This is a genomic window from Streptomyces sp. NPDC098101, from assembly GCF_044760185.1.
GTDB lineage: Bacteria > Actinomycetota > Actinomycetes > Streptomycetales > Streptomycetaceae > Streptomyces.
Window position 1 is genome coordinate 114569 of record NZ_JBIWAS010000005.1, and the last position, 56158, is coordinate 170726.

The following is a 56158-nucleotide window of genomic DNA, read 5'->3' on the forward strand; positions in this document are numbered from 1 at the left end:
ACCAACCCGGACAACCTCGCGCAGAAGATCGCCGACCTGGTGAAGGACGGCAAGATCGGCGGCATCGCCGACGTCCGCGACGAGACCTCGTCCCGGACCGGCCAGCGCCTGGTCATCGTGCTCAAGCGCGACGCCGTCGCCAAGGTCGTCCTGAACAACCTGTACAAGCACACCGACCTCCAGTCGAACTTCGGCGCCAACATGCTGGCGCTCGTCGACGGCGTGCCGCGCACCCTCTCGCTCGACGCGTTCATCCGCCACTGGGTGACGCACCAGATCGAGGTCATCGTCCGCCGGACCCGCTTCCGGCTGCGCAAGGCCGAGGAGCGCGCCCACATCCTGCGCGGCCTCCTCAAGGCCCTCGACGCGATCGACGAGGTCATCGCGCTGATCCGGCGCAGCGACACGGTCGAGGTCGCCCGCGCCGGCCTGATGGACCTGCTGAGCATCGACGAGATCCAGGCCAACGCGATCCTGGAGATGCAGCTCCGCCGGCTCGCCGCCCTGGAGCGCCAGAAGATCGTCGCCGAGCACGACGAGCTCCAGGCGAAGATCAACGAGTACAACGCGATCCTGGCCTCGCCCGAGAAGCAGCGGACGATCGTCAGCGAGGAGCTGGCCGCGCTGGTCGAGCGCTTCGGCGACGACCGCCGCTCCAAGCTCGTGCCCTTCGACGGCGACATGTCCATCGAGGACCTGATCGCCGAGGAGGACATCGTCGTCACCATCACGCGCGGTGGCTACGTGAAGCGGACGAAGACCGAGGACTACCGCTCGCAGAAGCGCGGCGGCAAGGGCGTGCGGGGCACGAAGCTGAAGCAGGACGACATCGTCGACCACTTCTTCGTCTCCACCACCCACCACTGGCTGCTCTTCTTCACCAACAAGGGCCGGGTCTACCGGGCCAAGGCGTACGAGCTGCCGGACGCCGGCCGGGACGCCCGCGGCCAGCACGTGGCCAACCTCCTCGCCTTCCAGCCGGACGAGCAGATCGCCCAGATCCTGGCGGTCCGCGACTACGAGGCCGCGCCGTACCTGGTGCTCGCCACCAAGGCCGGCCTGGTGAAGAAGACCGCGCTGAAGGACTACGACTCGCCCCGCTCCGGCGGCGTCATCGCGATCAACCTGCGCGCGCTGGACAACGGCGAGGACGACGAGCTGATCGGCGCCGAGCTGGTCTCGGCCGAGGACGACCTGCTGCTCATCAGCAGGAAGGCGCAGTCCATCCGGTTCACCGCCACGGACGACGCGCTGCGTCCGATGGGACGCGCCACTTCGGGTGTCAAGGGCATGAGTTTCCGCGAGGACGACGAACTGCTCTCGATGAATGTCGTCCGGCCGGGTACGTTCGTCTTCACCGCGACCGACGGCGGGTACGCGAAGCGCACCCCCGTCGACGAGTACCGCGTCCAGGGTCGTGGCGGCCTCGGCATCAAGGCCGCCAAGATCGTGGAGGACCGCGGCTCGCTCGTGGGCGCGCTGGTGGTCGAGGAGACGGACGAGATCCTCGCCATCACGCTGTCCGGCGGTGTGATTCGTACGCGAGTCAACGAAGTCAGGGAGACCGGCCGTGACACCATGGGCGTCCAGCTGATCAACCTGGGCAAGCGCGACGCCGTCGTCGGCATCGCGCGGAACGCCGAGGCGGGCGACGCCGACGACGAGATCGACGACGCCGACGAGGTCGAGGGCGGTGTCGAGGTGACCGAGGCCGCGGTGGTCGAGGTCGGGACAGCCGAGGGCACGGAGCCCTCGGCCGGGGAGCACGAGGAGTAAGAGCGTGAGTGGAGCCACGGGCGCCGGATCTGCGGCCGCCGGAGCTTCTTCTGCAGGTGCCGGCGCGAGCGGCGCCCGTGGTTCCGCCACGGACTCCCAGGGGGTTGCGGTGACGGACACTCGGGGGCAGCAGCCCTCGTACGACAGCTACAACGGGCCGCTGCCCGGCGAGCGCGCCGGTGGGCAGGCGAGCGGGCCGTACCACCCGCCGCAGGCGTACGGCGCCCCGACGACGGGCGGCACGGCGGGCGGTCAGACCGGGGCCGTGCGCCGGCCCCGGACGGGCGCGCGCACGACGCCCCGGACGCGCAAGGCCCGGCTGCGGGTGGCGAAGGCCGACCCGTGGTCGGTGATGAAGGTGAGCTTCCTGCTCTCCATCGCGCTCGGCATCTGCACGGTCGTGGCCGCGGCGGTGCTGTGGATGGTCATGGACGCCATGGGCGTCTTCTCGACGGTCGGCGGGACGATCAGCGAGGCCACGGGCTCGAACGAGTCCAACGGCTTCGACCTGCAGTCGTTCCTCTCGCTGCCGCGGGTACTGATGTTCACCTCGGTGATCGCCGTGATCGACGTGGTCCTGATGACCGCCCTGGCGACGCTCGGCGCGTTCATCTACAACCTGTCGGCCGGCTTCGTGGGCGGCGTCGAGCTGACGCTGGCCGAGGACGAGTAGCGGCCGGACGGGACGCGCGGGGCCGGTCCTGACAACGGATTTTGGGACTGGCCCCCACGTGCGCTAATCTTCAGGAGTCAGCGCGCGGGACACACACCGCAAAGCGCGGCGGGGCTATAGCTCAGTTGGTTAGAGCGCATCCCTGATAAGGATGAGGCCACAGGTTCAAATCCTGTTAGCCCCACATTTTCGATCGGCCCGGACGGTTCATCCGTCCGGGCCGATTCTCTTTAGCCCCGGAGTGAATCGGGGACGTCGTGGGTTTGAAACTCGCACAGGTCACCGATCGGTATCGGTCGCTGTGTAGAGTGGGCGTCAGAAGTCTCCTACGTCAACGAAAGACGAGGTCGCGCGGTGAAGAAGCTTCTCCTGGTCGCACTGGCCGCCATCGGCGGGCTCCTCGTGTACCGCCAGATCCAGGCGGATCGCGCCGAGCAGGATCTGTGGACGGAGGCGACCGACTCCGTGCCCGCAGGTTCGGGTGTCTGAGACGAAGACCGTCTGTGGGTGAAGCCCCGGCCGCACTTGTGCGGCCGGGGCTTCACTCTGTTCCGGGGCCGTCCGGATCCCACCCGGCCCTGTCGGCGGTTTGCCTGGGCGAATATGTTGCTTGCCCACGTGAAGAGCAAGCGATGAGGGGGAGCGCGTGAAGAAGCGGGCCGGCACCGGCAGGAGGGCGGGGGCCCTGATCGCGGCCGCGGCGGCGGTGGGCGCGGTGGCGGGGCCGCCCGCCCAGGCCCGGGCCGCCGACGGGGAGGCGCTTCCGCCGTACGCCTTCGACTCCACCGCCCAGCGGGTCCCGGGCGCCGCCTCCAGCTCGGACGCGCGGCCGCTGGAGGCCGGGCGGACCTACCGCGACACGCTGAAGAAGGAGGGCAAGGTCTACTACCGGGTCGTCCTCGACGGGAAGCGGAACACGTACGTCTCCGTGGTCGCCGTTCCCAGGCCCGGCGCCAAGGTCGACTACGGCGACGGCTTCAAGGTCAGCATCCAGGACAACTCCGGCACCGAGTGCGGCTACCAGCAGGCGCGCTTCTCCTCGGCGCAGTACGCCCGCCCCCTCGCCGCGTACGCCCGCCGCATCGTCAACCCGGACACGTCCAGCTGCCAGCAGCCGGGGAACTACTACGTGCTCGTCGAGCGCACCACGAAGGCGGACTCCGACCCGGCCGACTGGGAGCTGGAGATCCGGCACCTGTCCGAGCCGCTCCTGAAGAAGGCGGGGCCCACCGAGCTTCCGGAGGCCTGGCCGTCCGCCACGCCCCCGCCCCTGACGGGCGAGCCGAAGCCCCGGCAGGGCGGCTCGGGGGTCTACGACGCGGCCTCGCTGACGCAGGGCGAGTGGCGGGCCGACATCCGGCCCGGACAGACCCTCTTCTACCGGGTCCCCCTCGACTGGGGACAGCAGTTCTTCGCCACCGCCGAACTGGGCAGCAGCGCGAAGGGCGACGACTACGTCTCCAACGCGCTGGTGCTCTCCCTCGACAACCCGGCGCTCGGCCACGTCGCCGACGAGACCGTCGGCTACAGCGGGAAGCAGGCGACGCTGGCGCTCGGGCCGCAGCGGCCGGTGGCGCACGAGAACCGCACCTCGTACACCGAGGCCACGAGCGGGATGCGGTTCGCCGGCTGGTACTACCTGTCCGCCACGCTCAGCCCGGAGCTCGCCGCGGAGTACGGCGACGGGCCGGTGCCGCTGACGCTGCGGGTGAACGTGCTGAACGCGGCGAAGGCCGGACCCGGCTACGACGGGGACCCCGGCCCGTTCGCCGTGACCCCCGACGACAGGCGGGCGGCCGAGAAGGGGTCCAACGGGGCGCAGGCGGCCGAGGAGGCGGAGCGCGGCGACGTCATGCGGCTGGTCGCCACGGCCGGGATCGGCACCGGGACGGTGCTGCTGCTCGGCCTCGGCGCGTGGACGCTGATCGCGCGGAGGACGGCGGCGTGACCCCTCAGACCTGAGTGAGGGCCCAGAAGCCGACCGCGAGGCAGACGAGCGCGAGCAGGAGCACCGGGACCGCGACCTTCGGGGGCGGTCCCGGACGGCGTACGGGGGCGGGCACGGGGGCCGTCACCGGCTGGGGGTACCCGTAGGGGCCGGGCGCCTGGACGGGCTGGGCGGTGTACGGGTTCGTGGGGGCCTGCCCGTACGGGGACCCCGAGGGGGCCGGATACGCGACCGGCGGGGGGAGGTGGAAGCTGCCGGTCTCGGAGGGGCTGGGCGGAGGCGGGGCGGCCGGGGCGACGGCTGGGGCGGCCGGGTGCGGGGGCGGTACGGGGTGTACGGGCCCGGCGGGCCGCTCCTGGGCCGGTACGGGCGGGGGGACGGGGCGCCCGGGGTCGGTAGCCGTGGGCGTGCCGGGGGCGGCGGTCGCGGAGGCGGCCTGGGTGCCCTGGTGGTCCTGGTGGTCCTGCGCGGGGTGGGTCGTGGGGCTGGTGGGGTTCGCGGGACCCGCGGGACTCGTGGGGCCTGCAGGACTCGTGGGGTTCGCGGGATTTATGGGACTTGCGGGATTCGTGGGGCCTTCGGGGCCGAAGCCCGGCGGCAAGGGGCCGAGTTGGTCGAAGATCTCGACCGGTTCCTCGTCGGCGGCCGGCTCGGGCAGCATCTCGACGGCGGCGCTCAGCGCCTTGCGCGCCCCCGTGGCCGTACGGAAGCGGGCCTGCGGATCGGGCTGGAGCAGCCCCGCGAGGACCTGCCAGAGGGGCTCAGGGATGCCCTCGGGGGCGCTCGGGGTGCCGTGCGTGAGGAAGTGCTCGACCAGGGCCTGGGAGTCCGGCTTGCGGCCCTGGAGCAGATAGAGCGCGACCAGGCCGACGGCGAACAGGTCGGCGGTGAAGTCGGGTTCGGCGCCGAGGAGCTGCTCGGGGGCGAAGTAGCCGGGCGTCCCCACGACGTAGTTGGTCTCGGTGAGCCGGGGTTCGCCCTTGCGCATGGAGATGCCGAAGTCGGAGAGCCGCAGGTGCGGCCGTGCGGTCCCGGTGACGTCGAGGAGGATGTTGGCCGGCTTGATGTCCCGGTGGACGACCCCCTCGGCGTGCACCGTGGCGAGCCCCGAGAGCAGCTGGTCGAGGAGGACGCAGACGAAGCGGGGCGGCAGCGGGCCGTAGTCCCCGATGACGTGGGCCAGGGAGCCGCCGGCCACCAGGTCCATGGTGAAGAGGACCTTGTCGTCGTCGGCGGCCCAGCTGGCCGGGGCGAGGACGTGCGGGTGGTCGATGCGCAGCGCCTGCTCGCGGACGAAGCGGAGCAGGGTGTGGGCGTCGCTCTGGAGCAGCACCTTGGCCGCCACGTAGCGGCGGCGCCGGTGGTCCCAGGCCCGCCACACCGCGCCCGCCCCGCCCCGTCCGATCGGGTCGATCAGCTCGTACCGTCCGGCGAAGACCTCACCCATCGCGCTGCGCCCGCTCCCCGTCGCTTCGACTCTCCGCGGGCCCGGCCGGCCGCCGGACCCCTCAGTTCTGGTGCGACTCGTAGTGGGCGACCGCCTCCGCGGTGCGCCCGGCGCCGTACACCCGGAGGAACTCTGCCAGTTCCGGGTGGGCCGGGGCGAGCGAGTCGGCGGCGTCGATGATGTCGCCCGCGGCCGCGACGGAGCGCAGCAGGGACTGGATCTCGCGGACCACCCGGCGCACGGTCGGGGCGCCGGAGCCGTTGCCGGTCTGGCCCGAGCCGGTGAGGACCGAGCCGCCCTGCGACTTCTTGACCTCCTCCATCCGGTCCGTGGCCTCGGCGGCGCTGACGCTGCCGTCGGCGACCTGCACGGCGAGCTCCTGGAGGGCCTGGACGCGCTGGACGACGGCCGGGTTGCCGATCTTCGCCCGCTGGCCGCTCATCAGCTGGGACAGCATGGGCGCGGAGAGCCCGAGCACGGCCGCGAGCCTGGCCTGATTGAGCCCGAGATCGTCGATCAGCCGACGGAAGAGCGCCCCCAACGGCTCCCCGTACCAACTGCGCTGAAGCTCTCTGGCTCTGGCCGTGGCTTCCTGCTGCGCTGCGTCCATCACTTCTCCCCATCCCTGCGGTTCGCCACTGCGAACCTCGGTCAGCATCTTACGGAGCGTGGTCGCGGACCGGGAGTCCCAATCCTTTTGCCGGAGATGGGGGGTGACCCGGTACGCTGTCCTCGTTCCGGGGCCTTAGCTCAGTTGGTAGAGCGCTGTCTTTGCATGGCAGATGTCAGGGGTTCGACTCCCCTAGGCTCCACTCCGGACGGACCCCCCTGACCTGCGGAAGCGCGGGCCAGGGGGGTCTTTCGCGTCTCCGGCGGGGGCCGGGGCCGTGGCGCTGGGTGATCAAGGACCCGAGTGGCCCAGGCGCGAGGGGCGTCAATGGACCAGGAATGGTGGGCCACCCGGACCTAGCGTCGTGTCCATGGCGAACGAGTCGAACGCGCGGGGACGGACGTACGAGCCAGGACCGCAGGGGGCCGGGGCGTGCGGGCCCGAGCCGCAGAGGTCCGGGGCGTACGGGCCCGGGTCGGGCGGGTCCGGGAACGGTGGACGGGCGCCCCGCGCGCTGGTGGTCGCGCAGTTCGTCAACGCGGTCGGGGACGGGGCCTTCTACGTCTCCTCGGCGCTCTACTTCACGCGGATCGTCGGACTCTCCGCGCCGCAGATCGGGGCCGGGCTCGCGGTCGCCTGGGCCGTGGGATCGGTCGCCGGGGTGCCGCTGGGGCACCTGGCCGACCGGCGGGGGCCGCGCGGGACCGCCGTCCTGCTCGCCCTGGCCACCGCCGCGTCCGTCGGGAGCTTCCTCGTCCTGCGGTCCTTCCTGCCGTTCCTCTGCGCGGCCGTCGCGTACGCCACGGCGCAGAGCGGGCTCGCCGCTGCCCGGCAGGCCCTGCTCGCCGGGCTCGTCGGGCCGGCCGCGCGGACGCGGGTGCTCGCCCGGCTCCAGGCCGTCCTCAACGGCGGGCTGGCCGTGGGGGCCGCGCTCGGCGGGCTCGCGCTGCACGCCGGGACGCGGACCGCGTACCTCGCCGTGTTCGCGCTGGACGCGGTCGCGTTCCTGGGCTGCGCGCTGGTCCTCGCCCGGCTGCCCGCGGTGGCCCCGGCCACGGGGACGCCGGGCGAGGGGCCGGGGCTCGCGGTGCTGCGGGACCGGCCGTACGCGCTCCTGACCCTCCTCAACGCCCTGATGCTGCTGCGGATGCCGCTCCTCAGCCTCGCCCTGCCGCTGTGGATCGTGGAGCGGACGGCGGCGCCCGGCTGGACCGTGTCGGCGCTCTTCGTCCTCAACACCGGCGCGGTGACGCTCTTCCAGGTCCGCGCCGCCCGGTCCGTGACGGACCTGGCCTCGGCCGCGCGGGCGGTGCGGTGGTCGGGGGCGGTCATGTGCGCCGCGTGCGCGGTCTTCGCCCTGTCGGGGCTCGGCCGGGGCACCGGGGCGGGGGTCGCGGCGGCGGTGCTCGTCCTCGGGGCCGTGCTTCAGGTCCTCGCCGAGATGCGGCACTCGGCGGGTTCGTGGCAGATCGGCTTCGCGCTGGCCCCCGACGACCGGATCGGCCAGTACCAGGGCTTCTACGGCACCGGGGTCCCCGTCGCCCGCACCCTCGGGCCGCTGCTCGTCACCACGCTGCTCATCGGGTGGGGCGTGCCGGGGTGGCTGCTCCTGGGCGGGGTCTTCCTGGTCGCGGGGGCGGCGACCGGGCCCGCCGTGCGGTGGGCGGAAGCCGCCCGCTGATCCGTACGAGTGGTGTTCATCCGAAGAACTGCGCGCGGGCGGCGTCGCTCCGTGCCATTCCGGGGCGCAGCCACATCATGAGGAAGGTATGTAAAGCGCGCAACCCGAAATGAACCATCCGAGAACATCACGAAAGTGAGGGATCATGGCCACCGCCAAGGTCAAGCAGTTCTGGGCCGCCTTCATCTCCGTCCTCTTCGCCCTGCTCGCCTCCGTCGGCCTGACGGGCACCGCCGCCGCGGCCCAGCAGCCCGCCGTGCAGCAGCCCGAGGAGCCGGCCGCCTCCGCCGCCGCGAACACCTCCGCCGCCGCCGGGGAGCGCGCGTCCGCCTCCGTACCGGCACAGCGGGCGCACCGGTGGCCGCTCGTCGGGGACCGGTCCCTGCCGCCCACCATCAAGCAGCGCATCGCCGCCGAGGCCCACGGTTCCTCCCCCGCCGCGCGCCAGCGGTCGTCCGTGCCCGCCGCGGCCGAGAGCGACCCGGTCGCGCTGACGGAGCTGGCGCTCGCCTCGGCGGCGTAGGGCGCGGGAAGACCACGACGTGCACTCCCCGCGCCTCACCCGTGACGCCCCGGCGCTCGCAGCGCTCGCGGCGACCCGGTACCGCCCGGCAGGACCCGGCACCGTCCGGCGGAACTCAGTGGGTACAGGTACCGGCGCTGTCCGAAACACCCGGCAGGACCCCGTGGGGTTCGGCCTCGTACGACGGGGACCGGCAGGCCCCGGCACCATCCGGCGGGCCGCAGCAGGTCCCGGCGCTATCCATCAGAACCCGGCAAGGCCCGGCCCCGTACAGCAGGACCCGGTGGACACCGGAGCCGTCCTGCGGGACGCGGCGGGGACCCGTCGGGAAACCTCCTCCGGTCAGCGGCCCTCTTCGCGCCGCTCGGCCTCCTCCTTGGCGTCCAGCTCCGCGGCCTCGGCCCGGGCCTCGGTCTCCTTGGCCTCCACCTCGGGATCGAGGACGGACCCACTGCCGTCGACGGACGTCAGTACGGTGACCTCCTCGTCCACCTCGGTGGCGGCGGGCGGCTCGACCAGCCAGTCGGGGTTCGACTGCTTGTCCCACCACTTCCAGGCGGCGAACACGCCGCCGGCCACCACGCCGAGGACGACGAGTCCCTTGGCGAGGCGCCCGGCCCTGGCCCGGCGCTCGTGCTTCCTCACGATCTTCTGGATGTCCTTCGGCGTCACCTGACCGCGCAGCGCGGCCCAGGCGGCCGTGGAACGCGCACCGGCCTCCTCGAGGGCCGGAGCGGTCGCAGCGACCGCGCTCTCGACGCGCGGAGCGGTGTAGTCGGCTGCCTGACGGGCGGCCCGGCGGGTCTTGACCGCCGCACGCTGTGCGGCCGCGTCGACCCGCGGCGGTACCCGCGGTGCGACATACGCGTCGTACTGCGTACGAGCCTGCGTACGGGCCTGCTTGGCGGCCTTCGAGAGCTTGGGCGCGATGATCTCCCGCGCCTCGTGCGCGTAGTGCGTGGCGTGGTCCCTGGCCGTCTCGGCGTAGGGTGCCACCGCGTCGGCGGCGTGCAGGACGCTCTCCTTCGCCGAACCTGTGGCGGCGCGCACGCTGTCCATGCGGGTCACGGGATTCCTCCTCCTCGGTGGCGATGTCAGGTTTTCGCCTTTCCATCCTCTTCGGAATCATGCCCGCCGGAGCCAGGTCCGGCATGTGGGGCGCGCATCCGGGGCATGGGAGGATCGTTCACCGCAGAGTCAGGGGGACCTGACGCGACCCGATGTGGACGGAAGGCGACCGTGGCCGAGCAGCTGTACGCGATCCTCAAGACGAGCCTGGGTGACATCGAGGTGCGGCTGATGCCGTTCCACGCGCCGAAGACGGTCCGCAACTTCACCGACCTCGCGACGGGCGGGCGCGAGTGGACGCACCCCGCCACCGGCGCGGTCTCCACGGATCCGCTCTACGACGGGACGGTCTTCCACCGGGTCATCAAGGGCTTCATGATCCAGGGCGGCGACCCGCTGGGCGACGGCACCGGCGACCCCGGGTACTCCTTCCCCGACGAGTTCCACCCGGAGCTCTTCTTCGACCGCCCCTACCTCCTCGCCATGGCCAACGCCGGCCCCGGCACCAACGGCTCGCAGTTCTTCCTCACCGTCGCCCCCGCGACCTGGCTGAACCGCAAGCACACGATCTTCGGCGAGGTCGTGGACAAGGAGAGCCGGAAGGTCGTGGACACGATCGCGGAGACCGCGACCGATCCGCACACCGAGCGTCCGCTCCGGGACGTGGTCGTCGAGTCCGTGGTGATCGAGAAGCGCTGAGCCGGAAGGGACGGGACCCCATGGACTCGCAGCCCGGTCTGCCGCGCTGTTACCGCCACCCGGAGACCGAGACCGGCATCCGCTGCGTCCGCTGCGACAGGCCCATCTGTCCGCAGTGCATGGTCTCCGCCTCCGTCGGCTTCCAGTGCCCCGACTGCGTGCGCGGCGGTTCGGGCACCGGGCACGCCCCCGACGCCAACCAGCCCCGCACGCTCGCGGGCGGCCGGATCGCCACGGACGAACGTTTCGTCACCAAGATCCTCATCGCGATCAACCTGGCGCTCTTCATCGCCGTCCAGGTGGTGGGCGACCGGCTCGTCGACGACCTGGGGCTCATCGGGTACGCCCTCCTCCCGACCGGCGAGCTGGTCGGGGTCGCGGACGGTGAGTGGTACCGGCTGCTGACCTCCGCCTTCCTCCACCAGGAGATCCCGCACTTCCTCTTCAACATGCTGGGCCTGTGGGTGATCGGCGGGATCGTCGAACCCGAGCTGGGCCGGATCCGGTACACGGTCCTGGTCCTGCTCTCCGGGCTCTCCGGCTCGGCGCTCGCCTATCTGCTCTCCCCGCAGAACCAGTTCTCGCTCGGCGCCTCCGGGATCGTCTTCGGACTGATCGGCGCCTGGGTCGTGCTCGCCCGCCGCCGGCGGCACGACATGCGGCCGGTCGTCCTCTTCGTGGCGTTGTCGCTGCTGCTCACCTTCACCCGTCCGGGGATCTCCTGGGAGGCCCACATCGGCGGTCTGGTCGGCGGCGCCCTGGTGACGTACGCGCTGGTGCACGCGCCCCGGGCCCGCCGGGACCTGGTGCAGTACACAGCCTGTGGACTGGTTCTCCTGCTCGACCTGGGGATCGTGCTCTTCCGTTCGGCCGCGCTCGCCTGAGCGCACAGGGCTGTGGATGAGCTTTCGGGCGAGCTTTCCCCAGAGTTATCCACAGTGTGTGGCGGGCCCTTCCCGCTCCGTGGAAAAAGAATGCGCCCCTCGCCTGTGACCTGGTGTTTTCCCAGGCAGGCGAGGGGCGCTTCAGGGCGTGACGAGGGTGGGCGCGGTCGTACCGGCGTCAACACCGTGTGAGTTATCCACAGATCTTCGTAAGTTATCCAGTGCTGTGCACAACGCTGTGGATAAACTCAGGGGAGAGCTTGACGGGCACCCGGTACGCGCGCTAGGCCGCCGTCGCGGGCGGCCGGACCGCCGCTACTTCCACTGGGTGGAGACGCCGAAACCGGCCGCGATGAAGCCGAAGCCCACCACGATGTTCCAGTTCCTGATCGACTCGATCGGCATCGAGCCGTCGGTGACGTAGAAGACCACGATCCACACCAGACCGATGGCGAACAGCGCCAGCATCACCGGCGCCACCCAGCTGCGATTGGTCAGCTTGATGTTGGTCGCCTGCTTGGCGGGCGGAGGCGTGAAGTCGGCCTTCTTGCGGATCCGTGACTTCGGCACGAGGGACTCTCCTGTCGATGCGCTGCGTGACCGCGCAGGGAACTGTGGCTGGCGCCGGGATGTGACGAAGGAGGACGTCTGCGTCCCCCAGGCGTCCGTTAGCGTAGTGGTTCCGCGGCACCGAAGGGGATCAGGGTACGTTGAGCAATTCCGCCGGCACTCCCGAAGGGCCGGGCCGCACCGCGAGGTGGCGCCCCGTCCGGCTGCTCACCCTTGCCGTTTTCGCCCTCGCCGGACTGATCTTCGTCACCAGTTTCAACACCGCCAAGGGCACCAACCTCCGGACGGACGCCTCCCTCCTCAGGCTCTCCGACCTCATCGAGGAACGCAGCCACAAGAACGCCGGGCTCGACGAGTCCGCCGCCGCGCTCCGCTCCCAGGTGGACTCCCTCGCCGCCCGCGACGACGGCTCCACGCGCGCGGAGGACGAGAAGCTCGAAGCCCTCGAGGCGGCGGCCGGCACCACCGAGGTCTCCGGCTCCGGCCTCACCGTCACCCTCAACGACGCCCCGCCGAACGCCCGGGCCGCCCCCGGCTACCCCGAACCGCAGGCCAACGACCTGGTCATCCACCAGCAGGACCTCCAGGCCGTCGTCAACGCCCTCTGGCAGGGCGGCGCCGAGGGCATCCGGGTCATGGACCAGCGGCTCATCTCCACCAGCGCCGTGCGCTGCGTCGGCAACACCCTGATCCTCCAGGGCCGCGTCTACTCGCCGCCCTACAAGATCACCGCCGTGGGCGACCGGGACCGGCTGAGCAGGGCGCTGGCCGACTCCCCGGCGATCCGGAACTACCAGCTGTACGTCAAGGCGTACGGGCTCGGCTGGAAGGTCGACGAGCACCGGTCGGTGTCCCTCCCCGGCTACTCGGGCACGGTGGACCTCCACCACGCGAAGCCGGTGGACTGACCGGATCCCGCCCCCGGCCCCGTCCACGGGCTGTGGACAACGGTTCCGGACGGCCGGCCGTCGTCCACAGGCTTTGGACAGCTGACCCCTCCCGGGCCCCTCGCCCCGTACTCTGGTCCCCGTAACGAACGGAAGGGGCGGTCGACGTCATGTACGGCTGGATCTGGCGGCATCTGCCGGGCAACGCGTGGGTACGGGCGCTGATCTCGATCGTGCTGTCCCTCGCGATCGTCTACGTCCTCTTCCAGTACGTGTTCCCCTGGGCGGAGCCGCTGCTTCCGTTCAACGATGTGACGGTGGACGGCCAGTGAGCGCGCGCATTCTCGTCGTCGACAACTACGACAGCTTCGTCTTCAACCTCGTTCAGTACCTCTACCAGCTCGGCGCCGAGTGCGAGGTCCTGCGCAACGACGAGGTCGAGCTGGGCCACGCCCAGGACGGCTTCGACGGCGTCCTCCTGTCGCCCGGCCCCGGCACGCCCGAGCAGGCCGGGATCTGCGTCGACATGGTCCGGCACTGTGCGGAGACCGGCGTGCCCGTCTTCGGCGTCTGCCTCGGGATGCAGTCGATGGCCGTGGCGTACGGCGGCGTCGTCGACCGCGCGCCCGAGCTGCTGCACGGCAAGACCTCGCTCGTCACGCACGGGGGCCGGGGCGTCTTCACCGGTCTGCCCTCGCCGTTCACCGCCACCCGCTACCACTCGCTGGCCGCCGAGCCCGCCGCCCTGCCCGCCGAGCTCGAAGTCACCGCGCGGACCGAGGACGGCATCATCATGGGCCTGCGACACCGCGAACTCCCGGTCGAGGGGGTGCAGTTCCACCCCGAGTCCGTTCTCACCGAGCACGGCCACCTGATGCTCGCCAACTGGCTGGAGGAGTGCGGAGACGAGGGGGCGGTCGGCCGGTCGGCGGGGCTCGCGCCGGTGGTGGGCAAGGCCGTCGCGTGACGACGGGCTCGCCGTGGTTCCGGGATTCGCACGAGCCGGGGCAGGAGCCGATACCGGGGGACGGGCACGCGCCCGGGAACGGCTACGTGCCGGAGGCCGGATACGCGCCGGGGACGGAGCCGTACGCGCCGACCGACCCGTATGCCGCGCCCGCCGATCCGTACGCCCCCGCTGACACGTACGCGCCCACCGACCCGTACGCACCCGTCGCGAATCCCTACGTGTCTGCCGCCGGTCCGTACGCGGCGCCCGCCGGTCCGTACGCGGCGCCCGCCGACCCGTACGCGGCCCCGGAGACGTACGCGCCTGCCGAGTCGTACGCGCCCGCGGAGCCGTACGCGCCCGCGGAGCCATATGCCCCCACGGAGCCGTACGCGCCCGCCGAATCGTACGGGCAGGCCGATCCGTACGTACCGGACAATTCCTACGCACCGACTGAGTCGTACCCGCACGAGCAGTCCTCCGGCCGCGGGACCAGGCCTCCCGAGGGCCCCTACGAGCCCTCCTACGGGCCGTACGGCACCGAGGAGACCCCGGGCACCCGCTCGGACGTGACGGCGGCCCTGCCGGTCGTCGAGGACCCCTCGGAGGCCGTGGGGGCAGCGGGAGCCGCAGGGTCTGCGGGGCTCGCGGAGTCTTCGGGGCCGGAGGCCGAGCAGAGCCCCGGGCCCGGGCGGGCCGAGCGCCGTCGTGCGGCCAAGGGCGGCGGCCGGGCGAAGAGCCGCCGGAGCGCCCCGCCCGCCGCCGCGGCGAAACCGGCCGCGCCCCTCTCCCGGGTGGAGGCCCGGCGGGCCGCCCGCGACGCCAAGGACAGCGTCGGCGTCGTCGCCAGCCGGGTCGTCGGCGAGCTCTTCATCACCCTCGGCGTCGTCATGCTCCTCTTCGTCACCTACCAGCTGTGGTGGACGAACGTCCTCGCCGGCCAGGAGACGAACCAGGCCAAGGAGCGGATCGAGGACACCTGGGCCAAGGGCGGGGACAAGGACGAGCCGGACGTCTTCCAGCCCGGCGAGGGCTTCGCCATCATGTACATCCCCAAGCTGGACGTCGTCGTCCCCATCGCCGAGGGCATCGACAAGACCAAGGTCCTCGACAAGGGCATGGCCGGGCACTACGCCGAGGGCAGCCTCAAGACGGCGATGCCCTCCGACAAGCAGGGCAACTTCGCGGTGGCCGGCCACCGCAACACGCACGGCGAGCCCTTCCGGTACATCAACCGGCTGAAGCCCGGCGACCCGATCGTCGTTGAGACCCGGAACGCGTACTACACGTACGAGATGGCGAGCATCCTGCCGCAGACCTCGCCCGCCAACGTGTCCGTGATCGACCCGATCCCGAAGGGTTCGGGCTTCACCGAGCCCGGCCGGTACATCACGCTGACCACGTGCACGCCCGAATTCACCAGCACGTACCGCATGATCGTGTGGGGCAGGCTCCTGGAGGAACGCCCGCGCAGCAAGGGGAAGCCCGAAGCGCTCGTAGGCTGAGACCCCACACCTCCGGACGGGACGACGGGACGACCTAGTGGCACGAGCGCGCAACCGGATGGCCGGGATCATCAGTGTCTTCGGCGAACTCCTCATCACAGCCGGCCTGGTGCTCGGTCTCTTCGTCCTCTACTCGCTGTGGTGGACCAACGTCCTCGCCGACCGCGCCGCCGACCAGGACGGCGCCCAGGTCCGCGACCACTGGGCCGACGACGCCCCGGGCGCGCTCGACACCCGCGACGGCATCGGCTTCCTGCACGTGCCGGCGATGGGCGACGATGAGGTCCTGGTGAAGCGGGGCACCGACCCCGACGTCCTCAACAACGGCGTGGCCGGCTACTACACCGACCCGATCAAGGCCGCGCTCCCGCAGGAGAAGCAGGGCAACTTCACGCTGGCCGCCCACCGGGACGGGCACGGGGCGAAGTTCCACAACATCCACAAGTTGAAGACCGGGGACGCGATCGTCTTCGAGTCCAAGGACACCTGGTACGTCTACAAGGTCTACAAGACCCTGCCCGAGACCACGAAGTACAACGTGGACGTCCTCCAGCCCGTCCCGAAGGAGTCCGGCAAGAACGAGCCGGGCCGCTACATCACGCTGACCACCTGCACGCCCATGTACACCTCGGACTACCGGTACATCGTCTGGGGCGAACTGGAGCGCACGGAACGGGTCGACCGTGACCGGACGCCTCCGGCGGAGCTGCGCTGAGCCTCCGGGCCACGACGTACGGGAGAGCCCCGGCATCCGATCTTCCGGATGCCGGGGCTCTCCCTTCGAGCGGGGCGGGCGATCAGTCGAACCAACCGCCGATGCCGCCGTTGTTGCCGCCGTTGTTGTCCCCGTTGCCGTTGTCACCGGGGTTGTTGGGCATCCCGCCGCCCGCGGTGAAGACCTCCACCGAGGAGCCCGTGTTGACCGGGGTGTTCGCGCCCGGGTTCGTGGCGACCACCAGCGCGTCCTCCTTGTCCGATCCCTTCTGGACGACCGACAGGCCCATGCCTTCGAGCTGTGCCTTGACGTCCTTGAAGGGACGGTTCGTGAGGCCGTCGGGGATCGTGACCTGGGTCTGCTGCGGGCCCTTGGAGACCTTGAGCTTCACCTCGGAGCCTCCCGCGACCGAGGCGTTGCCCTCCGGCGTCTGCTCCAGGACCTCGCCCTTGGGCTTGTCGGAGTCCACTTCCTCGGTGACCACGACGAAGCCCAGCGCCTTCAGCTGCTGCTCGGCCTGAGCGAGCTGGTTGCCCACGACGGGGGGGACCGTGCTCAGCTTCTTCTTCGCGACGGTGAGCGTCACCTCGGAGTTCTTCTCCGCCTTGGTGCCGCCGCCCGGGTTCTGGCGCAGGACCGAGCCCGGGTTCGCGTCGGACTCCTCCTCCTCGACCTTGACCTTGAAGCCCTTGTCCTCCAGGGACTTCGTGGCCCGCTCCCGGGACTGCTCCTGGACGTCCGGGACCTCCACGAGCGGCGCGCCCTCGGAGACGTACACCTTGATCGTGCTCTCGGGCGCCAGCTTCGCGACGTTGTCCGCGACCGGCTCCTGGCGGCAGATGGCGCCGGTGGGCTGCTCGCAGCGCTCGGTGCCCGCCTGCTGGACCTTCAGGTTCACGTTGGCGGCGTGCTTCGTCGCGACGTCCAGCTTCTCGCCGACCAGCTGCGGGACCGTGACCGGATCCGGGCCGTCCTTCTTGTCGAAGATTGAGACGCCGATGAAGATCGCGCCGATGAGCACCAGGACGCCGGCGAGGGCCAGCAGGATCGTCGAGGTGTTCGACTTCTTCTGACCGCCGCCGCGCCGGCGGTCCGGGCGGTCGTCGTAGCCGTAGCCGCCGTCGTTCGGGTTGATCGGGGGCAGCATGGCGGTCTGGCCGCCCGGGTCGGCCTGGCGCAGGGCCGTGGTCGGCTGGTCCTCCGGCGGGTAGCCGCCGTAGCCCCCGCCGTACGCGGGAGCCGCCGCCATGCCCATCGCGGCGGCGGCCGCGACCGGCTGCCCGTCGAGGCAGGCCTCGATGTCCGCGCGCATCTCGTCGGCGGACTGGTAGCGGTAGTCGGGGTCCTTGACCAGCGCCTTCAGGACGATGGCGTCCATCTCGGGCGTGATCTCGGAGTCGAAGTTGCTCGGCGGCTGCGGCTCCTCGCGGACGTGCTGGTACGCGACCGCGACCGGGGAGTCGCCGATGAACGGCGGACGGACGGTGAGCAGCTCGTACAGCAGGCAGCCGGTGGAGTACAGGTCGGAGCGGGCGTCGACCTGCTCGCCCTTGGCCTGCTCCGGGGAGAGGTACTGGGCCGTGCCGATCACCGCGGCGGTCTGCGTCATGGTCATGCCCGCGTCGCCCATGGCGCGCGCGATGCCGAAGTCCATGACCTTGACCTGGCCGGTGCGCGTCAGCATGACGTTCGCCGGCTTGATGTCGCGGTGCACGATGCCGGCGCGGTGCGAGTACTCCAGCGCCTGGAGGATGCCGACCGTCATCTCCAGGGTGCGCTCGGGGAGCAGCCTGCGCCCGGAGTGAAGAAGCTCACGCAGGGTGGAACCGTCGACGTACTCCATCACGATGTACGGGATGGAGACCCCGTCGACGTAGTCCTCGCCGGTGTCGTAGACCGCGACGATCGCCGGATGGTTCAGCGAGGCGGCGGACTGTGCCTCACGGCGGAACCGGGCCTGGAAGGACGGGTCACGGGCCAGGTCGGCCCGCAGCGTCTTCACGGCGACGGTGCGGCCGAGCCGGGTGTCCTGGGCGATGTACACCTCGGCCATGCCACCACGGCCGAGCACCGAGCCCAGCTCGTACCGGCCGCCGAGGCGACGCGGCTCTTCCATAGCTAATCCAGCCCTCTCCGTCTGTCCCGACCGCACCCATGGGTGGTCCGGCGGTGTGTGCTGTTCGCGCATACGCTACCGGCCCCGGGCAGGCGTTCCGCCCGGGGCCGGTAGCTGATACCTGACCGGTACCTGGCCCGTACCGTGCCGGGGGATCATCCCCGGCTCTTCAGGACCGCCTTCATCACGGCCTTCGCGATCGGGGCGGCCAGGCCGCCGCCGCTGATGTCCTCGCGGTTCGTGCCCGCCGAGTCCTCGACGATGACGGCGACCGCGACCGGGGAGCCCTCGGCGGTCTTCGCGTACGAGATGAACCAGGCGTAGGGGCGCTTGGCGTTCTTCGCGCCGTGCTGGGCCGTACCCGTCTTGCCGCCGACCTTCACGCCGTCCATCTTCAGGTCGGCGTTGCCGCCGGTGCCCTTGGTGACGACGTTCTCCATCATCTGCTGGAGCTTCTGGGCGGTCTCCTGCGAGACCGGGCGGCTCAGCTCCTCGGGCTCGTTCTTCTTGACCAGGTCGACGTTCGGGGCGCGCAGCTCGTCGATCATGTACGGCTTCATCAGCTTGCCGTCGTTGGCGATCGCCGCCGTGACCATCGCCATCTGGAGCGGGGTGGTCGCGGTGTTGAACTGGCCGATGGAGGAGAGCGCGTTGCCGCCCCGGTCGGACTTCTTGTCGTAGACGGAGGCGGAGGAGCGGACCGGGGTGAACTGCTCGGCGTTGAAACCGAACTTCTCGGCCATCTCGACCATCTTGTCGCGGCCGACGTCGTCGCCGAGCTTCGCGAAGACCGAGTTGCAGGAGATCTCCAGCGCCCGGTTCAGGCTGGCGTTCGCGCAGCCGCTGGCGTGGTTGACCATCTCCTTGCTGGAGAGGGGGATCTTCCAGCCCTCGGGGGTTTCGGTCGGCGCGTTGATGTCGTTGACCTTGCCGTTCTCCAGCGCGGCGGCGGCGGTGACGACCTTGAAGACGGAGCCGGGCGGGTAGATCTCGCGGAGCGCCCGGTTCAGCTTCGGCTTGTTCTTGTCCTTCTCCAGCGTGACCCAGGCCTTCTCGTCCTTGCGGGAGTATCCGGCGAAGGAGGAGGGGTCGTACGACGGGGTGGAGGCCATCGCCAGGATCTTGCCGGTCTTGGGCTCGATGGCGACGACGGCGCCGGTGTTCTTGCCGAGGCCCTCGAAGGCGGCCTTCTGCGCGGCGCCGTTCAGGGTGGTGATGACGTCACCGCCCTTCTTCTTCTCGCCGGTGAACATGGCGAGGGTGCGGTCGAAGAAGAGCCGGTCGTCGTTGCCGGTGAGGATGCCGTCCTCGAGCTTCTCGATCTGGGTGGCGTCGTACGCCTGCGAGGCGAAGCCGGTGACCGGGGCCCACATGGGGCCGTCGACGTAGGTGCGCTTGTACTTGTAGTACTCGTCCTTGGAGTCGACGGAGCCGGTGATCGGCTTGCCGTCGACGATGATGTTGCCGCGCTCGTTGGCGTACCGCTCGATGCGGACACGGGTGTTCTTCGCGTGCGTGGTCAGCTCGTCGGAACGGACGAACTGCACCCAGTTGTCCCGCAGGAGCAGGGCGAGGATGAGCAGGCCGCAGAAGATCGCGACCCGCCGCAGCGGCTTGTTCACGGACGGACCACCTGGGTCATCTCGGCGTCGGGGGACGGGGCGGGCGCGGGCGCGGGACGGCGCGCGGTGTCGCTGATCCGGATCAGGATGCCGATCAGTGCCCAGTTGGCGATCACGGAGGAACCGCCGTACGCGAGGAACGGCATGGTCATACCGGTGAGCGGGATGAGCCCCAGGACACCGCCGGCGACGACGAAGATCTGGAGCGCGAAGGCACCGGAGAGGCCCATCGCGAGCAGCTTGCCGAAGGGGTCGCGCGCGGCGAGGGAGGTGCGGATGCCGCGCTCGACGATCAGCCCGTAGAGGAGCAGGAAGACCATCACACCGGTGAGGCCGAGCTCCTCGCCGACGGTGGCGAAGATGAAGTCGGAGTTGGCCGCGAAGCCGATGAGGTCGGAGTTGCCCTGGCCGAGGCCGGTGCCGAGGATGCCGCCGGAGCCGAAGGACATCAGCACCTGGGTCATCTGGTCGCAGGCGTACGCCATGTTGCTGCCGGGGGGCGCCGTCTTCAGGCACTCGAAGGGATCGAGCCAGGCCGCCACACGGGACTGGACGTGGCTGGCGAAGGAGCTGACGGCGACCGCTCCGGCCGAAGCCATCAGCAGACCCATGACGATCCAGCTGGTCCGCTCGGTCGCCACGTACAGCATGATCACGAACATGCCGAAGAACAGCAGCGAGGTGCCGAGGTCGTTCTCGAAGACCAGGATGAGGAGGCTGACCGCCCAGATCGTCAGGATCGGGCCGAGGTCGCGGCCTCGCGGCAGGTAGAGCCCCATGAAGCGGCGGCTGGCCAGGGCCAGGGCGTCCCGCTTCACCATCAGGTAGCCGGAGAAGAACACCGCGAGGACCAGCTTGGCGAACTCGCCCGGCTGGATCGAGAAGCCGCCGACCCGGATCCAGATCTTGGCGCCGAAGCTGTCCGTGCCGAGGCCCGGCACGAGCGGCAGCAGCAGCAGGACGAGGGCGACCACCATGGAGATGTACGTGTAGCGCTGGAGGACCCGGTGGTCCTTGAGCAGCAGCAGCACGCCCACGAACATGGCGATGCCGATCGCCGAGTACATCATCTGGCTCGGGGCGTCCGGGCTGAAGCTCTTGTAGAGCCGCATCGAGGTCGCGATCAGCCGCGGCGACTGGTCCAGCCGCCAGATCAGCACCAGCCCCATGCCGTTGAGCAGGGTCGCCAGGGGCAGCAGCAGCGGATCGGCGTACGGGGCCCACTTCCGGACCACCAGGTGTGCGACGCCCGCGAGGAGGGCGAGGCCGAGTCCGTACCCGAGCATTCCGGCCGGCACCTTGCCGTCGATGGCCAGGCCGACGTTGAGGTACGCGAACACCGGGATGACGACGGCGAACGCGAGCAGCGCCAGCTCGGTGTTACGACGGCTCGGCGCCTCGATCGCGCCGATGGTGGTCGTGTTGGTGACAACGCTCATGGTGGTGAAAGGCCCCCCTACGGGTGCTTACTGCTTGCCGCAGTTCGAGGCCAGCTTCTGCTCCTCCCCGGTGAGGGTGGGACCCGGGGACGGAGCGGCTGTGGTGGGCTTGGAGTCGGGGGTGGCGGTGCCGTCGGGCTTCTGGGCCGGCGGCTTGCTCGCCTGGTCGGCGGCCTTCTCGGCGGCGGCGCGGCGCTGCTCGGTCTTCTTGCAGGCGGAGGCCTGCACGGCCAGCTCGGAGATCTTCGTCTCGGCCTTGCCGAGGCTGCCGCCCGCGATCGTGTCCTCGACCTGCTTCCGCTGGTAGGCGGGGAGGTACTTGAGTTCGATCTCGGGGTGGTCCTTCTCGACCTTCGACAGCGAGACCCACGCCAGGTCCTGGCTGATCCCCTGGTAGAGCGCCACGTGCTGGTCCTTGGAGCCCACGAAGTACTGGGTCTGCGTCCAGCGCCAGCCGCCGTAGAGGCCGCCCCCGACGAGGGCGAGGACCAGGACGAGGAAGAAGGAGCGCTTGAGCCACTTGCGGCCCTTGCGCGGCTTGACGAAGTCGTCCTCGGTGTACGACTCGAAGGAGCCCTCCGGGGGCATCCCGTCGTAGCCCTGGTCGTCGCCGCTGCCGGGCGGGCCGAAGCCGCCGGCCGGGGGCTGCCGGTGCGAGGCGTGGCGGCCGAGCCCGGAGGCGCGGCCGGCCGGGGTCTGCATGGCCCCGCCGTCGTTCAGCTGGGCCTGGTTCTCGGCGACCGCGCCCACGACGACCGGGGTGTCGTTGAGGTGGCCGGCGAGGGTGTCGCCGCCGTCGACGTCGAGGACGTCGGCGACGATCACCGTGATGTTGTCGGGGCCGCCGCCGCGCAGTGCGAGCTGGATGAGCTCCTGCACGGTCTCCTGCGGGCCCTGGTAGCTGGCGAGGGTGTCCTCGAGGGTCTGGTGCGAGACCACGCCGGACAGGCCGTCGGAGCAGATCAGGTAGCGGTCGCCGGCCCGGACCTCGCGGATGGAGAGGTCGGGCTCGACGTGGTCGCCGCTGCCGAGCGCGCGCATGAGGAGCGAGCGCTGCGGGTGGGTGGTGGCCTCTTCCTCGGTGATCCGGCCCTCGTCGACGAGGCGCTGGACCCAGGTGTGGTCCTGGGTGATCTGGGTCAGGACGCCGTCGCGGAGCAGGTAGGCGCGCGAGTCGCCGACGTGCACCAGACCGAGCCGCTGGCCGGTCCACAGGAGGGCGGTGAGCGTGGTGCCCATGCCCTCCAGCTGCGGGTCCTCCTCGACCATCATCCGCAGCTGGTCGTTGGCGCGCTGCACCGCCGTACCGAGCGAGGTGAGGATGTCGGAGCCGGGGACGTCGTCGTCGAGCGTGACGAGGGTGGAGATCACCTCGGAGGAGGCGACCTCGCCGGCGGCCTGGCCGCCCATGCCGTCGGCGATGGCGAGCAGCCGGGGACCGGCGTAGCCGGAGTCCTCGTTGCCCTCGCGGATCATGCCCTTGTGCGAGCCCGCGGCGAAGCGCAGCGACAGAGTCATGCGCACCTGCCCTGTCGACGCTGCATCGGGGTACAGCCGGTCTCGACCCACACTGCCCACCCTCCGGTCGCTCCGGTCACTTCAGTCGCTCCGGACGCTTCAGCCGCTCCGGCCGGGAGCACGGAACACCCCGGGGCGGGGATCGTCCCGGCTCGCTCGCTCCGCTCGCGCCTCTTCATGATGTCGCCACTACTTCCGCAGCTCGATGACGGTCTTGCCGATGCGGATCGGCGCGCCCAGCGGAATCGGCGTCGCGGTGGTGAGACGGGCCCGGTCGAGGTACGTGCCGTTGGTGGACCCGAGGTCCTCGACGATCCACTGGCCGTCCCGGTCGGGGTAGATCCGGGCGTGCCTGCTGGAGGCGTAGTCGTCGTCGAGGACGATCGTCGAGTCGTGCGCCCGGCCCAGCGTGATCGTCTGGCCCTGGAGGGCGACGGTCGTACCGGTGAGGGTGCCCTCGGACACGACGAGCTTGGTCGGGGCGCCGCGGCGCTGGCGACCGCCCGTGCTCTGCTGCTGGCCGCGCTGCTGCGGGGGCGCGGAGGCCTGGCGCGCGGCCTGCTGGGGCCGCGCCTCCTGGCGCCGCGAACCGCGCTGGGTGACCCGCGTGCCGAACAGGTCACTGCGGATGACCTGGACGGCCACGATGACGAACAGCCACAGAACGGCCAGGAAACCCAACCGCATGACCGTCAGGGTCAGCTCTGACATTGCCCCCGCTTCACCCTTCGGCTTGCCGGTAAACGATGGTGGTGCTGCCCACGACGATCCGCGAGCCGTCGCGGAGCGTAGCGCGGGTGGTGTGCTGCCCGTCCACCACGATGCCGTTGGTGGATCCGAGATCCTGGATCGTCGAGGGCGTTCCGGTCCGGATCTCGCAGTGCCGGCGGGAGACGCCGGGATCGTCGATCCTCACGTCCGCGTCGGTGCTGCGGCCGAGGACCAGGGTCGGGCGCGAGATCTGGTGGCGGGTGCCGTTGATCTCGATCCAGCGGCGCACCTGGGTGCCCGCTCCGCCGTGGGTGGCGGGGCCGGGCATGGCGCCGGGGCGGCCCGCGGCGGCCTGCGGCCGGTGGCCGGGCGCGCCGGGGGGCGGGGAGGCGGGCATGGGCGGGGCGCCGGCCGGGGGGTACCCGTAGCCGTCGCGGCCCTGCTGCTGTCCGCCCGCGGGCGGCTGCGACTGTGACGTACTCGACGCCAGCGTGCGGCTGCGGACGCGGTACAGACCGGTATCGAGGTCCTCGGCCTTCTCCAGGTGGACCTTGATCGGTCCCATGAAGGTGTACCGCTGCTGCTTGGCGTAGTCCCTGACCAGGCCGGCGAGCTCGTCGCCGAGCTGGCCCGAGTAGGGGCTGAGGCGCTCGTAGTCCGGTGTGCTCAGCTCGACGATGAAGTCGTTGGGCACGACGGTCCGCTCGCGGTTCCAGATCTGCGCGTTGTTGTCGCACTCGCGCTGGAGCGCGCCGGCGATCTCGACCGGCTGGACCTCGGACTTGAAGACCTTGGCGAAGGTGCCGTTGACCAGACCTTCGAGACGCTGCTCGAAACGCTTCAGGACTCCCATGGGGCACCTCCTCCGTCGTTGTCGTCCTGGTACTGCTTACTGATCGTATCCACGCGTCGGGAAATCGGCTGGTTCCCCTTCTCTGCCCTGTGGACGAGTGTCACCTCTCACAGGTTGCCCCCACGGATCGTAGAGGCGGCCTGTGGACAGTGTCCCGCACCCGGCTGTGGAAGTTGGGGGCGCGGTCCGAGGTGCGGGCGGTCCGTCCGCGTTCCTCCCGCTGTTCCCCGTTCCGCGCTTCCGTCCGGCCGCTCCCTGTCCGGTCCTCGTCCGGCTCTCCGCCCGGCTCTGTCCGGCCCCTGATCCGTCCCCTGTTGTTCGCCCTCTGCCCGCCTCTGCCTGCCCTCTGCCCGCCTTCTGGCCGTCGATCCGTCCGTCGATCCGTCCGCGATCGGTCCGTGCCCTCCGGTCTCCTGCTCGCCCCGGCTTCCCTTCGCCCGGCTCCTGCGCCGACTCGGCTTTCCCCGCCGGCCCGGCGCCCGCCCGCTCGGCTCCTTCTGCCCCCGGGGGCCTCTTTCTCCCCAGGCTTCCGCCTCCCTTTCGCTTCGCCCTACCCCCGTCCGCCCTCCTGTCACTCCCTCACCCTGGTCACCTTGGTCTCCGCGAGCGGAGTCGAAACAACGGATGTGAATCCACGGTCTGCGACGTGCTAATCTTCTGATGTCGCCAGGCGCTCCCACCAAAAAGTGAGAGGGCCCGGAGCACACCCAATGCGCGGGTGGCGGAATAGGCAGACGCGCTGGATTCAGGTTCCAGTGCCCGAAAGGGCGTGGGGGTTCAACTCCCCCCTCGCGCACCAGGAGCATCGCTCCAGATGTACGGACGAGAAGGCCGACACCATGTTCATGGTGTCGGCCTTCTCTCTTTTCCCACCTCGGTTCCCGTCGTGTTTCCCGCCGTGGGGGTCGACGCCCTCGTGTGAGGTACTCCACAGGGCGCGACCTTCGTCATGGGCGGGTGAGACGAAAGAGGGAAGGCCGACGGCGGGGCGCGTGCCTAGGGTGCGGGCGTGGACGCTATGTCGAAGTCGGGGGACCGGGGTTCGTACGGGATCGGGGCCGCGCTCGCCGCCGCGTGGGCCTGGTTCGCGGTGCCCGGACAGTGGTCGGGGCGCAGGACCACCGGTGAGGTGGCGCTCGCCGCGGTCGTGGCGCTGCTCGGCGCCGGGACCGAGGAGCTGATGGGCGGCGAGGGATGGCGGCTCGCGGGGGTCGCCGCCGGTGCCGCCGTGCTGTCGCTGCTGCGCAGGCGGCTCCCCGCGAGCGTGCTCGTCCTGACGGCGGCGCTCGCCCCCTTCGCCGCCGGGTTCGGGCCGCTGCTGATCGTGGTCGGCTGGTCGGCCGGCCGGTACATCGCGAGCGCCGGGCGGGCGCTGACCGCGTTCATCGCCGCCTTCGTCCTCGACGTCGGAGGGACGCTCGTGGACACCTGGGACCGGCAGCGGCTCTTCACCGTCGCCTTCATGGCGACCCTGTACTACCTGGGGACCACCCTGGCGCCCGGGCTCGCCCACCGCTACTGGACCCAGCGGCGGACCCTGCTGCACGCGCTCCAGGAGCGCAACGCCCAACTGCTGCGCGAGCGGACCATGGTCGTCTGGCAGGCGCGGCTGCGGGAGCGGCAGCGCATCGCCCAGGACATGCACGACAGCCTCGGACACCAACTGGCCCTGATCGCCGTGCACACGGGGGCCCTGGAGGTGGACCGGGAGCTGAGCGAGCGGCAGCGCGAAGTGGTCGGCGTCCTGCGGAACGCCTCGGTGACCGCGATGCACGAGCTGCGGGAGGTCGTCGGGATACTCCGCGACGGGGTCGGCGCGGCGGACGGGCCCGCGGTGGCGCCCGCGCCCGCGGGGGACGAGACGGGGCGGGCGGCCCGGGGGATCGCCGGCATCGAGGGGCTCGTGGCGGCGGCCCGGTCGGCCGGCACCGAGGTCGGGCTGCGGCGGGCGGGGGAGGAACGGCCGCTCGCGCCCGCGGCCGACCACGCCGCGTACAGGATCGTGCAGGAGGCCCTCACCAACGCCTACAAGTACGCGCCGGGAGCGCCGATCGGCGTCGAACTGCGCTACGAGCCGGACGCCTTCGTGGTGGAGGTCGTCAACGAGCCGCCGGCGGACGGGCCCGCCGAGGACATGGTGAGCGGCGGGCAGGGGCTGACCGGTCTCGCCGAGCGGGCCCGGCTGGTGGGCGGCATGTGCCACGCGGGCCCGGCCGACGGCGGCGGGTTCCGGGTGGCCGGGATGCTGCCGTACGGGGCGGCGCCGGTCGCGGAGGCAGTGCCTTTGGTCGATGCGGCCGACGACTTCCGGCAGCAGACCACGAAGCCGCTGGTGGGAGATGGTCGTCCGGTCGTAGTCGGACCGGCCGACTGGACGTTCACCGAGCGGGAGCTGGCGATGGCGGTGCGTGGGGGCAGGGGTGCGGGCACGGGCAGAGGGGTCGCGCTGGGGTGCGGGATCGCGTTCGCGGCGCTCGTCCTGCTTCTGGTGGCGGGGGGCTTCGGCCTCTACTTCCTGGTGGGTTCGCTGGAGAAGGGGATGATCGAGCCCTCGGAGTACGAGGCGGTGAAGGTCGGGGCGGGCGAGCAGGAGGTCCGCGCCCAGCTGCCCTCGGGCGACTCGATAGCCACGGTGGGCCTCCAGGGGTCGGGGCCCGCGCGGCCGGAAGGATCCGAGTGCCTGGTGCTGCTGTCCTCGGAGACGAGCGACAGCTGGGACGAGGAGCCCGTTTTCCGGTTCTGCTTCAAGGACGGCAAGCTGATCGAGAAGAAGTCGTACATGGCCGAGCAGCGGTAGCGCGGCCGCTCGTACCGGAGCTGTGGGGGAGAAGCTGTGGCAGGGCAGCCCATCAGGGTCGTGATCGCCGACGACGAGCCGCTGATCAGGGCGGGTATCCGGATGATCCTCATCTCTGACCCGGACATCCAGGTCGTCGGGGAGGCGGCCGACGGGCGGGCGGCGGTCGAGGCTGCGCGGGCGCACGCCGCCGACGTGGTGCTGCTCGACATCCAGATGCCGGTCCTCGACGGGCTCTCGGCGCTGCCGGAGCTGCGGCGGGCGGCGCCCGCCGCCCGGGTCATCATCCTGACGACCTTCGGCGAGCGGGAGAACGTCCTGCGGGCGCTGGAGCACGGGGGTGCCGGGTTCCTGCTGAAGGACACGGCGCCCGCGGAGCTGATCGGGGCGGTGCGGGCGGCCGCGGCGGGGGACGCGTACCTGTCGCCCGCGGCGACCCGGCACGTGGTGGAGCGGCTCGCCAGGGGCCGGGAGGCGGCCCGCGCGGAGGAGGCCCGGGGGCGGGTGGCGGCGCTCAGCGAGAAGGAGCGGGAGGTCCTGGCACTGCTTGGGGAGGGGCTCTCCAACGCCGACGCGGGGAAGCGGCTGCACATGAGCGAGGGCACGGTGAAGACGTACGTGAGCCGGATCCTGGCCAAGCTGGACTGCGAGAACCGCGTCCAGGCGGCGCTGCTCGCGCGGGACGCGGGGTTGTAGGGGGGCTGGTCCGGGACCCGTGGGGCTCTTGTAGGGGGCTTGTCTGGGGCCGTGGGGCTGTAGGGAGCCTGCGGGGCTTCAGGGCTGTGGGACTACGGGCCTTCAGGGGTTGCGGAGCTGCGGGAGGCTGTGGGGCCGTCGGAGGCTCAGGTTCCGGGGCGGTTCGGGAGGTCGGTCGTGCCGGCGTCGTTGTAGCGCAGGAGGTACGCGGCGAAGCGGGCGAGGTCCTCGGCCGGCCAGTCCTTGAGGCGCTCCTGGTAGGCGGCCCGGCGGTTGGTCCGGGCCGAGTCGAGGACCTTCGTGCCCGCCTCCGTGGCGTGCAGGACCTGCACGCGGTGGTCGTCGGGGGCCGGTCGGCGCTCCACGAAGCCGAGCTTCTCCAGGCCGGCGAGCTGGCGGCTGACCGTCGACTTGTCCAGCAGGTAGTGGGCCGCGAGGTCGGTGGCGCGGCAGCCGTGGCTCTCCTCGATGTGGGCGAGGAGCGTGTACGAGACGAGCGGGAGCTCGGGGTGGACTCGGGCCGCCGCGGCGCGGGCCCGGCGGGCGAAGGCCGTCAGCTCGCGCTGGATGACGTCCAGGGACGCCTCGCGGGGTGGTTCCGCGCCGCCGTTCATGGGGGGCTCCCTCGTCGTCGTGCGGGCTCGTGCGGGCGCTGTTCGCCCCTCACGACCTTTCGGTTGTATAGTACAACGGTTCTTTAGTTGTAAAAGCCAACCATGGAGGTCTCGGTGTCCGCAGGACCGAACACCAGGGGAGCGTTGAAGCACGTCCTCGGGCATCTGCTCACCCCCCTGCTGATGTGCGTCGGCATGGGGCTCGCCTACCTCGGCGCCTTCCACGCTCCCGAACCCCACGACCTGCGCGTCGACGTCGTCGGCTCGGCGCCCGCGCACCAGGTCCTCGCCCAGTCGCTCCAGGACAAGGGGGCGGGCGCCCTCGACGTCCGCACCGTCGCCGACCGGGAGGCGGCCGTCACCGCGCTGCGCGAGCAGCACAGTTTCGGCGCCTACGTACCGGGCGAGAAGCCCGAACTCCTCGTCGCCTCGGGCTCCTCCGACACCAGCGCCATGGCGGTCGAGAAGGTGTTCACCAAGGTCGCCGCCGCGCAGGGCGCCCCGCTGAAGGTCACCGACGTGGCCCCCACCGCCTCCGGCGACCCCACCGGCCAGGGCGTCTTCTTCCTCCTGGTCGCCCTCAGCATCGGCGCGTACGCCTCGGTCGCCGTCATCGGCGGCGCCGGAGCCGTCCTGCCCATGCGGATCAGGGTCCTGCTCGCCGCCGGGATGTCGTTCGTCGTCAGCCTGATCGGCACCCTCTTCGCCGGACCGGTCTTCCACCTGGTCGACCGGGGGCTCGGCGGGGTGTGGGCGATGTCCTGGCTGTACGCGGCGGGCATCCTGCTGGTCGGCGTCGGGCTGCACACCTTCCTGCGCCGCTGGACCACGCTCGGCGTGATGGTCCTCTTCGTCATGCTCAACTTCACCAGCTCCGGCGGCATCTACCGGCCCGAGCTCCAGCCCGGCTTCTTCGGCGCCCTGCACGCCTTCTGGAACGGCGCGGGCTTCGTCGAGGGCGTGCGCGCCCACGTGTACTTCGACGGCCACGCCCTCGGCGGGAACGTCCTCGTCCTCGCCCTCTGGCTCCTCGCCGGAGCCGCTCTCGTCACCGTCGCGGGCCGCGCGGAGGCACGGCGGGCCAAGGCGGCCGCCGGGCCCGCCGAGACGCGGGCCGTGGCGAAGAAGGCCGAGGCCGAGGAGGAGATGGAGGAGGCCGTCGCGGTCTGATTCCCGCCCGGGGCCCGGCGGCGGGGAGTTGTCCACAGGTGCTTGTCCACAGGGGGAGACGGCCGATCGGCGGCGGAGGTACCGTCAGGGCCGAACGAGGACGAACATCGCATCGGGGGAGGACGTCCCATGGACGTGATCACGGCTGTCGTGCCGGAGCGGCGCGGTACGGACGGAGTACCGCGCGCGGAGCGCGTCCCGCACGTGCCGGGGTTCGCGCGCCGGGCGGACGCGGGGGCCGGCGCCTCCCCCAAGGAGCGGGGCAAGGAACTGCGCCGACGGGTCCCCCGCTCCTCGCACGACCGGCAGGACCCCGTCGCCGACCGCCCGGACGCCGTCCGGGCCGTCGAGGAGTCGAACTTCGGCCGGGTCCCCGAGCTGACGCCGATGCGGGTCGGCAGGATGGCGGCGAGCCCGTTCGCCTTCCTGCGCGGCTCCGCCGGACTGATGGCCCAGGACCTCGTCGGGACCCCCGTCACCGGGATCGCCGCGCAGATATGCGGTGACGCGCACGCCGCCAACTTCGGCCTCTACGGGGATGCCCGCGGCCGGCTCGTCATGGACCTCAACGACTTCGACGAGACCGTCGTCGGCCCCTGGGAGTGGGACCTCAAGCGGCTCGCCACCTCCCTGGTCCTCGCCGGGCGGGAGGTCGGCGCGAGCGAGGAGGTCTGCCGGGCCGCCGCCTTCGACGCCGTCGGCGCCTACCGGCGCACCATGCGCCTGCTCGCCCGCCTCCCCGCCGCCGATGCCTGGAACGCGATCGCCGACGAGGAGCTCGTCTCCCACGCCGACGCCCACGACCTCCTCGGCATCCTGGAGAAGGTCTCCGCCAAGGCCCGCAACAACACCAGTGCCCGGTTCGCCGCCCGGTCGACCGAGGCCGTGGCGGACGCCGAGGGCGGCGGCCGCAGGTTCGTCGACGCTCCCCCGGTGCTGCGCCGGGTCCCGGACGCCGAGGCGGCCCTGGTCGCCTCCTCCCTCGGCGCCTACCTGGAGACCCTGTCCGAGGACCGGCTGCCGCTCCTCGCCCGGTACGCCGTCCACGACGTGGCCTTCCGGGTGGTCGGCACCGGCAGCGTCGGCACCCGCTCCTACGTCGTCCTGCTCCTCGACCACCGGGGCGAGCCGCTGGTGCTCCAGGTGAAGGAGGCCCGGCCCTCGGTCCTGCTCCCCCACCTCCCGCCCGCCGGGTTCGCGGTGGAGGAGGCGGGCCACGAGGGGAGGCGCGTGGTGCTCGGGCAGAAGCGGATGCAGGTCGTCAGCGACATCCTGCTCGGCTGGACCACGGTCGACGGGCGCCCGTTCCAGGTGCGCCAGTTCCGCAACCGCAAGGGCAGCGTCGACCCCGCCGCGCTCACCGCCGACCAGGTCGACGACTACGGGCGGATGACCGGGGCCCTGCTCGCCCGCGCCCACGCCCACAGCGCCGACCCGCGCCTGATATCCGGTTACTGCGGCAAGAGCGAGGAGCTGGACGAGGCCGTGGCCTCCTTCGCCGTCGCGTACGCGGACCGCACCACGGCCGACCACGCCGATCTGCTCTCCGCCGTCCGCTCCGGACGCGTGGCGGCCGAGCTCGGCGTCTGAACCCCTCCGCGAGGCCGGGCTCCTCCGCGAGGGCGGGCGGCCCCGGCCCCTTACGCTGGGAGGGTGACGAGCCGGAGCGAGGACAGCGACGTGGACCAGGGCCGGGATCAGGAGCGGGACGGCACCGAGAACGCGGTCGGCGGTGCGGCCGACGACGTGAACGGTGACGCGGTCGGCGGCGCGGACGGCAGCGTGGCCGACGGTGCGACCGGCGGTGCGGACGAGGGCGTGACCGGTGGGACGGCCGACGGTGCGGACGGCGGTGTTCCCGGTGGGCAGCCGGGGGCGGACGCCGGGGGCGACGAGCGGCCCGAGGCGCGGCTTGAGCGTGCCGTGCGGGTGGCCGAGCAGGCGCTGATCGAGTTCGAGATCGCCGTCGAGACCTTCCGGGTCGAGGTGGAGAACTTCTCCCGGCTGCACCACCAGAAGCTCGGCCCGATGTACGCGCGGCTCGACGAGCTGGAGGCGCTGATCGCCGAGGCCCGGGCGGCGCGCACCGGCGACCCCGAGGACCTGCGGCGGGCCCAGGAGGCCCGGGCGGCGGTCATGCCGATGCCCGGGGTGGAGGAGCTGTTCCACGACTGGATCGACACCGACGGCCTCTCCCCCGAGGCGGCGGCCATGCTTACCGAGCGGCCGGTGCAGCCGCCGAAGCGGGTCCGGCCCGGGGAGGAGGCCCGCAGGCTCTACCGCGAGCTGGCCCGCAAGGCCCACCCCGACCTCGCCCGGGAGGAGGGGGAGCGGAAGCGGCGCGAGGAGTTCATCACCCGGGTCAACGCCGCCTACGCCCGGGGCGACGAGGGGCTGCTGCGCGAGCTGTCCGCCGAGTGGGAGGCCGGTCCTGCGCCGGTCGAGGAGCGGCTCAGCGAGAGCGAGGAGCTGTACGCGCGCCTGGAGTGGCTCGCGGACCGCAAGGACATGCTGTCGGCGGTGGCGCGCGAGCTGGAGGAGAGCGCGATCGGCGCGATGCTGCGGATGGCGCCGGACGACCCCGACCGGCTGCTCGAAGAGATCGCGGAGCAGCTGCTCGCGCAGGTCTCCGAGCGGGAGAACGAGCTGTCCGGCCTGGTGCAGTAGGTTTTTCCGTGCGCCCGAGACCCTGCTTCGGGCGGTTCCGGCGAGAGTCGGGCGGTTTCGACGAGAGAAGGCCAGTCCCATGAATTTCTCCCCGCTGCCCTCGGTGGACGCGGCCGCCGTGCCGGCCGATGCCCTGGTGCTGGACGTCAGGGAGGAAGACGAGTGGGCCGCGGGCCACGTCGAGGGCGCGGTGCACGTGCCGATGAGCGACTTCGTGGCCCGCTTCGGCGAGGTCACGGAGTCCCTGGCCGAGCACGGCCGCGCCTATGTGATGTGCCGGGTGGGCGGCCGGTCGGCGCAGGTCACCCAGTACCTGGTCCAGCAGGGCTTCGACGCGGTGAACGTCGACGGCGGGATGCTCGCCTGGGACGGCGCCGGGCGCCCGATGGTGACGGAGAACGGCGCTCAGGCGTTCGTGCTCTGAACCCTTCCCGGGTCCGTCCCCGCCCCTCGCGCCGTTCTCCGTGAAAACCGAGCCCGATCCGGCCCGGCTCCGTCAGCGGTCGAAGTCCAGCTCCACGTCGGCGGTGGTGGGGCGGGACTGGCAGGCCAGGACGTAACCGGCCTCCGTCTCGTCCGGCTCCAGGGCGAAGTTGCGGTCCATCCGCACCTCGCCGCCGACCACGAAGGCCCGGCAGGTGCCGCACACCCCGCCCTTGCAGGCGTACGGGGCGTCCGCGCGGGCGCGGAGCACGGTGTCCAGGAGCGTTTCGCCCCGCTCCACCGGCCAGGTGCCGGACCGGCCGTGCAGGGTCGCGGTCAGGGTGGCGTGCGCGGGGGCGTCGGCCGCCGGGGCCACCGCGGGCGCGGAGCCGTCGTCGACGTGGAAGATCTCCTGGTGGATCCGGCCCCGGTCGACGCCCAGGTCGCGCAGCGCCCGCTCGGCGCCCTGCACGAGCCCGAACGGGCCGCACAGGAACCAGCCCTCGACCTCGCCGACCGGCAGCAGCGCGGGAAGCAGTCCGGCGAGCCGCTCGCGGTCGAGCCGGCCGGACGGCAGGCCCGCCTGCTGCTCCTCCCGGGAGAGCACGGTGACCAGCTGGAAGCGGCCCGGGTAGCGATCCTTGAGGTCGGCCACCTCGTCCAGGAACATCGTGGACGCGGCGGTGCGGTCGCTCCGGACCAGGCAGAACCGGGCCTCCGGCTCGCGGGCGAGCAGGGTGGCCGCCATCGAGAGCACCGGGGTGATGCCGCTGCCGCCGACGACGGCCGCGAAGTATCCGGGGCGCGGGGCGAGCGTGAAGCGGCCCATCGGCTCCATGACCTCGACGAGGTCGCCGACGGCCAGCTCCTTGAGGGCGTACGTCGAGAACGCGCCGCCGTCCACGAGCCGGATGCCGACACGCAGGACGGGGGGCTCGCCGGCCGGGGCGGCGGGGGCGCAGATCGAGTACGTGCGCCGCACCTCCCCGCCCCGCTCGTCGGTGCGCCGCAGCGCGAGGTGCTGGCCGGGCAGGTGCCGGTACGTCTCGTGGAGCTCGGGCGGGACCGCGAAGGTGACGGCCACGGAGTCGTCCGTGAGCCGCTCGACCTCGCTGACCGCGAGCGGATGGAACCCGGCCCGTCCCGCGCCTGAGGACACCATCTACAGCTCCTTGAAGTGGTCGAACGGTTCGCGGCAGGCGGTGCAGCGGCGCAGGGCCTTGCACGCGGTGGAGGAGAAGCGGCTCAGGAGCTCGGTGTCGGTGGAACCGCAGTGCGGGCAGCGGATCGCCAGCGTCAGCGGCACCGGGCCGCCGGCCGGGCCCTGCGGGCGCGGCGGGGCGATGCCGAACTCGGTGAGCTTGCGCCGCCCCTCCTCGCTGATGTCGTCGGTGGACCAGGCGGGGGTGAGGACCGTGACGACGGAGACCTCCGGGACCCCGTGGTCGTGGAGGGCGCGCTCGATGTCCGAGGACATGGCCTCGATCGCGGGGCAGCCCGTGTACGTCGGGGTGAGGGTGACCTCGACCCGGCCGGGGCCGGTGACGTGGACGCCCCGCATGACGCCCAGCTCCTCCAGGGTGAGGACGGGCAGCTCGGGGTCGGGGACGGAGCCGGCGACCCGGCTCAGCTCCTCCTCCAGGGCCGTCATGGTCACCACGACGCCCCCGGGTGGCTGCGGTGCAGGTGCTGCATCTCGGCCAGCATCCGCCCGAAGGACTCGGTGTGCAGGCCCTGGCGGCCCGCGCCCGCGCTCCAGGCGCCGGTGCGCGGCCCGGAGGGCACGGTGAGCGTGGCCCTGCCGAGGACGTCCGTCACCGACTCCAGCCAGGCGCTCTCCAGGGCGGCGTGGTCCACGTCGAGCCCCTCGACCGGCCGGAACAGCTCGCCGGTGTACCGCCACAGGGCCTCGCAGGCCCGGCTCATCCGCGCGTGGCTCTCGGGGGTGCCGTCGCCGAGGCGCAGCGTCCAGTGCTCGGCGTGGTCCCGGTGGTAGGCGACCTCCTTGACGGCCTTCGCCGCGAGACCCGCGAAGGGCCCGTCGCCGGAGGCCAGCCGCGCGTACAGGAGGTGCTGGTAGGTGGAGAAGTACAGCTGGCGGGCGATGGTGTGGGCGAAGTCGCCGTTCGGCTGCTCGACGAGCTGGACGTTCCGGAAGGAGCGCTCCTCCCGGAGGTAGGCCAGTTCGTCCTCGTCGCCGACGAGGGAGAGCAGGACGCGGGCCTGGCCGAGGAGGTCCAGCGCGATGTTGGCCAGGGCGACCTCCTCCTCCAGGACGGGGGCGGAGCCGGCCCACTCCCCCAGGCGGTGGGAGAGGACGAGGGCATCGTCGCCGAGGGCGAGGGCCGCGCCGACGGGCACGGCGGCACCGGTCTCGCGGGTGGCGGCGCCTTCTCGGGTGTCCGGGGTGCTCACAGGTGCTTCACCCCCTCCGGGATCTCGTAGAACGTCGGGTGGCGGTAGGGCTTGTCCGCCGCCGGGTCGAAGAAGGGGTCCTTCTCGTCGGGCGAGGAGGCGGTGATCGCCGCGGAGGGCACGACCCAGATCGAGACGCCCTCGCTCCTGCGGGTGTACAGGTCGCGGGCGTTGCGCAGGGCCATCTCCGCGTCGGGCGCGTGGAGACTGCCCGCGTGGGTGTGGGACAGTCCGCGGCGCGAGCGCACGAACACCTCCCACAGCGGCCAACCGTCGCTCGTCATGCCTGTGCCTTCCCGTTGTTTCCGCCGGTGTGCTTGTCCGCGTAGGCCGCCGCCGCTTCCCTGACCCAGGCGCCGTCCTCGTGGGCCTGGCGCCGCCTGCTCAGCCGCTGGTCGTTGCAGGGGCCGTTCCCCTTGAGGACGTCCCAGAACTCGGTCCAGTCGATCGGCCCGAAGTCGTAGTGCCCGCGCTCCTCGTTCCACCGGAGGTCCGGGTCGGGGAGGGTGAGGCCGAGCGCGTCGGCCTGCGGCGCGGCGATGTCGACGAAGCGCTGCCGCAGCTCGTCGTTGGAGTGGCGCTTGATCTTCCAGGCCATCGCCTGGGCCGTGTGGGTCGACTCGTCGTCCGGCGGGCCGAACATCATCAGCGAGGGCCACCACCAGCGGTCCACCGCGTCCTGCGCCATGGCGTGCTGGGCCTCGGTGCCGTTCGACAGGGCGAGCAGCGCCTCGTACCCCTGCCGCTGGTGGAAGGACTCCTCCTTGCAGACCCGGACCATCGCGCGGGCGTACGGACCGTAGGAGCAGCGGCACAGGGGGACCTGGTTGGTGATCGCGGCGCCGTCCACCAGCCAGCCGATCGCGCCGACGTCGGCCCAGGTCAGCGTGGGGTAGTTGAAGATCGAGGAGTACTTCTGGCGGCCGGAGTGGAGCTTGTCGAGCAGCTCGTCGCGGCTGGTGCCGAGGGTCTCCGCCGCGCTGTACAGGTAGAGGCCGTGGCCGGCCTCGTCCTGCACCTTGGCCATCAGGATCGCCTTGCGGCGCAGCGAGGGCGCGCGGGTGATCCAGTTCGCCTCGGGCTGCATCCCGATGATCTCGGAGTGGGCGTGCTGCGCGATCTGCCGGACGAGCGAGGCGCGATAGGCCTCGGGCATCCAGTCGCGCGGCTCGATGCGCTCGTCGGCGGCGACGGCGGCGTCGAAGACGGCCTCGTGGGCGGCCGCCTCCACCGCGGCCGCGTCCGCCGCGCCGGTCGTGCCCGCGCCGCCCGCCGTGCCCGCGGTCCCTGCCGTTCCTGCCGTCACTGCGGTCATCAGATCCCCTACCGACCGATCGTTCGGTTCATTGGCTTCAATGGTGAGACGACGGCCCGTATGGTGTCAACCCTGTGGATAACCGAGGTGGGCCGATCGGGATCGGGGCGGGATGGACGCGTACGTCGAAAAGGACGCGGTCGAGGTGAGCGGCGACCGGCGGACACCCCCGGAGGAGCCGCCCCCCGCCCCCCTGGACCCCGCGTCCTCGCGGACCGCCGGGGAGCCCGGCACGACCGGCGGGACGGGGACGCCCGGCACGACCGGGGCGGGCACCGGGATCATGGCCCTGTCCCTGCCGTACCAGGTCGTCGTCGCCGTCGCGCTCGCCGTCACCGGCGTCTTCGCCTGCGTCCACCTGGCGATGGTCTTCCTGCACGTGGCGCCGTCCAACACGCTGACCAAGCAGAACGGCCGGGCCGTGGACGACTGGATCTACCCCGAGTTCGAGCAGAACTGGAAGCTCTTCGCACCCAACCCGCTCCAGCAGAACGTCTCCGTCGAGGTCCGCGCCGAGGTCACCGCCCCCGACGGCACCCGCCGGACCACCGGCTGGATCGACCTCACCGCCCAGGACACCGAGGCGATCCGCCACAACCCGATGCCGAGCCACACCCAGCAGAACCAGCTCCGCAGGGCCCTGGACTTCTACTCCAACACGCACTCCGACGACCACCGCTCCAACGGGCCGCGCGGCCGCCTCTCGGAGCAGTACATGCGCCGGATCGCGGTGCAGCGGCTCGACGCCCTCCCGGCCCTCGCGGACTCCGAGGTGCGGCGCATCCAGCTCCGCTCCGTCACCCGGCGCGTCCCCGCGCCGGCGTGGAGCACCGAGAAGTCGAAGCCCTCCCCCTCCTCCCGCGACTTCCCGTGGTGGCGGATCACCGACGCCGACCGGTCCACCGACGCCGGCGCCGACCGGAACCGTACGGAGGAGGCCCGATGAGCGCCCCGACGCCGACGCCGACGCCCGTGTCCACCGCCACGCCCGCGCGTGCCCGCGAGCCCTTCGACCGACGGCTCGCCCGTGCCGTCCAGACCGTCACCGGCCGCTCCCTCGGCCCGTACCAGACCGCGATCGTCCGGATCGGCTTCTCGCTGACCTGGCTGGTCTTCCTGCTGCGCGAGCTGCCCCACCGGCACCAGCTGTACGGCCTCGACAGCCCCTGGTCCTGGGGGATGGCAGAGCGGCTGATCTCCGACAACCGGGCCTTCACCGTGCTCATGTGGTCGGACGGCCGGATCTGGTTCGAGCTCGTCTACGGACTCGCGTTGCTCTCCGCCGCCCTCCTCCTGGTGGGCTGGCGCACCCGGGCCGTCTCCGTGGTCTTCATGGCCGGGGTCCTCTCGCTGCAGAACCGCGCCGTCTTCGTGGGCGACGGCGGCGACAACGTCCTCCACCTCGCCGCGCTCTACCTCGTCCTGACCCGCTGCTCGCAGGTGTGGTCCCTCGACGCCCGGAGGGCGGCCCGAGAGGACCGCGCCGCCCGCGCCGGGGAGCCCCCGCGCCGCGACCTCACCGGGCCGCTGCTGTGGATCGTGCTCGGCGGCTTCCTCATGGCCGCCACCTGGTTCTCCGACGTCAGCGGCGAGTGGTGGATGCCGGTGCTGCTGTGGGTGCTCTGGCTGGGGAACGCGCTGTGGTGGCTGGTCTCCCGGTACGCCCCGGGGGAGCCCCGCACCCTGCTCGACGCCCTCGCCCACCTCGCGCACAACGCCGCCCTGCTGGTGCTCATGGCGGAGGTCTGCCTGATCTACGCCACGGCCGGCTGGTACAAGATCCAGGGCTCCCGCTGGCAGGACGGCACCGCGCTGTTCTACCCGCTCCACCTCGACTACTTCACGCCCTGGCCCGCCCTCTCCGAGCTGCTCGCCGCCAGCGGGATCATGGTCATGGTGCTGACCTACGGCACGGTGATCGTGCAGGTCGCCTTCCCCTTCACGCTCTTCAACCGCAAGGTCAAGAACGTCCTCCTCGTCGCGATGATGCTGGAGCACGCCGGGATCGCCCTGCTCCTCGGCCTGCCGGTCTTCTCGCTGGCGATGATCTCCGCCGACGCGGTGTTCCTGCCGACGGTCTTCCTGGTGGCCCTCGGCGCCCGGGCGACCCGGGTCCGCGACCGGCTGCTGCGGCGGACACCGGACGGGAAGCTGCCCGAGCAGCGCCGTACGGACGAGGAGCACGGCCCCCGTACCCTCGTCGGGTGAGCACCACCGAAGAGACGCCCGGGACCGGGCCGGAGACCGCCGGACCCGACCCGGAGCCGGTCCAGTACGACGAGGGGTACGGCCCCGAGGTCGGCGTCGGGCCGCACCCGGAGCCGTGGCCCGAGGACGAGCGGTACGACCCCGAGCTGCTCGCCGGGGGCGACCGGCGCAACGTCGTCGACCGCTACCGGTACTGGACGCGCGAGGCGGTCGTCGCCGACCTGGACACCCGGCGCCACGACTTCCACGTGGCGGTGGAGAACTGGGGCCACGACTTCAACATCGGCTCGGTGGTACGGACCGCCAACGCCTTCCTGGCCAAGGAGGTCCACATCGTGGGCCGACGGCGCTGGAACCGGCGCGGCGCCATGGTCACCGACCGCTACCAGCACGTCCGCCACCACCCGGACACCGAGTCGCTGACCTCGTGGGCGGCGGCCGAGGGCCTGCCCGTCATCGGCATCGACAACCTGCCCGGCGCCGTGCCCCTCGAACGGACCGTGCTCCCCCGCCGCTGCGTCCTGCTCTTCGGGCAGGAGGGCCCCGGGCTCACCGAGGAGGCCCGCGCCCACGTGGAGCGGGTCTGCTCGATCGCCCAGTTCGGCTCCACCCGGTCGATCAACGCGGGGGCGGCCGCCGCCATCGCCATGCACGCGTGGATCCAGCGGTACGCGGAGATCGACACCCCTTAGGACGGCGGGGCCCGGCCGGGCCCCGCCGCACGCGGGAGGTCAGGCCTGGCGGCGGACCTCCACCACCCGGAAGCGGTTGGAGACGAAGGCTCCGTCGCACAGGGCGGCGTTCGCCGCCGGGTTCCCGCCGGAGCCGTGGAAGTCGGAGAACGCGGCCGTCTGGTTCACGTACACCCCGCCCGTCAGGTTCAGCGAGAGCTGGGCCGACTCCTCCAGGCAGACCTCCTCCACCGCGCGCTCGACCTCCGCCGAGGTCGTGTACGCGCCGACCGTCATCGCGCCCTTCTCGCGGACCGTGCGCCGCAGCAGCTCCAGGGCGTCGGCGGTGGAGTCCACCGCGACGGCGAAGGAGACCGGGCCGAAGCACTCCGAGAAGTACGCCTCCCGGGCCTCCGGCTTGTCGCCGTCCAGCTTCACGATCACCGGGGTGCGGACCACGGCGTCGGGGAAGTCCGGGTTGACCACCTGGCGGGAGGCCAGCGCCACCTCGCCGAGGTCGGCGGCGGCCTCCAGGCGCGCCTTCACGTCCGGGTTGACCAGGGCGCCCAGCAGGCCGTTGGCCCGGGCGTCGTCGCCGAGCAGGCCGCCGACCGCCGCCGCCAGGTCGGCCGTGACCTCGTCGTACGACCTGGGGCCCTGGTCGGTGGCGATGCCGTCGCGGGGGATCAGCAGGTTCTGCGGGGTGGTGCACATCTGGCCGCTGTAGAGGGACAGCGAGAAGGCCAGGTTGCCGAGCATCCCCTTGTAGTCGTCGGTGGAGTCCACCACGACCGTGTTGACCCCGGCCTTCTCGGTGTAGACCTGGGCCTGGCGGGCGTTGGCCTCCAGCCAGTCGCCGAAGGCGGTCGAGCCGGTGTAGTCGATGATCCGGACCTCGGGGCGCACGGCCAGGGTCTTCGCGATGCCCTCGCCGGGACGCTCGACGGCGAGCGCCACCAGGTTCGGGTCGAAGCCCGTCTCGGCGAGCACCTCGCGGGCGATCCGGACGGTGAGCGCGAGCGGCAGGACCGCGCGCGGGTGGGGCTTGACCAGCACCGGGTTGCCGGTGGCGAGGGAGGCGAACAGGCCCGGGTAGCCGTTCCAGGTGGGGAAGGTGTTGCAGCCGATCACCAGGGCGACGCCCCGGCCGACCGGGGTGAACTCCTTGCTCAGCTCCAGGGGGTCGCGCTTGCCCTGGGGCTTGGACCAGGCGGCCCGCCCGGCGGGGGTGCGGGTCTGCTCCGCGTACGCGTACGCCACGGCCTCCAGGCCGCGGTCCTGGGCGTGCGGGCCACCGGCCTGGAACGCCATCATGAACGCCTGGCCGCTGGTGTGCATGACGGCGTGGGCGAACTCGTGGGTGCGGGCGGAGATCCGGGCGAGGATCTCCAGGCAGACCAGGGCGCGCGTCTCGGCCCCGGCGTCCCGCCAGGCGCCCACTCCCGCGCGCATGGCGGGCAGCAGGACGTCGATGTCCGCGTGCGGGTACTCGACGCCGAGCTCCGGCCCGTACGGCGAGACCTCGCCGCCGGTCCAGCCGTCCGTGCCGGGCTGGTCCAGCTCGAAGCGGCCGTTCAGCAGGGACTGGTACGCGGCGAGGCCGGCCGCCGCGTCGAGCGAGCCGTCCGCCCCGTACGCCTTCGGGTGCTCGGGGTGCGGCGACCAGTAGGCACGGGTGCGGATGGTGTCGAGCGCCTGGTCGAGCGTGGACCGGTGCTTCTCGGCCAGACGGTCGGTGGTCGGCTGAGCGGTGGCCATGGATGGACCAACTCCTCGTCGAGCTGGGCAGGGAGACACGTACGGAGTTAGAGTAACCGAACGATCGGTCGGGACAAGGGGGCCCGGCGATCCTGTGGAAAACCCATCGGGGAGGATCACTCCCATGAGTGCCGACGTGACCGTCAGGGGGAGCGACGACGTGACCGCCAACGAGGCCGCCGCCGTGGAGCAGGAACGCGTTGAAGCCGTGGAGACGGACCGGACGGGGGCCGTGGAGCCGGACCCGGCCGGAGCCGCGGAACCCGTCGGGCGGGACCGCGTCGTCGCCGTCGTCGGCACCGGGACCATGGGGCAGGGCATCGCCCAGGTCGCGCTGGTCGCCGGCCACCCCGTGCGCCTCTACGACAGCGCCCCCGGCCGGGCGCGGGAGGCCGTGGCCGCCCTCGCCGCCCGTCTCGACCGGCTCGTGGAGAAGGGCCGCCTGGACGCCGACGCGCGCGAGGCGGCCGTCGGACGGCTGCACGCGGCCGAGGAGCTCGCCGAGCTCGCGGACGCGGCCCTCGTCGTCGAGGCGATCGTCGAGGACCTGGCGGTCAAGCGGCGGCTCTTCGCCGACCTGGAGGAGGTCGTCGGCGACGACGCCGTCCTCGCCACCAACACCTCGTCGCTCTCCGTCACCGCGATCGCCGGGGGCCTGCGGCTGCCCGGCCGGTTCGTCGGACTGCACTTCTTCAACCCGGCGCCGCTGCTCCCGCTCGTCGAGGTCGTCAGCGGCTTCGCCACCGACCCGGACGTCGCCACGCGCGCGTACGGGACGGTGAAGGGCTGGGGCAAGACGCCGGTGCGCTGCGCGGACACCCCCGGCTTCATCGTGAACCGGGTCGCGCGCCCCTTCTACGCCGAGGCGCTGCGGGTGTACGAGGAGGGCGGGGCCGACCCGGCCACCATCGACGCCGCCCTGCGCGAGAGCGGCGGCTTCCGCATGGGCCCGTTCGAGCTGACCGACCTGATCGGCCAGGACGTGAACGAGGCCGTCACCCGATCCGTCTGGGACTCCTTCCACCAGGACCCCAAGTTCACCCCGTCGCTCGCGCAGCGCCGGCTCGTCGAGTCCGGCCGCCTCGGCCGCAAGACGGGCCACGGCTGGTTCTCGTACGCGGAGGGCGCCGAGCGTCCCGAGCCGCACACGGCCCCGCCGGCGAAGGCACCGGAGAAGATCACCGTCCGGGGCGATCTGGGACCCGCCGAGCCGCTGGTGGGGCTCTTCGGGGAGGCCGGGATCAAGGTCCGGCGCAAGGGCGGCAACGGATACGTCCAGCTGCCCGGCGGCGCCGAGCTCAGCCTGGCCGACGGCGAGACCGCCTTCGAGTACTACAACGAGGAGATCGTCTACTTCGACCTCGCGCTGGACTACGCGCGCGCGTCCCGGATCGTGCTGTCGACCGGCGAGCACACCTCGCCCGAGTCCCTCGCCGAGGCCGTCGGCCTCTTCCAGGCCCTCGGCAAGCAGGTGTCCGTCATCGGCGACGTACCCGGCATGATCGTCGCCCGTACGGTCGCGATGCTGGCCGACCTCGCGGCCGACGCGGTCGACCGGGGGGTCGCCACCGCCGAGGACGTCGACACGGCGATGCGGCTCGGCGTGAACTATCCGCTGGGGCCGCTGGAGTGGGCGGAGAAAGTGGGCCACGCGCGCGTACGGGGGCTGCTCCTGTCGCTGCACGAGCGCTACCCGACGGGCCGGTACGCGCCGAGCCTGGGCACCGCCCGCCGGGGATACGCCGAGGAAGGACGGGACGCGCGATGACCACGGCGAAGCGCGACACGTACACCCCCGAGACGCTGCTCTCGGTCGCGGTGCGGGTCTTCAACGAGCGCGGTTACGACGGCACCTCCATGGAGCACCTGTCCAAGGCGGCGGGCATCTCCAAGTCGTCGATCTACCACCACGTGTCCGGCAAGGAGGAGCTGCTCCGGCGGGCGGTCAGCCGGGCGCTCGACGGGCTCTTCGCGGTCCTCGACGAGCCGGGAGCCGGGCGGGGCCGGGCCGTCGAGCGGGTCGAGTACGTCACGCGCCGCACCGTCGAGGTGCTGGTCGAGGAGCTGCCGTACGTGACGCTGCTCCTGCGGGTGCGCGGCAACACGGCCACCGAGCGGTGGGCGATGGAGCGGCGCCGCGAGTTCGACCACCGGGTGGCCGACCTGCTGAAGGCGGCCGTCGCCGAGGGCGACCTGCGGGCCGACGTGGACATCCGGCTCGCGACCCGGCTGCTCTTCGGCATGATCAACTCGCTGGTGGAGTGGTACCGGCCGCATCCGGACACGGCGGCGGAGCGGCGGCGGATCGCCGAGACCGTCGTCCACCTGGCCTTCGACGGGCTGCGGACGGCCCGCTGACGACCTCGGCGGGCCCGGCCCGGGCCGTCTCAGTGGTCCGGGTCGAGGTCCGTCTCCTCGAAGACCAGCAGGGTCCGGGTGGAGAGCACCTCCGGGATCGACTGGAGCTTGGTCAGCACCAGCTCGCGCAGGGTCCGGTTGTCCGGGGTGTGCACCAGGAGCAGTACGTCGAAATCGCCGCTGACCAGCGCGATGTGCGCGGCCCCGGGCAGGGCCTGGAGCTGCTCGCGCACGGTCCGCCAGGAGTTCTGGACGATCTTGAGCGTGATGTACGCGGAGGCGCCGTGGCCCGCCCGCTCGTGGTTCACGCGCGCGCTGAAGCCGCGGATCACCCCGTCGTCGATGAGCCGGTTGATCCGCGCGTAGGCGTTGGCCCGGGAGACGTGCACCCGCTCGGCCACGGAGCGGATCGAGGCGCGGCCGTCCGTTTGGAGTATGCGCAGGATGTCGCGGTCGATGGCGTCCAGCGGGCGCGCGGGCGGGCCCGGCAGCGCCGCGTCGGGAGCCGGTGACACGACCTGCTCCCATTCGTCGGCCATTTGTTCATCCGCCATGTGCCCCCGCCTTCCTCCGGTGGACGACCTGTTCCCATCCCAGGCTGTGGAGAACCGTTTGTCCACAGGCTGGAGGTGCCTATAGCCAAAATGCCTCCACGACCGAACAATCGGTAGGTGAGGCGCACCACACTCGCGCCGCCCGCCTTCGGGCTGTATGCCCGCTCCCACGAGGAGGTGGACTCGTTGCGACAGCGCAGTTCGACAGTCCAAGAGCCGCCCGGTGCCGCCCACGCCCACCGGACCACCCCGCCGACGTGGCGGCCGCGCACCGACCCCGCGCCGCTGCTGCCCGACGCCGAGCCGCTGCGCGTGCTCGGCACGGACGCCGTGGCCGACGCCGATCCCGCGCTGTTGCTGAGGCTCTACGCGGAGCTGGTCCGCGGCCGCCGGTACAACACGCAGGCCACCGCCCTCACCAAGCAGGGCCGGCTCGCCGTGTACCCGTCCACCACCGGCCAGGAGGCGTGCGAGATCGCCGCCGCGGCCGTCCTGGAGGACCGGGACTGGCTCTTCCCCTCGTACCGCGACACCCTGGCGGCGGTGGCCCGCGGCCTCGACCCCGTCCAGGCCCTGACCCTGCTGCGCGGCGACTGGCACACCGGCTACGACCCGCGCGAGCACCGGATCGCCCCGCTCTGCACCCCCCTGGCCACCCAGCTCCCGCACGCCGTGGGCCTCGCCCACGCCGCCCGCCTCAAGGGCGACGGCGTCGTCGCCCTCGCCATGGTCGGCGACGGCGGCACCAGCGAGGGCGACTTCCACGAGGCGCTGAACTTCGCGGCCGTCTGGCAGGCCCCCGTGGTCTTCCTCGTCCAGAACAACGGCTTCGCGATCTCCGTTCCCCTCGCCAAGCAGACCGCCGCCCCCTCCCTCGCCCACAAGGCTGTCGGATACGGGATGCCGGGCCGGCTCGTCGACGGAAACGACGTGGTCGCCGTCCACCAGGTCCTCACCGAGGCCGTGGCACGCGCGCGGCGCGGCGGCGGACCGACCCTCGTCGAGGCCGTCACCTACCGGATCGACGCCCACACCAACGCCGACGACGCCACCCGCTACCGCGAGGCCGACGAGGTCGAGACCTGGCGGGCGCACGACCCCGTCCTGATCCTCGAACGGGAACTGACCGGGCGCGGCCTGCTCGACGAGGACGGCAGGCGCGCCGCCGCCGAGGCCGCCGAGACGATGGCCGCCGACCTGCGCGAACGGATGAACGCCGACCCGGTGCTCGACCCGATGGACCTGTTCGCCCACGTGTACGCGGAGCAGACCGCGCAGCTGCGCGAACAGGCGGCGCAGCTGCGCGCCGAGCTCGAAGCCGAGGGTGAGGCGTGATGACGACCGCGACGACCGGACCCAAGGCGGCCGGGACCGGCGGCAGGGCCGGGAAGGCCAAGCCCGCCACGATGGCGCAGGCGCTCCAGCGCGCCATGCGCGACGCCATGGCCGAGGACCCGACCGTCCACGTGATGGGCGAGGACGTCGGCACCCTCGGCGGGGTCTTCCGGGTCACCGACGGGCTCGCGAAGGAGTTCGGCGAGGACCGCTGCACGGACACCCCGCTGGCCGAGGCCGGCATCCTCGGCGCGGCCGTCGGCATGGCCATGTACGGCCTGCGGCCGGTCGTCGAGATGCAGTTCGACGCCTTCGCCTACCCGGCGTTCGAGCAGCTGATCTCCCACGTGGCGAAGATGCGCAACCGCACGCGCGGCGCGATGCCGATGCCGATTGTCATCCGCGTCCCGTACGGCGGCGGGATCGGCGGCGTCGAGCACCACAGCGACTCCTCCGAGGCCTACTACACGGCCACCCCGGGCCTGCACGTCGTCACCCCGGCCACCGTCGAGGACGCCTACGGCCTGCTGCGCGCGGCCATCGCCTCCGACGACCCGGTGGTCTTCCTGGAGCCCAAGCGGCTCTACTGGTCCAAGTCCGACTGGTCCCCCGAGGCCCCCGCGGCCGTCGAGCCGATCGGCAGGGCCGTCGTGCGGCGCCGGGGCACCGGCGCCACCCTGCTCACCTACGGCCCCTCGCTTCCGGTCTGCCTGGAGGCCGCCGAGGCCGCGCAGGCGGAGGGCTGGGACCTCGAAGTCGTCGACCTGCGCTCGCTCGTGCCGTTCGACGACGAGACCGTCTGCGCCTCGGTGCGGCGCACCGGACGCGCGGTCGTGGTCCACGAGTCGACCGGCTTCGGCGGTCCCGGCGCGGAGATCGCCGCCCGGGTGACCGAGCGCTGCTTCCACCACCTGGAGGCGCCGGTGCTGCGGGTCGCGGGCTTCGACATCCCGTACCCGCCGCCGATGCTGGAGCGCCACCACCTGCCCGGCGTGGACCGGGTCCTGGACGCGGTGGCCCGGCTCCAGTGGGAGGCGGACAACTGATGGCCCAGGTCCTCGAATTCAAGCTGCCCGACCTCGGCGAGGGACTCACCGAGGCCGAGATCGTGCGCTGGCTGGTCGCCGTCGGCGACGTCGTCGCCGTCGACCAGCCGGTCGTCGAGGTCGAGACGGCCAAGGCCATGGTCGAGGTGCCCTGCCCGTACGGCGGCGTCGTCACCGCCCGGTACGGCGAGGAGGGCACCGAACTGCCCGTCGGGGCACCGCTCCTGACGGTCGCCGTGGGCGGTACGGGAGAGGCGGAGCCGGTGGCTGTCGCGGCGGAAGCCGCCGGAGCCGCCGCCGGGGCGGACGCGTCCCCGGAGTCCGCCGTGTCTTCCGAGTATTCCGGCAACGTCCTCGTCGGGTACGGCACTGCCGGGCCCGCCGCCCGGCGCCGCCGGGTGCGGCAGACGGGTCCGGCCGCGACCCCCGCGCCCGTGCCCGCGCCTGTCCCCACCCACCAGAGGCCCGTGCCCGTCATCTCGCCGCTCGTCCGGAAGCTGGCCAGGGACGGGGGGCTCGATCTGCGGCAGGTGCGCGGGTCGGGGCCCGAGGGCCTGATCCTGCGGGCCGACGTGGAGCTGGCCCTCGCGACGGACCGGGGCCCGCAGGATGCCTATCCGGCGCCCGCCCCCGTCGCCCCTGCCGTTCCCCCCACCTCCCTCACGTCGGCGGGCGAGCGGGTTCCGCTGCGCGGAGTTCGTGGCGCGGTGGCGGACAAGCTGTCCCGCAGCCGTACGGAGATCCCGGACGCGACCTGCTGGGTCGACGCCGACGCGACCGAGCTGATGGCCGCGCGGGCGGCGATGAACGCGGCGGGCGGGCCGAAGATCTCGCTGCTCGCGCTCCTCGCCCGGATCTGCGTCCACGCCCTGGCCCGGTTCCCCGAGCTCAACTCCACGGTCGACACCGCCGCCCGGGAGATCGTCCGGCTGCCGGACGTGCACCTCGGGTTCGCCGCCCAGACCCCGCGCGGCCTGGTCGTCCCCGTGGTCAGGAACGCGGGGACGCGGACGGCCGAGTCGCTGACGGAGGAGTTCGGGCGCCTGACCGAGGCCGCCCGGCAGTCCGCGCTCACCCCGGCCGATCTGACGGGGGGCACGTTCACCCTCAACAACTACGGGGTGTTCGGGGTCGACGGCTCCACGCCGATCATCAACCACCCCGAGGCCGCCATGCTCGGCGTCGGCCGGATCATCCCCAAGCCCTGGGTGCACCGAGGCGAACTGGCGGTGCGTCAGGTGGTGCAGCTCTCGTTCACCTTCGACCACCGCGTCTGCGACGGCGGCACGGCGGGCGGCTTCCTGCGGTACGTGGCGGACTGCGTCGAACAGCCGGCGGTCCTGCTCCGCACGGTCTGACGACACCCGCCGCCGCCCGGCCCGTCTCTCCCCGTGGGACGGGCCGGGCGCCCGCGACCCCCAGCGGCCCATACTGCTGGGGTGACCACCGCATACGACGCCGTCGTGCTCGCCGGGGGCGCCGCCCGGCGCCTGGGCGGCACCGACAAGCCCGGGGTACGGGTCGGGGGCCGGACCCTCCTCGACCGGGTGCTCGCGGCCTGCTCCGGCGCCGGCCGGACCGTGGTCGTCGGATCCCCCCGGCCGACCGGCCGCCCCGTCCGCTGGACCAGGGAGGACCCGCCCGGCGGCGGCCCGGTGGCCGCCCTCGACGCGGGGGCGCGGGAGACGGAAGCCGCCGTCCTGCTCGTGCTCTCCGCCGACCTGCCCTTCCTGGACGGCGGCACCGTCCGGAGCCTCCTCGACGCGCTGGACGAGGACCCCGGCGCCGAGGCCGTGCTCCTCACCGACGCCGAGGGGCGCGACCAGCCGCTCGTCGCCGCGTACCGGACCGGTCCGCTGCGCCGCGCGCTGGACCGGCTCGCGGACGACCACGGCGGTCTCGCCCATCTGCCGCTGCGTCACCTCACGCACGCGCTCCGGCTCGTGCGGCTCCCCGCCGGCCCCCTCGCCTCCTTCGACTGCGACACCTGGGAGGACATCGCCACGGCCCGCGCCCGCATCAGGGAGCATGGGAGCGTGCTGGATGAATGGATCACCGCAGTCAAGGACGAACTGGGCATCGAGCTGGACGTCGACACCGGCGTGCTGCTCGATCTGGCCCGCGACGCCGCCCACAACGTGGCCCGTCCCGCCGCGCCCCTGACCACCTTCCTGGTGGGGTACGCGGCGGCGCGCGCGGGCGAGGGCGGCCCCGAGGCGGTCGCGGAGGCCGCCCGCAAGGCCGCGGCGCTGGCCCTGCGCTGGGAGGCCGAGCAGGACGGGGCCGGATGAGCCTGAAGGAGCCCGTTCCCGTGGCCCCCGGACCCACCGACGGCCCGTCCGGACCCGCTGAGGAGCCCGCCGGGCCCACTGGCGAGTCCGCTGGATCCGGCGGTGGCCTTTCCGGGCCTGCCGCCGAGTCCGCCGGACCCGCCGACGAGGCCTCCGGGCCCGGCGGCGGATTGAAGGCCGGTCATGCGCACCGGGCCACCGGCTGGCCCGAGGCGCGGGCCGCCGCGCGCCGCGCCGGGGTCGCGGCCCGGACCGGTCGGGAGCCGCTGGTGCTCCCGCTGGGGCGGGCGCTCGGGCAGGTCCTGGCGGGGCCGCTGCCGGCCCTCGCCGACCTGCCGTCCTTCGACACCTCCGCCATGGACGGCTGGGCGGTCGCGGGCCCCGGCCCCTGGCGCGTCCGCGAGGAGGCCGCCGTCCTCGCCGGTCACGCCCCGGCCGCCGCGCTGGCCGTAGGAGAGGCGGTACGGATCGCCACCGGCGCCCCCGTGCCGCCCGGGACCACGGCCGTCCTCCGCAGCGAGCACTCCCGTACCGAGCACTCCCGTACGGAACAGGCCCGTACGGAACAGGCCCGTGCCGCAGACCCGTCCGCCGAGCACCTCTCCGCCGAGCGCCTGCCTCCCGAGCAGCCGTCCGCCGAGCACTCGCCCGGCAAGCACTCACCCGCCGAACGACCGGCTCCCGCGCACCCTGGCCGCGTGTCTCACCCCCTGCTCCACGCCCTGCGCGAGGTCGTCGACGGGCAGGACATCCGGCCCCGGGGCCAGGAGTGCCGTTCCGGCGACGAACTGCTGCCCGCCGGTGTCCCCGTGACTCCCGCCGTCCTCGGTCTCGCCGCGGCCGCCGGATACGACGAGCTCCTCGTACGGCCCCGCCCCCGCGTGGAGATCCTGGTCCTCGGCGACGAACTCCTCACGTCCGGGCTCCCCCACGAAGGGCTCATCCGGGACGCCCTCGGGCCGATGCTCGGTCCCTGGCTGGCGGCGCTCGGCGCGGACGTCCTCGCCACCCGCCGGATCGGCGACGACGCCGAAGCGCTGTACGCGGCCGTCACCGGCTCCACCGCCGACCTGGTCGTCACCACCGGGGGCACCGCCGCCGGGCCCGTGGACCACGTCCACCGCGTGCTCGAGAAGGCCGGTGCCACGCTCCTGGTGGACGGGGTGAAGGTGCGGCCGGGGCACCCCATGCTCCTCGCCCGCCTCGGCACCGATCCCGCCCGCCCGCTCCACGTGCGCCACCTCGTCGGCCTTCCCGGCAACCCGCTCGCGGCCGTCTCCGGGCTCCTCACCCTGGCCGCCCCGCTGCTCGCCGCGCTGACGGAGACCGGCACCCCCGAGGAAGACGGGGCCGGATCGGGGCCCCGCACCCCTGTGCCGTACCGTGTGCCCGTTCGGGACGAGGTGCACGGGCACCCCCATGACACACGGCTCGTCCCGGTCGTCCGTCGTGGCGGGTCGGTCGTACCGCTGCGGTACAACGGCCCGGCCATGCTCCGCGGCATTGCCGCCGCGGACGGTCTGGCCGTCGTTCCGCCCGGCGGGGCACGGCCCGGACAGGAACTGGACGTCCTCGATCTTCCCTGGCCGCCGACGGCGGGGGCCGTACCGGCCCAAGGAGCGTGTTTCACGTGAAACTTCCCAGTCGTGACGTGATGGCCCGCCACGCGGAGGAGAAGATCTCCGGCCCGCGGGTCACCCTGCCCCGCCGGGAGGTGGAGGGGCCGCTGCGCCAGGTCGGCAAGCGCCTCCTCATGGCGCTCGGCGTGCTCGTCGTGACGATCTTCCTCGTCTACTTCGACCGCGACGGCTACCACGACAACGCCGACGAGACGCTCGACTTCCTCGACTGCGCCTACTACGCGACCGTGACGCTCTCCACCACCGGATACGGCGACATCGTCCCGTACAGCGACACGGCGCGGCTCGTCAACATCCTGCTGGTCACGCCCCTGCGCGTGCTGTTTCTGATCATCCTGGTCGGCACCACCCTGGAGGTCCTCACCGAGCGGACCCGGGAGGAGTTCCGGCTGAACCGCTGGAGGTCCACCTTGCGCGACCACACCGTCATCGTCGGGTTCGGCACGAAGGGGCGGTCCGCGATCCAGACCCTCTGCGCGACCGGCCTCAGCAAGGAGCAGATCGTCATCGTCGATCCCTCCAGCAAGGTGATCGAGACGGCGAACGCGGACGGTTTCGTCGGCGTCATCGGCGACGCGACCCGCAGCGCCGTGCTGCTCCGCGCCGAGGTGCAGCGGGCCCGGCAGATCGTCATCGCCACCCAGCGCGACGACACGGCCGTCCTGGTCACCCTGACCGCGCGCCAGCTCAACCGGGGCGCGAAGATCGTCGCCGCCGTCCGCGAGGAGGAGAACGCGCCGCTGCTGCGCCAGTCCGGCGCGGACGCGGTCATCACCAGCGCCAGCGCCGCCGGGCGTCTGCTCGGCCTCTCGGTGCTGAGCCCCAGCGCCGGCACGGTGATGGAGGACCTGATCCAGCAGGGCTCCGGCCTCGACCTGGTCGACCGTCCCGTGACCAAGAGCGAGGCGGGCAAGAGCCCCCGGGAGACCGAGGACCTGGTGGTGAGCGTGCTCCGGGGGCACCGCCTGCTCGGGTACGACGACCCCGCGGCCAACCCGCTCCAGCTGACCGACCGGGTGATCACCATCGTGCGCGCCGCGCCGGTGACCCGGCTCTCCACCCCGCCGGAGGACTGAGCCCGCCCCCGGCCGGACCGTCCCTCGGCCGTACCCCACCATCCCCGACCCTGTCTCCGACCCCGCCGCCGGACCGCGCCCGCCCCGGCGGCGGTCGCGGGAGTAGCCTCGCCGCCATGTATGCGATCACGATTCCGGAACCCGGCGGGCCCGAGGCCCTGGTCTGGGCCGAGGTGCCCGATCCCGTACCCGGCGAGGGCGAGGTGCTCGTCGAGGTGGTGGCGAGCGCGGTCAACCGTGCCGACCTGCTCCAGCGCCAGGGCTTCTACGACCCGCCGCCGGGCAGCTCCCCGTACCCCGGCCTGGAGTGTTCGGGCCGGATCGCCGCGCTCGGTCCGGGGGTGGTCGGCTGGAGCGTCGGCGACGAGGTGTGCGCGCTGCTCGCCGGCGGCGGTTACGCGCAGCGGGTCGTGGTCCCGGCCGGGCAGCTCCTGCCGCTGCCGGAGGGCGTCGACGCGGCCACCGCCGCCGCGCTCCCCGAGGTCGCGTGCACCGTCTGGTCCAACGTCTTCATGATCGCCCACCTGCGGCCGGGCGAGACGCTCCTCGTGCACGGCGGCGCGAGCGGCATCGGCACGATGGCGATCCAGCTGGCGAAGGCGATCGGGGCCCGGGTCGCGGTCACCGCCGGAAGCCCCGAGAAGCTGGCGCGCTGCGCCGAGCTGGGCGCGGACGTCCTCATCGACTACCGCGAGCAGGACTTCGTCGAGGAACTGGCCAAGGCGACGGACGGGGCCGGGGCGGACGTCATCCTGGACATCGTCGGCGCCAAGTACCTGGAACGGAACGTGAAGGCGCTTGCCGTGAACGGGCGGCTCGTGATCATCGGCCTCCAGGGCGGGGTGAAGGGCGAACTGAACCTCGGGGCGCTGCTCGCGAAGCGCGGCGCCGTCATGGCGACCACGCTGCGGTCCCGTCCCCCGCAGGAGAAGGCGGCGATCGTCGCCGCCGTCCGGGAGCACGTCTGGCCGCTGGTCGGGGCGGGCACGGTCCGGCCGGTCGTCGACCGCACGGTGCCGCTGCCGGAGGCCGCCGACGCGCACCGGGTGCTGGAGGCCGGCGACCACGTCGGCAAGGTCCTGCTCCTCGCCCCCCGGGACTGACCCGGCACACGTATACGGAGGGGCCCGGCACACACGGTGTGTGCCGGGCCCCTCCGCGTCCGTCCTACAGGTACGGCCCCGAGCGGACCGCGTGGCCCGGGCCGTGGTCGTCGTCATCGTCGTGCCCCGAGCCCGGCGGCAGGGCCCGGCGCATCTGCTCCAACTGGGCGCGGGCCGCCATCTGCTGGGCGAACAGAGCCGTCTGGATGCCGTGGAAGAGGCCCTCCAGCCAGCCCACCAACTGGGCCTGCGCGATGCGCAGTTCCGCCTCGGAGGGGATCGCCTCGTCCGTGAACGGCAGGGAGAGGCGCTCCAGTTCCTCGACCAGCTCGGGCGCGAGCCCGTCCTCCAGCTCCTTCACGGAGCTCGCGTGGATGTCCTTGAGCCTGACCCGGCTGGCCTCGTCGAGAGGTGCCGCGCGTACTTCTTCCAGGAGCTGCTTGATCATGCTGCCGATCCGCATGACCTTCGCAGGCTGCTCGACCATTTCCGTCACCGGGACCTCGCGGGATTCGTCGTCGCCCTGAGTGCCGCCGAGGGCCATCCCGTCCTGTCCCACGATGAGGACCTGGGGGCTCTCCTGCGACCTGTCATTCCTCGGCATCTCCATGCCGCCATTCTCTCGTACACGTGCCTCACCACGGGGTGTGCCCCTGTACGAGGGTGATCCACCCTCGTACAGGGGCACAGATGGGCGACGAAGACCGTCAGGTCGCCGCGCGCCGGGCCAGCGCGCCGCGCGAGCGGGTCACGAGGGCGGCGAGCAGGGCCGCGCCCAGCGGGACGGCGACGAGCAGCAGGCCGAGGGTCTCCCACGGGACGACGATCGGCAGGTCCGGAGGCGCCGTGTCGGTGCCGGTCCAGCCCTCGGTGACGCTCATCTCGTGGTAGCGGAGCTGGTCGCGCTCCTCGGTGAGCCGGAGCCCCACGGCGGGCAGCAGCCCGGCCGCCGAGCCGAGGACCACGCCCATCGCGGCGACGACTCCGCACTGGAAGCCGCTGAGCGTACGGCGGACCCGGGGCGGGGCGCCCACGGCGGCGAGCGTCTTCAGATCGGCCTCGGCGTCGGCCTGGGCGAGCCCGGTGGCGATGCCGGCGGCGCCGATGGTGACGAGGCCCGCGAAGATCGCCAGGGAGAGCAGGACGATCCCGTACTCATTGACGAAACCTTCCTCCACGTGCAGGTCGACGCTGCTGCCGAGCTTGGCGATCTCGCCGTCGAGCTTCTGCCGCTGCTCGCTGTCCACGAGCCGGTCGGTGGCGGCGTACACGCCCAGCGGCACGGTGGAGAGACCGGCGGCCTTGGCCGTGGCCGGGGTGATCAGGGCCTGGAGCCCGTAGGAGTTCTTGTCGCCGGGCACCAGGTAGGCGGGCACGGAGCTGACCTTGCCGGGCACCGGCCGGCCTTCCTCCATGGCCTTGTCGGCGGCGGCGGTGTCGGTGATCTGCTTGAGCCCGACGGTGCCGTTCTTGTCGATCTGGGTGCGGTCGAAGGTGACGACCTTGCCGTCGGCGAGAGCCTTCACGGCCCCGGGGTCGTCGACGCCGAGGACCTGGAGGACCTTGGCGTCACCGACGAGCAGGCCGCCGTCGATGTAGATCCCGCCGTGGAACGACTCCTTGCAGCGCCAGTCGTCGGTGACCAGCTTCCGCCGCTGGTCGGGCGTGAACCTCTCCGAGGGGTCGCCGCCGCCCGGGAGCGACACGTACAGCGGACACTCGTTCGCCGGGGGCACGACGACCTCGAAGCGGCCGCAGCCCGCGTCGTCGCCCCACGGGGAGCAGCCGGGCCTGCCGACCGAGACGCGGTCGACATCGGCGCGCAGCTCGACGGGCAGGTACCGCTGGATGGCCTCGCGGACCGCCGGGACGTCCCGGCCGCCCTCTTCCCGGACGAAGGCGGCGGCGGCGCCGTACGGCAGCCTGGGCTCGTACGAGGCCCTGTTCTCGGCCTCCCTGCTCGCCATGTACGTGGAGACGGCGACCGTTCCCGCGACGGCGGCGAGGACGGCGGCGACGGCCGGAGCCGTACGGCCCCGGTTGCGCACGGCGTCCCGCAGCGCGAGGCGCGGCGAGAGCGGAAGCCAGCGTCCGCTGCGGCCGAACAGGCCCACCAGGGCCGGGGTCATCGCGACGACACCCAGCTCGGCCAGGGCGGAACCGGCCGCCACCACGGCGACCTGCTCGGTGACGAGGGAGCCGAAGAGGGCGACGGACCCGCCGAGCAGGAGGGCCACGAGGCCGATCACCGGCAGGACCCGGCTGCTGCGGCGGACACCGCGCCGGCCGGTGAGCGAGGAGAGGACGCTCTGCCGGGAGGCGGTGACGGCCGGGACGATCGCGGCGAGCAGACCGGTCAGGACCGCGAGCAGCGCGATGACCAGGATTTCGAGCGGCCGGACATCGAAGGCGCCGAACCGCTGGCCCATCGCCTGTTCGAGGAGCGGCTGGAGCGCCAGGGTCAGGACCACGGCGAGCACGGTGCCGACGACGGCCGCCGCGACGCCGATGACCAGACCGCCGCTCAGCACGATCGCCCGGATGTGGCTGCGGGCACCGCCGTTGGCACCGACCAGACCGAGCTGGCGGCGCGAACGCCGGGCGCCGACCGCGAAGGCGGGACCGGCGAGGAGGCAGATCTCCAGCATCGCCAGGCCCACGACGGTCGCGACCGCGGCGAGTTCGGCGGCCCGATCGGCGCTCCCGGCCTCGTAGTTGCCCCAGCCGTCCTTCTGGTAGAGCGGGACGTCGGCGTCGGCGGGCGGGGAGAGCAGCACGGCGCGCGAGGCGACGAGAACGCCCTTGGTGTTGATCTCCTGGACCGTGTTCCACGTGAAACCACCGGGCTTCCGCACCAGGTACGACACGGAGGAGTCCGGGGTCGACAGACCGGCCTTCTCGGCGGCCTTCCCGTACGGGGCGAGGAAGGCGCCGGGGAGCGCGTTGACCTGATCCGTCTTGAGCGAGTCGGGAAGTTCGTAGGAGCCGACGATTCGATACGGACGCTCGAAGTTGCGAGCGGAAAGGGTCGAGCCGATCGACAGACCGCTGGTCTCCAGGAAGTGCGAGGTCGCCATGACCTCGTCGTTCTTCTCCGGGTAACGCCCCTCCAGGAGCGGCATGATGCCCCGGGCGACGGGGTCGGACGCCTTCAGCTCGCGCACCTCGGTCATCAGCAGACCGTGGGACGTGGTCAGCTTCGCCGATCCGACGCGGTCCGTGAGGACGGTGGAGCCCGCCGGGAAGGTCTTGGTGACGTCGGTGGGGCCCGAAGGCCACCGCTCGTCGTCCTCCTTCCTGGCCGGCGCGCTCATCTCCCCGGCCGGGTCCTGGAGGATCGGCACGCCGGCCATGTCGGCGTCCCGGAAGCGGGCGTCGGCCGCGCCGATCGTCCGGTCCAGCTTCTCGGCGGGGGACAGCTCCGCGCTGCGGAAGGTCAGGTCGAAGGCGCTGACGCCCAGGATGGGCAGGGCGATCATCGCGAGGACGAGGGCGCTGCGGCCCTTGGCGCGCCAGGCGTCGCGGCGGGCGATGCGGATCGCGGCCCGCCAGGAGTGGAACCAGGTCTTCACGCTTCCGCCACCCGGCCCGAGAGGAGGGAGTCGGCCTCGCTGCGCACGGTCTGGTCGACGATGGCGCCGTCCCGCAGGAACACGACGCGGTCGGCCCAGGCGGCGAACCGCGGCTCGTGGGTGACGAGGACGCCGGCGGCGCCCGCGTCGCAGCGGGAGCGGAGCAGGGCGAGGACGGACTCGCCGGTCTCGGAGTCGAGGGCGCCGGTCGGCTCGTCGGCGAGGACCAGACGGCGGTCGCCGACCAGGGCGCGG

General features: G+C 72.4%; 52 protein-coding genes and 3 tRNA genes (2 of these 55 cut by a window edge). 34 read left to right on the plus strand and 21 right to left on the minus strand.

The window, feature by feature from the left end:
- From gyrA to ACIQVI_RS23380, 5 genes are all read left to right on the plus strand, one after another.
- Positions 1 to 1776: the 3' portion of a DNA gyrase subunit A gene (gene gyrA, locus ACIQVI_RS23360; RefSeq protein WP_351969781.1), read on the plus strand. Its footprint begins 840 nt before the window's first position; only the last 1776 of its 2616 coding nucleotides appear in the window; its start codon lies beyond the left edge, outside the window; it ends in the stop codon at positions 1774 to 1776.
- A 109-nt stretch (positions 1777 to 1885) separates the two neighbouring features.
- Entirely contained in the window at positions 1886 to 2449 is a 564-nt protein-coding gene (locus ACIQVI_RS23365) for a DUF3566 domain-containing protein (protein WP_351969782.1), read from the plus strand.
- Positions 2450 to 2559: 110 nt separating this feature from the next.
- Positions 2560 to 2633, plus strand: a tRNA-Ile gene (locus tag ACIQVI_RS23370).
- Positions 2634 to 2803: 170 nt separating this feature from the next.
- Positions 2804 to 2938 (plus strand): DLW-39 family protein, encoded by a 135-nt coding sequence (locus ACIQVI_RS23375; RefSeq protein ID WP_003958712.1) that lies wholly within the window; start codon positions 2804 to 2806, stop codon positions 2936 to 2938.
- A gap of 157 nt (positions 2939 to 3095) precedes the next feature.
- The gene (locus ACIQVI_RS23380) at positions 3096 to 4397 is read left to right on the plus strand and encodes a hypothetical protein (RefSeq protein WP_403598971.1); all 1302 of its coding nucleotides are present in this window, start codon (positions 3096 to 3098) and stop codon (positions 4395 to 4397) included.
- A gap of 4 nt (positions 4398 to 4401) precedes the next feature.
- Here the strand turns inward: ACIQVI_RS23380 and ACIQVI_RS23385 are convergent, their stop codons facing one another.
- Together ACIQVI_RS23385 and ACIQVI_RS23390 are read right to left on the minus strand one after the other, a co-directional pair.
- A complete protein-coding gene (locus tag ACIQVI_RS23385) occupies positions 4402 to 5844 on the minus strand; it encodes a protein kinase (protein WP_403598974.1) in 1443 nt (480 codons plus the stop codon).
- A gap of 61 nt (positions 5845 to 5905) precedes the next feature.
- Positions 5906 to 6454 (minus strand): DNA-binding protein, encoded by a 549-nt coding sequence (locus ACIQVI_RS23390; RefSeq protein ID WP_121829125.1) that lies wholly within the window; start codon positions 6452 to 6454, stop codon positions 5906 to 5908.
- A 129-nt stretch (positions 6455 to 6583) separates the two neighbouring features.
- Between ACIQVI_RS23390 and ACIQVI_RS23395 the strand changes: the two genes are divergently transcribed.
- From ACIQVI_RS23395 to ACIQVI_RS23405, 3 genes are all read left to right on the plus strand, one after another.
- Positions 6584 to 6656, plus strand: a tRNA-Ala gene (locus ACIQVI_RS23395).
- Positions 6657 to 6824: 168 nt separating this feature from the next.
- Positions 6825 to 8135 carry an MFS transporter gene (locus ACIQVI_RS23400; protein WP_403598977.1) on the plus strand — a complete coding sequence of 437 codons (1311 nt, stop codon included), beginning with the start codon at positions 6825 to 6827 and terminating at the stop codon, positions 8133 to 8135.
- 145 nt (positions 8136 to 8280) lie between these two features.
- Positions 8281 to 8658 carry a DUF6344 domain-containing protein gene (locus ACIQVI_RS23405; RefSeq protein WP_403598980.1) on the plus strand — a complete coding sequence of 126 codons (378 nt, stop codon included), beginning with the start codon at positions 8281 to 8283 and terminating at the stop codon, positions 8656 to 8658.
- Positions 8659 to 9000: 342 nt separating this feature from the next.
- Here the strand turns inward: ACIQVI_RS23405 and ACIQVI_RS23410 are convergent, their stop codons facing one another.
- A complete protein-coding gene (locus ACIQVI_RS23410) occupies positions 9001 to 9726 on the minus strand; it encodes a DUF5324 family protein (RefSeq protein ID WP_351969787.1) in 726 nt (241 codons plus the stop codon).
- A gap of 171 nt (positions 9727 to 9897) precedes the next feature.
- Between ACIQVI_RS23410 and ACIQVI_RS23415 the strand changes: the two genes are divergently transcribed.
- Positions 9898 to 10425 (plus strand): peptidylprolyl isomerase, encoded by a 528-nt coding sequence (locus tag ACIQVI_RS23415; protein ID WP_383405545.1) that lies wholly within the window; start codon positions 9898 to 9900, stop codon positions 10423 to 10425.
- A 20-nt stretch (positions 10426 to 10445) separates the two neighbouring features.
- Entirely contained in the window at positions 10446 to 11309 is an 864-nt protein-coding gene (locus ACIQVI_RS23420; protein ID WP_403598984.1) for a rhomboid family intramembrane serine protease, read from the plus strand.
- Positions 11310 to 11624: 315 nt separating this feature from the next.
- Here ACIQVI_RS23420 and crgA read toward each other — a convergent pair whose 3' ends face one another.
- On the minus strand, positions 11625 to 11879 hold the full coding sequence (gene crgA / locus ACIQVI_RS23425) for a cell division protein CrgA (RefSeq protein ID WP_306329356.1): 255 nt from the start codon (positions 11877 to 11879) through the stop codon (positions 11625 to 11627).
- Positions 11880 to 12019: 140 nt separating this feature from the next.
- On the opposite strand from crgA, the gene ACIQVI_RS23430 reads away from it, so the two are divergent.
- From ACIQVI_RS23430 to ACIQVI_RS23450, 5 genes are all read left to right on the plus strand, one after another.
- Positions 12020 to 12787: a DUF881 domain-containing protein gene (locus tag ACIQVI_RS23430; RefSeq protein WP_351969790.1), complete on the plus strand. Its 768-nt coding sequence runs from the start codon at positions 12020 to 12022 to the stop codon at positions 12785 to 12787.
- Between the two features lie 149 nt (positions 12788 to 12936).
- Positions 12937 to 13098 carry a hypothetical protein gene (locus tag ACIQVI_RS23435; protein ID WP_107091943.1) on the plus strand — a complete coding sequence of 54 codons (162 nt, stop codon included), beginning with the start codon at positions 12937 to 12939 and terminating at the stop codon, positions 13096 to 13098.
- Positions 13095 to 13733 carry an aminodeoxychorismate/anthranilate synthase component II gene (locus ACIQVI_RS23440; RefSeq protein WP_403598989.1) on the plus strand — a complete coding sequence of 213 codons (639 nt, stop codon included), beginning with the start codon at positions 13095 to 13097 and terminating at the stop codon, positions 13731 to 13733. The genes ACIQVI_RS23435 and ACIQVI_RS23440 overlap by 4 nt, the downstream gene beginning before the upstream one ends.
- Entirely contained in the window at positions 13730 to 15220 is a 1491-nt protein-coding gene (locus ACIQVI_RS23445) for a class E sortase (protein WP_403598992.1), read from the plus strand. The genes ACIQVI_RS23440 and ACIQVI_RS23445 overlap by 4 nt, the downstream gene beginning before the upstream one ends.
- Before the next feature lie 37 nt (positions 15221 to 15257).
- Entirely contained in the window at positions 15258 to 15935 is a 678-nt protein-coding gene (locus ACIQVI_RS23450) for a class E sortase (protein WP_403598995.1), read from the plus strand.
- Between the two features lie 82 nt (positions 15936 to 16017).
- On the opposite strand, the gene pknB is transcribed toward ACIQVI_RS23450, so the two are convergent.
- The 6 genes from pknB to ACIQVI_RS23480 form a co-directional block, all read right to left on the minus strand.
- Positions 16018 to 18051: a Stk1 family PASTA domain-containing Ser/Thr kinase gene (pknB, locus tag ACIQVI_RS23455; RefSeq protein ID WP_403598998.1), complete on the minus strand. Its 2034-nt coding sequence runs from the start codon at positions 18049 to 18051 to the stop codon at positions 16018 to 16020.
- A 155-nt stretch (positions 18052 to 18206) separates the two neighbouring features.
- Positions 18207 to 19673, minus strand: coding sequence for a peptidoglycan D,D-transpeptidase FtsI family protein (locus ACIQVI_RS23460; protein WP_403599001.1), 1467 nt, complete (start codon positions 19671 to 19673; stop codon positions 18207 to 18209).
- Positions 19670 to 21112, minus strand: coding sequence for an FtsW/RodA/SpoVE family cell cycle protein (locus ACIQVI_RS23465; protein WP_351969796.1), 1443 nt, complete (start codon positions 21110 to 21112; stop codon positions 19670 to 19672). The genes ACIQVI_RS23460 and ACIQVI_RS23465 overlap by 4 nt, the downstream gene beginning before the upstream one ends.
- Positions 21113 to 21139: 27 nt before the next feature.
- Entirely contained in the window at positions 21140 to 22630 is a 1491-nt protein-coding gene (locus ACIQVI_RS23470; protein ID WP_351969797.1) for a Stp1/IreP family PP2C-type Ser/Thr phosphatase, read from the minus strand.
- Between the two features lie 189 nt (positions 22631 to 22819).
- The gene (locus ACIQVI_RS23475) at positions 22820 to 23341 is read right to left on the minus strand and encodes an FHA domain-containing protein (protein WP_351969798.1); all 522 of its coding nucleotides are present in this window, start codon (positions 23339 to 23341) and stop codon (positions 22820 to 22822) included.
- 10 nt (positions 23342 to 23351) lie between these two features.
- Entirely contained in the window at positions 23352 to 24194 is an 843-nt protein-coding gene (locus tag ACIQVI_RS23480; protein WP_161372083.1) for a DUF3662 and FHA domain-containing protein, read from the minus strand.
- 712 nt (positions 24195 to 24906) lie between these two features.
- Between ACIQVI_RS23480 and ACIQVI_RS23485 the strand changes: the two genes are divergently transcribed.
- From ACIQVI_RS23485 to ACIQVI_RS23495, 3 genes are all read left to right on the plus strand, one after another.
- Positions 24907 to 24993, plus strand: a tRNA-Leu gene (locus tag ACIQVI_RS23485).
- 219 nt (positions 24994 to 25212) lie between these two features.
- Positions 25213 to 26991, plus strand: a complete 1779-nt coding sequence (locus tag ACIQVI_RS23490) for a sensor histidine kinase (RefSeq protein ID WP_403599768.1) — start codon at positions 25213 to 25215, stop codon at positions 26989 to 26991.
- Between the two features lie 36 nt (positions 26992 to 27027).
- The gene (locus ACIQVI_RS23495) at positions 27028 to 27687 is read left to right on the plus strand and encodes a response regulator transcription factor (protein ID WP_161372084.1); all 660 of its coding nucleotides are present in this window, start codon (positions 27028 to 27030) and stop codon (positions 27685 to 27687) included.
- 146 nt (positions 27688 to 27833) lie between these two features.
- Here the strand turns inward: ACIQVI_RS23495 and ACIQVI_RS23500 are convergent, their stop codons facing one another.
- Positions 27834 to 28301 (minus strand): MarR family winged helix-turn-helix transcriptional regulator, encoded by a 468-nt coding sequence (locus ACIQVI_RS23500; protein ID WP_351971077.1) that lies wholly within the window; start codon positions 28299 to 28301, stop codon positions 27834 to 27836.
- 114 nt (positions 28302 to 28415) lie between these two features.
- Between ACIQVI_RS23500 and ACIQVI_RS23505 the strand changes: the two genes are divergently transcribed.
- From ACIQVI_RS23505 to ACIQVI_RS23520, 4 genes are all read left to right on the plus strand, one after another.
- Positions 28416 to 29471: a hypothetical protein gene (locus ACIQVI_RS23505; protein ID WP_403599008.1), complete on the plus strand. Its 1056-nt coding sequence runs from the start codon at positions 28416 to 28418 to the stop codon at positions 29469 to 29471.
- Between the two features lie 129 nt (positions 29472 to 29600).
- Positions 29601 to 31061, plus strand: coding sequence for a DUF2252 domain-containing protein (locus ACIQVI_RS23510; protein ID WP_403599011.1), 1461 nt, complete (start codon positions 29601 to 29603; stop codon positions 31059 to 31061).
- Positions 31062 to 31124: 63 nt separating this feature from the next.
- A complete protein-coding gene (locus tag ACIQVI_RS23515) occupies positions 31125 to 32138 on the plus strand; it encodes a hypothetical protein (RefSeq protein ID WP_403599015.1) in 1014 nt (337 codons plus the stop codon).
- A gap of 79 nt (positions 32139 to 32217) precedes the next feature.
- Positions 32218 to 32562 carry a rhodanese-like domain-containing protein gene (locus tag ACIQVI_RS23520; RefSeq protein ID WP_121830098.1) on the plus strand — a complete coding sequence of 115 codons (345 nt, stop codon included), beginning with the start codon at positions 32218 to 32220 and terminating at the stop codon, positions 32560 to 32562.
- Positions 32563 to 32634: 72 nt separating this feature from the next.
- On the opposite strand, the gene ACIQVI_RS23525 is transcribed toward ACIQVI_RS23520, so the two are convergent.
- From ACIQVI_RS23525 to paaA, 5 genes are read right to left on the minus strand one after another with little or no spacing between them, the layout of a single operon-like run.
- Positions 32635 to 33723 carry a 2Fe-2S iron-sulfur cluster-binding protein gene (locus tag ACIQVI_RS23525; protein WP_403599018.1) on the minus strand — a complete coding sequence of 363 codons (1089 nt, stop codon included), beginning with the start codon at positions 33721 to 33723 and terminating at the stop codon, positions 32635 to 32637.
- A complete protein-coding gene (gene paaD / locus ACIQVI_RS23530) occupies positions 33724 to 34221 on the minus strand; it encodes a 1,2-phenylacetyl-CoA epoxidase subunit PaaD (protein ID WP_351971073.1) in 498 nt (165 codons plus the stop codon).
- Positions 34215 to 34976 carry a 1,2-phenylacetyl-CoA epoxidase subunit PaaC gene (paaC, locus tag ACIQVI_RS23535; protein WP_391165846.1) on the minus strand — a complete coding sequence of 254 codons (762 nt, stop codon included), beginning with the start codon at positions 34974 to 34976 and terminating at the stop codon, positions 34215 to 34217. Before paaC ends, paaD begins: the two co-directional genes overlap by 7 nt.
- The gene (paaB, locus tag ACIQVI_RS23540; protein ID WP_030206642.1) at positions 34973 to 35260 is read right to left on the minus strand and encodes a 1,2-phenylacetyl-CoA epoxidase subunit PaaB; all 288 of its coding nucleotides are present in this window, start codon (positions 35258 to 35260) and stop codon (positions 34973 to 34975) included. The genes paaC and paaB overlap by 4 nt, the downstream gene beginning before the upstream one ends.
- A complete protein-coding gene (paaA, locus tag ACIQVI_RS23545) occupies positions 35257 to 36291 on the minus strand; it encodes a 1,2-phenylacetyl-CoA epoxidase subunit PaaA (protein WP_121830102.1) in 1035 nt (344 codons plus the stop codon). The genes paaB and paaA overlap by 4 nt, the downstream gene beginning before the upstream one ends.
- Positions 36292 to 36403: 112 nt before the next feature.
- Here paaA and ACIQVI_RS23550 point away from each other — a divergent pair, with 112 nt between their 5' ends.
- The 3 genes from ACIQVI_RS23550 to ACIQVI_RS23560 are packed head-to-tail and all read left to right on the plus strand — an operon-like array spanning position 36404 to position 39191.
- On the plus strand, positions 36404 to 37237 hold the full coding sequence (locus ACIQVI_RS23550) for a DUF5819 family protein (protein ID WP_403599025.1): 834 nt from the start codon (positions 36404 to 36406) through the stop codon (positions 37235 to 37237).
- A complete protein-coding gene (locus ACIQVI_RS23555; RefSeq protein ID WP_403599028.1) occupies positions 37234 to 38499 on the plus strand; it encodes an HTTM domain-containing protein in 1266 nt (421 codons plus the stop codon). Before ACIQVI_RS23550 ends, ACIQVI_RS23555 begins: the two co-directional genes overlap by 4 nt.
- The gene (locus ACIQVI_RS23560) at positions 38496 to 39191 is read left to right on the plus strand and encodes a TrmH family RNA methyltransferase (RefSeq protein ID WP_403599031.1); all 696 of its coding nucleotides are present in this window, start codon (positions 38496 to 38498) and stop codon (positions 39189 to 39191) included. Before ACIQVI_RS23555 ends, ACIQVI_RS23560 begins: the two co-directional genes overlap by 4 nt.
- 39 nt (positions 39192 to 39230) lie before the next feature.
- Here the strand turns inward: ACIQVI_RS23560 and paaN are convergent, their stop codons facing one another.
- A complete protein-coding gene (gene paaN / locus ACIQVI_RS23565) occupies positions 39231 to 40928 on the minus strand; it encodes a phenylacetic acid degradation protein PaaN (RefSeq protein WP_403599034.1) in 1698 nt (565 codons plus the stop codon).
- A 124-nt stretch (positions 40929 to 41052) separates the two neighbouring features.
- Between paaN and ACIQVI_RS23570 the strand changes: the two genes are divergently transcribed.
- Positions 41053 to 42696: a 3-hydroxyacyl-CoA dehydrogenase gene (locus tag ACIQVI_RS23570; protein ID WP_403599039.1), complete on the plus strand. Its 1644-nt coding sequence runs from the start codon at positions 41053 to 41055 to the stop codon at positions 42694 to 42696.
- A complete protein-coding gene (locus ACIQVI_RS23575; RefSeq protein ID WP_351968819.1) occupies positions 42693 to 43286 on the plus strand; it encodes a TetR/AcrR family transcriptional regulator in 594 nt (197 codons plus the stop codon). The genes ACIQVI_RS23570 and ACIQVI_RS23575 overlap by 4 nt, the downstream gene beginning before the upstream one ends.
- 29 nt (positions 43287 to 43315) lie before the next feature.
- Here ACIQVI_RS23575 and ACIQVI_RS23580 read toward each other — a convergent pair whose 3' ends face one another.
- Positions 43316 to 43825 carry an Lrp/AsnC family transcriptional regulator gene (locus tag ACIQVI_RS23580; protein WP_121830109.1) on the minus strand — a complete coding sequence of 170 codons (510 nt, stop codon included), beginning with the start codon at positions 43823 to 43825 and terminating at the stop codon, positions 43316 to 43318.
- Positions 43826 to 44017: 192 nt separating this feature from the next.
- Here ACIQVI_RS23580 and pdhA point away from each other — a divergent pair, with 192 nt between their 5' ends.
- The 7 genes from pdhA to ACIQVI_RS23615 all read left to right on the plus strand — a co-directional run bounded on the left by pdhA (position 44018) and on the right by ACIQVI_RS23615 (position 52331).
- The gene (gene pdhA, locus ACIQVI_RS23585) at positions 44018 to 45175 is read left to right on the plus strand and encodes a pyruvate dehydrogenase (acetyl-transferring) E1 component subunit alpha (RefSeq protein ID WP_403599772.1); all 1158 of its coding nucleotides are present in this window, start codon (positions 44018 to 44020) and stop codon (positions 45173 to 45175) included.
- Complete coding sequence (locus tag ACIQVI_RS23590; protein WP_403599042.1) at positions 45175 to 46221, plus strand: alpha-ketoacid dehydrogenase subunit beta; 1047 nt, start codon at positions 45175 to 45177, stop codon at positions 46219 to 46221. The genes pdhA and ACIQVI_RS23590 overlap by 1 nt, the downstream gene beginning before the upstream one ends.
- On the plus strand, positions 46221 to 47579 hold the full coding sequence (locus tag ACIQVI_RS23595) for a dihydrolipoamide acetyltransferase family protein (protein WP_403599045.1): 1359 nt from the start codon (positions 46221 to 46223) through the stop codon (positions 47577 to 47579). The genes ACIQVI_RS23590 and ACIQVI_RS23595 overlap by 1 nt, the downstream gene beginning before the upstream one ends.
- An 81-nt stretch (positions 47580 to 47660) precedes the next feature.
- On the plus strand, positions 47661 to 48512 hold the full coding sequence (locus ACIQVI_RS23600) for an NTP transferase domain-containing protein (RefSeq protein ID WP_351968822.1): 852 nt from the start codon (positions 47661 to 47663) through the stop codon (positions 48510 to 48512).
- 170 nt (positions 48513 to 48682) lie between these two features.
- A complete protein-coding gene (locus ACIQVI_RS23605) occupies positions 48683 to 50146 on the plus strand; it encodes a molybdopterin molybdotransferase MoeA (protein ID WP_403599049.1) in 1464 nt (487 codons plus the stop codon).
- A 20-nt stretch (positions 50147 to 50166) separates the two neighbouring features.
- Positions 50167 to 51228, plus strand: a complete 1062-nt coding sequence (locus ACIQVI_RS23610) for a potassium channel family protein (protein ID WP_403599775.1) — start codon at positions 50167 to 50169, stop codon at positions 51226 to 51228.
- A 116-nt stretch (positions 51229 to 51344) separates the two neighbouring features.
- Positions 51345 to 52331, plus strand: a complete 987-nt coding sequence (locus ACIQVI_RS23615) for an NAD(P)H-quinone oxidoreductase (RefSeq protein WP_403599052.1) — start codon at positions 51345 to 51347, stop codon at positions 52329 to 52331.
- Positions 52332 to 52395: 64 nt separating this feature from the next.
- Here ACIQVI_RS23615 and ACIQVI_RS23620 read toward each other — a convergent pair whose 3' ends face one another.
- The 3 genes from ACIQVI_RS23620 to ACIQVI_RS23630 all read right to left on the minus strand — a co-directional run.
- Entirely contained in the window at positions 52396 to 52941 is a 546-nt protein-coding gene (locus tag ACIQVI_RS23620; RefSeq protein ID WP_351968826.1) for a bacterial proteasome activator family protein, read from the minus strand.
- Positions 52942 to 53038: 97 nt separating this feature from the next.
- Complete coding sequence (locus ACIQVI_RS23625; RefSeq protein WP_403599055.1) at positions 53039 to 55903, minus strand: ABC transporter permease; 2865 nt, start codon at positions 55901 to 55903, stop codon at positions 53039 to 53041.
- Positions 55900 to 56158 carry the final stretch of an ABC transporter ATP-binding protein gene (locus tag ACIQVI_RS23630; RefSeq protein WP_351968828.1) on the minus strand. It continues 476 nt past the right edge of the window, so only the last 259 of its 735 coding nucleotides appear in the window; the start codon falls outside the window, past its right edge; its stop codon occupies positions 55900 to 55902. Before ACIQVI_RS23630 ends, ACIQVI_RS23625 begins: the two co-directional genes overlap by 4 nt.

Excerpts from the sequence above, each read along its gene's own strand:
- ACIQVI_RS23385 (WP_403598974.1), bottom strand. The coding sequence starts at position 5,844 with ATGGGTGAGGTCTTCGCCGGACGGTACGAGCTGATCGACCCGATCGGA.
- ACIQVI_RS23390 (WP_121829125.1), bottom strand. The coding sequence starts at position 6,454 with ATGGACGCAGCGCAGCAGGAAGCCACGGCCAGAGCCAGAGAGCTTCAG.
- ACIQVI_RS23400 (WP_403598977.1), top strand. The coding sequence starts at position 6,825 with ATGGCGAACGAGTCGAACGCGCGGGGACGGACGTACGAGCCAGGACCG.
- ACIQVI_RS23405 (WP_403598980.1), top strand. The coding sequence starts at position 8,281 with ATGGCCACCGCCAAGGTCAAGCAGTTCTGGGCCGCCTTCATCTCCGTC.
- ACIQVI_RS23420 (WP_403598984.1), top strand. The coding sequence starts at position 10,446 with ATGGACTCGCAGCCCGGTCTGCCGCGCTGTTACCGCCACCCGGAGACC.
- ACIQVI_RS23435 (WP_107091943.1), top strand. The coding sequence starts at position 12,937 with ATGTACGGCTGGATCTGGCGGCATCTGCCGGGCAACGCGTGGGTACGG.
- pknB (WP_403598998.1), bottom strand. The coding sequence starts at position 18,051 with ATGGAAGAGCCGCGTCGCCTCGGCGGCCGGTACGAGCTGGGCTCGGTG.
- ACIQVI_RS23465 (WP_351969796.1), bottom strand. The coding sequence starts at position 21,112 with ATGAGCGTTGTCACCAACACGACCACCATCGGCGCGATCGAGGCGCCG.
- ACIQVI_RS23470 (WP_351969797.1), bottom strand. The coding sequence starts at position 22,630 with ATGACTCTGTCGCTGCGCTTCGCCGCGGGCTCGCACAAGGGCATGATC.
- ACIQVI_RS23475 (WP_351969798.1), bottom strand. The coding sequence starts at position 23,341 with ATGTCAGAGCTGACCCTGACGGTCATGCGGTTGGGTTTCCTGGCCGTT.
- ACIQVI_RS23480 (WP_161372083.1), bottom strand. The coding sequence starts at position 24,194 with ATGGGAGTCCTGAAGCGTTTCGAGCAGCGTCTCGAAGGTCTGGTCAAC.
- ACIQVI_RS23490 (WP_403599768.1), top strand. The coding sequence starts at position 25,213 with ATGTCGAAGTCGGGGGACCGGGGTTCGTACGGGATCGGGGCCGCGCTC.
- ACIQVI_RS23500 (WP_351971077.1), bottom strand. The coding sequence starts at position 28,301 with ATGAACGGCGGCGCGGAACCACCCCGCGAGGCGTCCCTGGACGTCATC.
- ACIQVI_RS23510 (WP_403599011.1), top strand. The coding sequence starts at position 29,601 with ATGGACGTGATCACGGCTGTCGTGCCGGAGCGGCGCGGTACGGACGGA.
- ACIQVI_RS23520 (WP_121830098.1), top strand. The coding sequence starts at position 32,218 with ATGAATTTCTCCCCGCTGCCCTCGGTGGACGCGGCCGCCGTGCCGGCC.
- ACIQVI_RS23525 (WP_403599018.1), bottom strand. The coding sequence starts at position 33,723 with ATGGTGTCCTCAGGCGCGGGACGGGCCGGGTTCCATCCGCTCGCGGTC.
- paaB (WP_030206642.1), bottom strand. The coding sequence starts at position 35,260 with ATGACGAGCGACGGTTGGCCGCTGTGGGAGGTGTTCGTGCGCTCGCGC.
- paaA (WP_121830102.1), bottom strand. The coding sequence starts at position 36,291 with ATGACCGCAGTGACGGCAGGAACGGCAGGGACCGCGGGCACGGCGGGC.
- ACIQVI_RS23550 (WP_403599025.1), top strand. The coding sequence starts at position 36,404 with ATGGACGCGTACGTCGAAAAGGACGCGGTCGAGGTGAGCGGCGACCGG.
- ACIQVI_RS23555 (WP_403599028.1), top strand. The coding sequence starts at position 37,234 with ATGAGCGCCCCGACGCCGACGCCGACGCCCGTGTCCACCGCCACGCCC.
- paaN (WP_403599034.1), bottom strand. The coding sequence starts at position 40,928 with ATGGCCACCGCTCAGCCGACCACCGACCGTCTGGCCGAGAAGCACCGG.
- ACIQVI_RS23570 (WP_403599039.1), top strand. The coding sequence starts at position 41,053 with ATGAGTGCCGACGTGACCGTCAGGGGGAGCGACGACGTGACCGCCAAC.
- ACIQVI_RS23575 (WP_351968819.1), top strand. The coding sequence starts at position 42,693 with ATGACCACGGCGAAGCGCGACACGTACACCCCCGAGACGCTGCTCTCG.
- ACIQVI_RS23580 (WP_121830109.1), bottom strand. The coding sequence starts at position 43,825 with ATGGCCGACGAATGGGAGCAGGTCGTGTCACCGGCTCCCGACGCGGCG.
- ACIQVI_RS23590 (WP_403599042.1), top strand. The coding sequence starts at position 45,175 with ATGACGACCGCGACGACCGGACCCAAGGCGGCCGGGACCGGCGGCAGG.
- ACIQVI_RS23595 (WP_403599045.1), top strand. The coding sequence starts at position 46,221 with ATGGCCCAGGTCCTCGAATTCAAGCTGCCCGACCTCGGCGAGGGACTC.
- ACIQVI_RS23610 (WP_403599775.1), top strand. The coding sequence starts at position 50,167 with ATGGCCCGCCACGCGGAGGAGAAGATCTCCGGCCCGCGGGTCACCCTG.
- ACIQVI_RS23615 (WP_403599052.1), top strand. The coding sequence starts at position 51,345 with ATGTATGCGATCACGATTCCGGAACCCGGCGGGCCCGAGGCCCTGGTC.
- ACIQVI_RS23620 (WP_351968826.1), bottom strand. The coding sequence starts at position 52,941 with ATGGAGATGCCGAGGAATGACAGGTCGCAGGAGAGCCCCCAGGTCCTC.